Source organism: Ohtaekwangia sp. (genome assembly GCF_036786105.1).
Classification (GTDB): Bacteria; Bacteroidota; Bacteroidia; order Cytophagales; family Cyclobacteriaceae; genus Ohtaekwangia.
Map to the genome: position 1 here is coordinate 57,672 of NZ_DAIQRQ010000006.1, position 57,671 is coordinate 115,342.

The 57,671-nt window shown below is 45.1% G+C and carries 45 protein-coding genes (1 of these 45 only partly in view); 24 read left to right on the forward strand and 21 right to left on the reverse strand.

The genetic code is table 11. From position 1 onward, the window contains the following. Together V7Q33_RS04830 and V7Q33_RS04835 are read left to right on the forward strand one after the other, a co-directional pair. Positions 1–2,439, forward strand: the 3' portion of a protein-coding gene (locus V7Q33_RS04830) for a tetratricopeptide repeat protein (RefSeq protein ID WP_333819061.1). It extends 1,038 nt beyond the left edge of the window; 2,439 of the gene's 3,477 nt are visible here — the last part of the coding sequence; its start codon lies off the left edge, out of view; its stop codon occupies positions 2,437–2,439. Between the two features lie 228 nt (positions 2,440–2,667). Further along, the gene (locus tag V7Q33_RS04835; RefSeq protein ID WP_333819062.1) at positions 2,668–3,162 is read left to right on the forward strand and encodes a thermonuclease family protein; all 495 of its coding nucleotides are present in this window, start codon (positions 2,668–2,670) and stop codon (positions 3,160–3,162) included. 96 nt (positions 3,163–3,258) lie between these two features. On the opposite strand, the gene V7Q33_RS04840 is transcribed toward V7Q33_RS04835, so the two are convergent. Continuing rightward, positions 3,259–6,537, reverse strand: coding sequence for a S41 family peptidase (locus V7Q33_RS04840; RefSeq protein ID WP_333819063.1), 3,279 nt, complete (start codon positions 6,535–6,537; stop codon positions 3,259–3,261). 210 nt (positions 6,538–6,747) lie between these two features. Here V7Q33_RS04840 and V7Q33_RS04845 point away from each other — a divergent pair, with 210 nt between their 5' ends. The 5 genes from V7Q33_RS04845 to V7Q33_RS04865 all read left to right on the forward strand — a co-directional run bounded on the left by V7Q33_RS04845 (position 6,748) and on the right by V7Q33_RS04865 (position 10,946). Next, positions 6,748–7,122: a co-chaperone GroES gene (locus tag V7Q33_RS04845; RefSeq protein ID WP_333819064.1), complete on the forward strand. Its 375-nt coding sequence runs from the start codon at positions 6,748–6,750 to the stop codon at positions 7,120–7,122. Positions 7,123–7,150: 28 nt separating this feature from the next. Further along, the gene (locus tag V7Q33_RS04850; protein WP_333819065.1) at positions 7,151–7,723 is read left to right on the forward strand and encodes a Uma2 family endonuclease; all 573 of its coding nucleotides are present in this window, start codon (positions 7,151–7,153) and stop codon (positions 7,721–7,723) included. 50 nt (positions 7,724–7,773) lie between these two features. Beyond that, complete coding sequence (locus V7Q33_RS04855; protein WP_331979248.1) at positions 7,774–7,980, forward strand: hypothetical protein; 207 nt, start codon at positions 7,774–7,776, stop codon at positions 7,978–7,980. A gap of 103 nt (positions 7,981–8,083) precedes the next feature. Then, complete coding sequence (locus V7Q33_RS04860) at positions 8,084–9,547, forward strand: aminopeptidase P family protein (protein ID WP_333819066.1); 1,464 nt, start codon at positions 8,084–8,086, stop codon at positions 9,545–9,547. A gap of 166 nt (positions 9,548–9,713) precedes the next feature. Beyond that, entirely contained in the window at positions 9,714–10,946 is a 1,233-nt protein-coding gene (locus V7Q33_RS04865; protein WP_331979252.1) for a multidrug effflux MFS transporter, read from the forward strand. A 7-nt stretch (positions 10,947–10,953) separates the two neighbouring features. Here V7Q33_RS04865 and V7Q33_RS04870 read toward each other — a convergent pair whose 3' ends face one another. From V7Q33_RS04870 to V7Q33_RS04895, 6 genes are all read right to left on the reverse strand, one after another. Then, positions 10,954–12,090: a helix-turn-helix domain-containing protein gene (locus tag V7Q33_RS04870; RefSeq protein ID WP_333819067.1), complete on the reverse strand. Its 1,137-nt coding sequence runs from the start codon at positions 12,088–12,090 to the stop codon at positions 10,954–10,956. Positions 12,091–12,116: 26 nt separating this feature from the next. Next, positions 12,117–12,389: an acylphosphatase gene (locus V7Q33_RS04875; RefSeq protein ID WP_331979256.1), complete on the reverse strand. Its 273-nt coding sequence runs from the start codon at positions 12,387–12,389 to the stop codon at positions 12,117–12,119. 116 nt (positions 12,390–12,505) lie between these two features. Beyond that, positions 12,506–13,471 (reverse strand): AAA family ATPase, encoded by a 966-nt coding sequence (locus V7Q33_RS04880; RefSeq protein WP_331979258.1) that lies wholly within the window; start codon positions 13,469–13,471, stop codon positions 12,506–12,508. Further along, positions 13,468–14,133, reverse strand: coding sequence for a nicotinamide riboside transporter PnuC (gene pnuC, locus V7Q33_RS04885; protein WP_331979260.1), 666 nt, complete (start codon positions 14,131–14,133; stop codon positions 13,468–13,470). Before pnuC ends, V7Q33_RS04880 begins: the two co-directional genes overlap by 4 nt. A 127-nt stretch (positions 14,134–14,260) precedes the next feature. Further along, positions 14,261–15,703, reverse strand: coding sequence for an aldehyde dehydrogenase (locus V7Q33_RS04890; protein ID WP_333819068.1), 1,443 nt, complete (start codon positions 15,701–15,703; stop codon positions 14,261–14,263). A 5-nt stretch (positions 15,704–15,708) separates the two neighbouring features. Next, positions 15,709–16,494 carry an SDR family oxidoreductase gene (locus V7Q33_RS04895; RefSeq protein ID WP_333819070.1) on the reverse strand — a complete coding sequence of 262 codons (786 nt, stop codon included), beginning with the start codon at positions 16,492–16,494 and terminating at the stop codon, positions 15,709–15,711. A gap of 86 nt (positions 16,495–16,580) precedes the next feature. Between V7Q33_RS04895 and V7Q33_RS04900 the strand changes: the two genes are divergently transcribed. From V7Q33_RS04900 to V7Q33_RS04915, 4 genes are all read left to right on the forward strand, one after another. Further along, the gene (locus V7Q33_RS04900; RefSeq protein WP_333819072.1) at positions 16,581–17,111 is read left to right on the forward strand and encodes a 3-hydroxyanthranilate 3,4-dioxygenase; all 531 of its coding nucleotides are present in this window, start codon (positions 16,581–16,583) and stop codon (positions 17,109–17,111) included. Between the two features lie 20 nt (positions 17,112–17,131). After that, complete coding sequence (locus tag V7Q33_RS04905) at positions 17,132–17,608, forward strand: methylated-DNA--[protein]-cysteine S-methyltransferase (protein ID WP_333819073.1); 477 nt, start codon at positions 17,132–17,134, stop codon at positions 17,606–17,608. Positions 17,609–17,679: 71 nt separating this feature from the next. Next, positions 17,680–18,945, forward strand: coding sequence for a kynureninase (gene kynU / locus V7Q33_RS04910; protein WP_331979270.1), 1,266 nt, complete (start codon positions 17,680–17,682; stop codon positions 18,943–18,945). Positions 18,946–18,969: 24 nt separating this feature from the next. Further along, positions 18,970–20,310, forward strand: a complete 1,341-nt coding sequence (locus tag V7Q33_RS04915; protein WP_333819074.1) for an FAD-dependent oxidoreductase — start codon at positions 18,970–18,972, stop codon at positions 20,308–20,310. A 19-nt stretch (positions 20,311–20,329) separates the two neighbouring features. Here V7Q33_RS04915 and V7Q33_RS04920 read toward each other — a convergent pair whose 3' ends face one another. From V7Q33_RS04920 to V7Q33_RS04935, 4 genes are all read right to left on the reverse strand, one after another. Then, positions 20,330–21,157, reverse strand: a complete 828-nt coding sequence (locus tag V7Q33_RS04920) for a hypothetical protein (RefSeq protein WP_333819075.1) — start codon at positions 21,155–21,157, stop codon at positions 20,330–20,332. A 116-nt stretch (positions 21,158–21,273) separates the two neighbouring features. After that, positions 21,274–22,713 (reverse strand): transglycosylase SLT domain-containing protein, encoded by a 1,440-nt coding sequence (locus V7Q33_RS04925; protein WP_331979276.1) that lies wholly within the window; start codon positions 22,711–22,713, stop codon positions 21,274–21,276. Between the two features lie 155 nt (positions 22,714–22,868). Next, complete coding sequence (locus tag V7Q33_RS04930) at positions 22,869–23,708, reverse strand: glycerophosphodiester phosphodiesterase family protein (RefSeq protein ID WP_331979278.1); 840 nt, start codon at positions 23,706–23,708, stop codon at positions 22,869–22,871. A gap of 75 nt (positions 23,709–23,783) precedes the next feature. After that, positions 23,784–27,107 carry a TonB-dependent receptor gene (locus V7Q33_RS04935; RefSeq protein ID WP_333819076.1) on the reverse strand — a complete coding sequence of 1,108 codons (3,324 nt, stop codon included), beginning with the start codon at positions 27,105–27,107 and terminating at the stop codon, positions 23,784–23,786. Between the two features lie 590 nt (positions 27,108–27,697). On the opposite strand from V7Q33_RS04935, the gene ruvA reads away from it, so the two are divergent. The 4 genes from ruvA (at position 27,698) to lipA (ending at position 37,030) form a co-directional block, all read left to right on the forward strand. Continuing rightward, positions 27,698–28,291, forward strand: a complete 594-nt coding sequence (gene ruvA / locus V7Q33_RS04940) for a Holliday junction branch migration protein RuvA (RefSeq protein WP_331979282.1) — start codon at positions 27,698–27,700, stop codon at positions 28,289–28,291. 4 nt (positions 28,292–28,295) lie between these two features. Further along, entirely contained in the window at positions 28,296–35,558 is a 7,263-nt protein-coding gene (gene sov, locus V7Q33_RS04945) for a T9SS outer membrane translocon Sov/SprA (protein ID WP_333819077.1), read from the forward strand. 150 nt (positions 35,559–35,708) lie between these two features. Further along, a complete protein-coding gene (gene gcvH / locus V7Q33_RS04950; RefSeq protein WP_331979286.1) occupies positions 35,709–36,083 on the forward strand; it encodes a glycine cleavage system protein GcvH in 375 nt (124 codons plus the stop codon). 62 nt (positions 36,084–36,145) lie between these two features. Further along, complete coding sequence (gene lipA / locus V7Q33_RS04955; protein WP_331979288.1) at positions 36,146–37,030, forward strand: lipoyl synthase; 885 nt, start codon at positions 36,146–36,148, stop codon at positions 37,028–37,030. Between the two features lie 92 nt (positions 37,031–37,122). Here lipA and V7Q33_RS04960 read toward each other — a convergent pair whose 3' ends face one another. Both V7Q33_RS04960 and V7Q33_RS04965 read right to left on the reverse strand, forming a co-directional pair. After that, positions 37,123–37,722, reverse strand: a complete 600-nt coding sequence (locus tag V7Q33_RS04960; protein WP_333819079.1) for a hypothetical protein — start codon at positions 37,720–37,722, stop codon at positions 37,123–37,125. Positions 37,723–37,788: 66 nt separating this feature from the next. Next, positions 37,789–39,276 (reverse strand): M28 family peptidase, encoded by a 1,488-nt coding sequence (locus V7Q33_RS04965; RefSeq protein ID WP_333819080.1) that lies wholly within the window; start codon positions 39,274–39,276, stop codon positions 37,789–37,791. 263 nt (positions 39,277–39,539) lie between these two features. On the opposite strand from V7Q33_RS04965, the gene gcvP reads away from it, so the two are divergent. The 4 genes from gcvP (at position 39,540) to V7Q33_RS04985 (ending at position 45,751) form a co-directional block, all read left to right on the forward strand. Further along, positions 39,540–42,431 (forward strand): aminomethyl-transferring glycine dehydrogenase, encoded by a 2,892-nt coding sequence (gene gcvP, locus V7Q33_RS04970; RefSeq protein ID WP_333819081.1) that lies wholly within the window; start codon positions 39,540–39,542, stop codon positions 42,429–42,431. Positions 42,432–42,564: 133 nt separating this feature from the next. Further along, positions 42,565–44,226: a sensor histidine kinase gene (locus V7Q33_RS04975; protein ID WP_333819082.1), complete on the forward strand. Its 1,662-nt coding sequence runs from the start codon at positions 42,565–42,567 to the stop codon at positions 44,224–44,226. A gap of 158 nt (positions 44,227–44,384) precedes the next feature. Then, positions 44,385–44,861 carry a DUF3299 domain-containing protein gene (locus V7Q33_RS04980; protein ID WP_331979298.1) on the forward strand — a complete coding sequence of 159 codons (477 nt, stop codon included), beginning with the start codon at positions 44,385–44,387 and terminating at the stop codon, positions 44,859–44,861. A 44-nt stretch (positions 44,862–44,905) separates the two neighbouring features. Then, complete coding sequence (locus V7Q33_RS04985; protein ID WP_333819084.1) at positions 44,906–45,751, forward strand: DUF4440 domain-containing protein; 846 nt, start codon at positions 44,906–44,908, stop codon at positions 45,749–45,751. 4 nt (positions 45,752–45,755) lie between these two features. Here V7Q33_RS04985 and V7Q33_RS04990 read toward each other — a convergent pair whose 3' ends face one another. The 3 genes from V7Q33_RS04990 to V7Q33_RS05000 form a co-directional block, all read right to left on the reverse strand. Then, a complete protein-coding gene (locus V7Q33_RS04990) occupies positions 45,756–46,670 on the reverse strand; it encodes a hypothetical protein (protein WP_333819085.1) in 915 nt (304 codons plus the stop codon). Continuing rightward, entirely contained in the window at positions 46,667–47,674 is a 1,008-nt protein-coding gene (locus V7Q33_RS04995) for an IPT/TIG domain-containing protein (RefSeq protein ID WP_331976840.1), read from the reverse strand. The genes V7Q33_RS04990 and V7Q33_RS04995 overlap by 4 nt, the downstream gene beginning before the upstream one ends. An 82-nt stretch (positions 47,675–47,756) precedes the next feature. Beyond that, on the reverse strand, positions 47,757–48,623 hold the full coding sequence (locus V7Q33_RS05000) for a hypothetical protein (protein WP_333819086.1): 867 nt from the start codon (positions 48,621–48,623) through the stop codon (positions 47,757–47,759). Between the two features lie 165 nt (positions 48,624–48,788). Here V7Q33_RS05000 and V7Q33_RS05005 point away from each other — a divergent pair, with 165 nt between their 5' ends. Further along, complete coding sequence (locus V7Q33_RS05005; RefSeq protein WP_333819087.1) at positions 48,789–49,646, forward strand: caspase family protein; 858 nt, start codon at positions 48,789–48,791, stop codon at positions 49,644–49,646. Here the strand turns inward: V7Q33_RS05005 and V7Q33_RS05010 are convergent, their stop codons facing one another. Both V7Q33_RS05010 and V7Q33_RS05015 read right to left on the reverse strand, forming a co-directional pair. After that, on the reverse strand, positions 49,647–51,017 hold the full coding sequence (locus V7Q33_RS05010; RefSeq protein ID WP_333819090.1) for a M20/M25/M40 family metallo-hydrolase: 1,371 nt from the start codon (positions 51,015–51,017) through the stop codon (positions 49,647–49,649). Positions 51,018–51,038: 21 nt separating this feature from the next. Then, a complete protein-coding gene (locus V7Q33_RS05015; protein ID WP_331976849.1) occupies positions 51,039–51,464 on the reverse strand; it encodes a DUF3299 domain-containing protein in 426 nt (141 codons plus the stop codon). A 151-nt stretch (positions 51,465–51,615) separates the two neighbouring features. Here V7Q33_RS05015 and sdaAA point away from each other — a divergent pair, with 151 nt between their 5' ends. Next, the gene (sdaAA, locus tag V7Q33_RS05020; protein ID WP_333819092.1) at positions 51,616–52,521 is read left to right on the forward strand and encodes an L-serine ammonia-lyase, iron-sulfur-dependent, subunit alpha; all 906 of its coding nucleotides are present in this window, start codon (positions 51,616–51,618) and stop codon (positions 52,519–52,521) included. A gap of 216 nt (positions 52,522–52,737) precedes the next feature. On the opposite strand, the gene V7Q33_RS05025 is transcribed toward sdaAA, so the two are convergent. Beyond that, on the reverse strand, positions 52,738–53,193 hold the full coding sequence (locus tag V7Q33_RS05025) for a hypothetical protein (protein ID WP_333819094.1): 456 nt from the start codon (positions 53,191–53,193) through the stop codon (positions 52,738–52,740). 62 nt (positions 53,194–53,255) lie between these two features. Next, positions 53,256–53,900, reverse strand: a complete 645-nt coding sequence (upp, locus tag V7Q33_RS05030; RefSeq protein WP_331974726.1) for a uracil phosphoribosyltransferase — start codon at positions 53,898–53,900, stop codon at positions 53,256–53,258. A 253-nt stretch (positions 53,901–54,153) separates the two neighbouring features. Between upp and V7Q33_RS05035 the strand changes: the two genes are divergently transcribed. Then, on the forward strand, positions 54,154–55,065 hold the full coding sequence (locus V7Q33_RS05035; RefSeq protein ID WP_333819095.1) for a M20/M25/M40 family metallo-hydrolase: 912 nt from the start codon (positions 54,154–54,156) through the stop codon (positions 55,063–55,065). 2 nt (positions 55,066–55,067) lie between these two features. Here V7Q33_RS05035 and V7Q33_RS05040 read toward each other — a convergent pair whose 3' ends face one another. After that, positions 55,068–55,562, reverse strand: coding sequence for a Uma2 family endonuclease (locus V7Q33_RS05040; protein WP_333819097.1), 495 nt, complete (start codon positions 55,560–55,562; stop codon positions 55,068–55,070). Positions 55,563–55,677: 115 nt separating this feature from the next. On the opposite strand from V7Q33_RS05040, the gene V7Q33_RS05045 reads away from it, so the two are divergent. Further along, on the forward strand, positions 55,678–57,033 hold the full coding sequence (locus V7Q33_RS05045; RefSeq protein WP_333819099.1) for a Gfo/Idh/MocA family protein: 1,356 nt from the start codon (positions 55,678–55,680) through the stop codon (positions 57,031–57,033). After that, complete coding sequence (locus tag V7Q33_RS05050) at positions 57,023–57,631, forward strand: DUF1287 domain-containing protein (protein ID WP_331974718.1); 609 nt, start codon at positions 57,023–57,025, stop codon at positions 57,629–57,631. Before V7Q33_RS05045 ends, V7Q33_RS05050 begins: the two co-directional genes overlap by 11 nt. The last annotated feature ends 40 nt before the right edge of the window (positions 57,632–57,671 follow it).

A 57,671-nucleotide genomic window follows, 5' to 3' on the forward strand; every position in this document is an offset into this window, starting at 1 on the left:
GATTACGACAAGGCATTGCCCGATCTGGAGAAGGCCATATCCCTGGGAGCCAGCGATGCCGAGGCTTTTAAAAATATAGGCGATATCAAGTTCATGAAGAACGACTACGCCAATGCCATTAAAAATTACGACAACGCCGTTAAACTCGGCAGCAACGATGCCATTTTGTATAACAATCGCGGTAAAGCAAAACTCAACCTCAACGATGCACAAGGTTCAATTGCAGACTTCGACAAAGCCATTCAACTGAATCCGAGTTATACCAAAGCGATACTCAACCGGGGCACGGCGAAATATACCTTGAAAGATTATGCAGGTGCCGTAGCGGATCTTGAAAAGACAAAAACAAGCGAAGGCGAAACGCCCGACTTGCTAAAGATGCTTGGTATAGCCAACTACATGCTCGGCAAAAAAGATGCAGCCAAACCTTATCTCGATAAGGCGTTGCAGACAGGTGTAAAAGACAGCAAAGTGGCACTATATGCCGGCTACCTGCGCTACGATGCCAATGACTATAAAGGCGCCATTGAAGCACTGACTGCTGCAGAAATGGGAGGCGAAAAAGAAGATGATATACCATTAAAGCGCGGTAAATCTTCGTATCAGCAGCGTGAATATACTTCTGCCATTATTGACCTTGAGAAGGCAGCACAGAAAGGTAAAGCCGATCTGGCCGCGTACGAAGCGCTGGCACTGTCGTATCTGGCTTCACAGAAGGATAAAGAAGCTATACCTCACCTGGAGAAAGCTGCTTCGCTCGACAGCAAGAATAAAGAAATATACTATCAATTGGGAAATGCGCGCTTCAAGCAAAGTAATTTTGCCGGAGCCATCACCGCTTATGATAAAGCGATTACATTGGGAGCCAACGATGAGATTATCTACAACAATCGCGGTAAAGCCAAACTCAATGCCGGCAACGCAAAAGAATCGATTGCTGATTTCGATCGTGCCCTCGGCATCAAGAAAGATTATACACAAGCTCTGAAGAATCGTGCCACAGCATTCTATCAGCTGAAAGACTATGCGAATGTTATTACCAACCTCGCCATTGTCATTGCCCGCAACGAAGCTGGAGCCGAAGAGTTTGTTATGTCGGGTACTTCCAAGTATAACATTAAAGATTATGCCGGTGCAGTAACAGACCTTACCAAAGCCATTGATGCCGGCAGCAAAGACATCAACCTGTATGCCGCGCGCGCCAATTCGTTGTTTGAGCTGAAAGACTATGAGAAAGCAATTCCTGATTTTGATAAAGTGATTGCCAGCGGAGCCAGCGACACGAATCTCTTTTACAGACGCGGTGCTTCAAAATATTATCAGCGCGATTTTAAAGGAGCGTTGCCTGACTTAGAGAAAGCAATCACTACCGGAACCGGCGATGCATTGGCTTTTGACATGCGCGGCCATTGCAGATACGATAGCAAAAACCTGGATGGCGCCATTAGCGATTTTAACCAGGCCATTGAAAAAGATCCGAAGCTTGCCACGGCATTCTATCACCGCGGCGATGCCAAATTCAGCACCAACAATTTACCGGGCGCTATACAAGACTATACTCAAGCTATAGCCTTGGGATTGAAAGATGCTGTGCTGTTTAACAACCGGGGCAAGGCATACACCAAGCAGGAAAATTACCAGGCGGCTATTGCCGATTTTACAGAAGCGATCGACCGAAAATCTGATTATACCCGGGCATACGAAAACCGCGGGCAAGCTTACTATAGCCTGAAGAAATACAACGAAGGCGTGAAAGATTTCCGTGAAGTTGAAAAATTATCGGAAACGCCTGATCCGGCTTTATACAAATTATTGGCCGATGGTTACTATAACACAGAACGTTTTGTGCCTGCGCGCGACTATTACGACAAACTTATTAATGCGGGTGTAAAAGATAAAGACGCTTACCTGAGGCGCGGCCTCATGCAACTGGAAGCCACTGAATACGAAGCGGCCATCAGCGATTTTGACAATGCACAGAAAGCCGGAGAGAACTCCGTTACTCTTTATGTAAACAAAGGACGCGCCTACATTGCACTTGAAAATACTAAGTCAGCTATTATTGAGTTGAACAAAGCGATCGAGCTCGATCCTAAAAATGCAGATGCACTTTTCAATCGCGGGTATATTAAAGAAACTATTCAGGATTATGAAGGTGCTATATTAGATTACAACAAAGTACTTACCCTTAATCCGAAAGATGCCATTGCATATTACAATCGCGCCAACTGCAAGTCGGAGCTGGAAGATTATGGCGCGGGTGTATCTGATCTGGACGAAGCCATTAAGCTCGATCCTAAAAATGCATCCTACTATAAACAACGCGGCAATCTTTACTATCAAATGAAAGAAAAAGACAAAGCCTGCTTCGATTGGCGCAAAGCAGTTGAGTTTGGCGATGCCAAGGCACGTTTCCAGATCGATACGTATTGCAAGTGATCCCGAACTGATAGTTTTACAATCCCAGATATATACCAGAGCAGCTTCTTAACAGGAGCTGCTCTGTGTTTTTAGCGCAAAACGCAACTATTGGTATGATGGTCGGGTTTTTGCTTTGTATGTAGTTGTATAACCCACTGGTAAATCTTACACGCGGAAGCTAACGCTGGCAAATCATCGTTCTAACTGTATAAGATTTGTCAACTTGAATGCGTCAATATCAATGAAATGAAAACTATAAAAATAACCCTGCTGCTGCTCTTCGTAAGCCTTGCTTCGACAATGGCATACGATACTGTAACCGGTAAAGTAACTGCTGTTATCGATGGCAATACCCTGGAGGTAACAGCCGATAATAATGAGATACACAAAGTAATGCTTGCCGGCATTGACTGCCCTGAGATAACACAAGAGTTTGGTGAACAAGCCCGTCAATATTTAGAAAAGCTAACGCTAAATAAAAAAGTAACGGTAAACTTTACCGGTAAAGATCGCTGGGGAAATTACCTCGGCATTGTGCTCATCAAAGGATCGGTTGATCCACGCGTTGATCTGTTGAAAGAGGGCCTTGCCTGGACTGCCGAGCGAAATCCTGATCCGGAGTTTGAAGCCCATCGCGCCCGCGCACAGGAAAAAGGGAAAGGCCTCTGGAAAGATAACAACCCGACACCACCGTGGACATATCGCCGGGAACAAAGTATGATGGAGGCTAAATCAAGCTAATATATACTTGCGCTAATGATCTTAACAAAACAAAGAGCCCGCATAATCTGCGGGCTCTTTTTAGTTATATTTTTAAATTAATAACAAAACTATACCTTAACGTACCTCGTAAGCCGGTGGCTTGGGTATAGTGAAGCCTTTTGTCTTTAATTGATTTTGTATTTCAACGATGGCGCGTTCCAGTTGTGTATCGATGCCTTTCGCACCTTGCGTCAAATCTTCGGCTACTGCTATATCGGGATCAACCCCGTGGCCTTCCTTAAACCATGTACCATCAAGGTTATACATGCGGAAGGTAGGTACCGTTACAGCACCACCGTCAATGAGTGAAGGTACACCGCTGATACCGATCAATCCACCCCACGTGCGTGCACCGATCAGCGGGCCTAACCCAGCCTTACGGAAATAATCCGGGAAGGCATCACCACCACTACCACTCCATCCGTTGATCAACATTACCTTCGGACCAAAGTTACCGGCAGGCGGCCACGGCCACTGCGCACCATCACGAATCGCCCAGAATACAACGGGCGGTCGGTTGAGCAGTTCAATAAAACGATCGGGTATCTGACCACCACTATTAAAGCGCTCATCAATTACCAGTGATTTCTTATCAAGCTGTGCATTGAATTGACGGATCAACTCATTCTGTCCATCTATACCCGTACTGCGCACATAGATATAGCCTGCTTTACCACCGGTTGCTTCTTCTACGCGCTTACGGTTTTGTTCGATCCACGCCAGGTGGCGAAGGCGCGCTTCATCACGCAGCGTTTCTACAACAGCAGTCTTTGCACCACTCCACGATGGCGTTGTGTTGTAAGTAACCTCTATCGTTCTGCCGGCAAGTCCTTGCAGTGCGGCATGTGGCTCGGCGCTGGCAGTAAGTGCTACACCATTTATAGCCAATATATAGTTACCTTCCTTTATATCAACACCGGGTTGATCAAGCGGAGAACGTACTTCTGCATCCCACGGAGCACCGCGAACAATCTTCTTTACTTTATAGTATTGCCCATCGGCTTGCCAATCTATACCTAAATATCCAACGGCCATTTGGCGTGTACTCTCTTCATCGCCACCACCTCTGTACGTGTGCGATGCATTCAGCTCTCCAATCATTTCACCGAGTACGAAGTTTACTTCTTCGCGTGTAATAGCACCGGCCAGCATTTTCAGGTATTGATCCTTCACCGCATTCCAGTTTACACCGTGCATATTCGGATCGTAGAAGTAATCGCGCTCCAGTCTCCATGCATCAGTAAGAATCTGCTTCCACTCTTCACGTGGATTTACCAGCAATTGCATCTCATCCGTGCGTAACTTCTTATCGGCCTTTTGATTTTCCTCCACCTTTACAATATAGAACCCGTTGTCTTTGCGGACTAATATCTTCTTGCCATCGGCTGACACTTCAAAACCATCAGCGTTGTCGATGATCGTTTTTGTTTCGCGCTTTTCGAGATCAAAATATTTTACAGGACGGGTCTTTCCATCAGAGCCTGTGTTTGGGAACTGCTGATATAGTAGTTTACCTTTCACCGTTTGCAGGTTGCCATAATTACCCGGATCGATCGGCAGCATTACTAGACGTGTTTCCAAACCATCGAGGTCTATTTCTACCGGCTTTATTTTTTCTTCCTTCTTCTCATCTTTCTTATCGTCTGACTTCTCATCGCCATCTTTCTTTTTCTTGTCAGATGATTTTGCATCTTCCTTCTTCTCTTCTTTCACATTTACCGCATCATTCTTAGGCGCCAGTACCGAAGGCGTACTCTTCTTTAATGATATCGCTGCAATCTTGGTAGTATTCGGGTATATAAACGTGTTATCAATGTCGCTATAAGATGGCTGAAAGTATTGATTGGTGAGCAGGAACAAATGTTTTCCTTCTGCATCAAACACCGGATCGAGGCCGCTATAGTATCCGCTGGTAACCTGCGTGAGCTTCTTCGATTGATAATCGAATATATATACCGCCTGATGTCCATTGTCGATGTCGCGGTCATAGGCCAGCCAGCGGCTGTCGGGCGACCAGCTTGCCGAGAAATTTTCGAGGCCAAAATGCATCATGCGCAATCCGCGGTCTACATCCGTTGTCTGGTTGGTGGAGAGATCAAAAATTTTAATACGCATCGCTTTATCAATGAACGCAACCTTCCTGCTATCGGGCGACCAGTATAAATTATACCGGAAGCCGGCACCATAAGCGGTGAGCTTGCGCTCGGTGCCATCGTTCTTTGTATCGCGAACCGTCAATTCGTATTCACCGGAACGATCGCTCCAGTACGCAATATACTTACCATCAGGCGACCAGGTCGGGTATCGCTCTGCAACGCCTGAGGACTGCGTTACATTCTTCACAAAACCATTTTCAGCAGGCACATTAAAGACTTCACCCCGCGCTTCGATCAGTACACGATTACCATCCGGCGATATCGAGCTATGCTCTATATTTTTAGCTGCTTCAATGGTAGGTTTCAGGCTGGCGCCATCAGTCACGATTTCAATTTTTACTTCCCTGGGTTGCTTCGATGCCAGATTGTAGAGATATAGCTTGCCGCCATTTTCAAACACGATATCCTCAGGCCCGAGTGACGGAAAGTGCACATCATAGTGTTTAAAAGTAGTGAGCTGCTGGAATGCTTTGGTAGTAACATTATACTCCCACAGGTTCATGCGATTTTCGGGGCCGCGATCGGACAGGAAATATATACTGTTTCCATGCCACATCGGGAGCTCATCGGCAGCATCTGTATTTGCGGATATATTTTCAGAGGCGAGCGTTTCAAAGTTAAAGAGGTGTATCTCGGCATTCCATCCTCCGCGATAGCGCTTCCATGTGCGAAACACCTGTGTGCGAAATGTTACCGCAATCTGTTTTCCATCGGGCGATATACTTCCAAACTCGGCATACGGCAGCGCGAGTTTTTCAGGTAGCCCACCCGCCAATGAGGTTTTGAAAAATTGATTGAACCGCTCGCGTCCGCTTTCGCGCGGCGAAGCAAAGAGTATATGTTTACCTTCCGGATACCAATCCACTACGCGATCGGTCAGTCCATGATAGGTGAGCCTGTTCGGTATACCACCGAGGCTTGGTATCACGTATACATCTTCATTACCATCGTAGTTGCCGGTAAAGGCGATCTGGGTTCCATCGGGCGAGAACTTCGGAAACGTTTCTACACCGGCAGGCGAACTGAGCCGGTAGGCAAGACCGCCAACTTTGGGCACTACCCACAGATCGTTGGCATAGGTAAATACAATGTGCGTTTGTGAAACATCCGGAAAGCGGAGCAAGCCTGCATCGATCTGGGCCGACACAACGTGCACCAGCAGGCTGAACAACAGGGCTAATGAGCAGATTTTCTTCATGGGTCAAAATCGGTTTTGTTTGAGTTTTACATGGGTATTTATGGATATGTTGATTCTATATAGACTTGAGATGAACGTACCTCCTTTTTTGTTTTAGAAAGACAACGTACATCCGTGGTCTGTGGTTATTATGATACTCAGGGAAATTAGTACGGAATGATGAATGTTTAAGATATTTGCAGCGGAAAGATTAAATGTGTTAAGACAAAAATGAAGATTACGGCAGACAATAAACTTAAAAAACTTATTGTGGTGGGCGACCGCGTACTGATCAAGCCCACACAACAATCTGATAAAACCGCCAGCGGGCTATACCTTCCGCCGGGGGTTCAGGAGAAGGAAAAAATTCAGAGTGGCTACGTTATCAAAGTTGGTCCAGGCTATCCGTTGCCTTTGCCGGCCGATGAAGATGAAGTGTGGAAAGGCAAAGAAGAGCAGGTAAAATATTTGCCGTTGCAGGCGCAGGAAGGCGACCTTGCTATCTTTTTGCAGAAGGGTGCTATAGAAGTGATGTATGAAGATGAGAAGTATTTCATTGTGCCACAGGCTTCTATTCTGATGCTGGAACGCGAAGAGGATTTATAGCAGGCGTTTTGTATTTTTGATCATGGACATGTTGACGCTGAGAATTCCTGAACAAGATCAGTTCACTGATGATGAACTGTACAGGTTCTGTGCGGCCAATAAAGACCTTCGCATAGAACGTGATAGTAAAGGACAACTGATCATTATATCTCCCGTTGGAAGCAAATCAAGTAATCTGAATTTGAAGTTAAGTGGATTATTTTGGGTATGGAATGATGCACAATCGCACCTGGGTTATGGCTTCGATTCTTCGGCCGGTTTTATATTGCCCGACAAATCGATGCGCTCGCCCGATATAGCGTGGATCGAAAAGGCACGCTGGGATAATCTCACAACCGAGCAACAGGAAAAATTTGCACCGCTATGCCCTGACTTTGTTATTGAGCTGCGGTCCAAATCCGATTCACTCATGGTACTGAAAGACAAAATGCAGCAATGGATCAAGAACGGTTGTCGTTTGGCGTGGCTCATTGATCCGATTGAACAGAAAGCCTATATCTACCAAAGCGATACCATCTATGAAGTGCCCAACTTCGATGCCGTACTCTCTGGAGAAACTATACTTCCCGGCTTTGAACTTGACCTGTCCAGATTAAAATAAATTTCAGGCATAATTTTTCAACACCTATATTTTACAATCATTATCAGAACATGGCAGGTCTTTCATTTGATGTATTACGAACCGGCAAAAAATACCGACTGATCAATTTTGGTGAGCAACACGAATTTATCATCGAAAGTGTGCTGGCCAATGGCGATTTCAAGGTAAAAGACCTGCTTACACTGGAGCGCTATCACCTGAAAGAGCTGATCCGCTACGGGCAAGGCAAAGACTTTATCCTCGAAGAAATTATATAATTTATATACCTGTAACCACTCGCCATCAATCAAGGCCGGACATAAAGTCTTGTATACAGGAGCAAATACTTTTCACGAACTTACAAACCTCATTAACACCTACATGCAAAAATTTATCCTGATCGTTCTCCTCCTGGCCACAGTTACGGGCTTCGCGCAGAACTCCGATATGCCGAATGATTTTCTGAACAAGGAATTTCACAAAGATCGTAGAGCCAAGCTCCGCGAAAAATTACCGTCTAATTCGGTAGCTGTATTCTTTGCCAACCCGGTGCGCAACCGCGCGAACGATGTAGACTTTGTGTATCACCAGGACCCTGACTTCTTTTACCTGACGGGCTATAAAGAACCAGACGCTGTACTGTTTGTTTTTAAAGACATGCAAACGGCCGCGAACAAAACGCAATACAACGAGATCATTTTCGTGCAGCCACGCAACACACAAGCTGAAATGTGGACAGGCCGCAGATTGGGCGATCAGGGAGTAAAAGATCAGCTTGGCCTGGAGCAGGCTTTCAACAACACGGAGTTCAAAAAGTACAATGTAGATTTCTCCAGGTTCGACCAGATATTGTTCTTCGATTTTGAGAATGATGTGCGCAACGATCCGCGCGATTCTTCAGACCTGTATGATCTTATCGATCAGTTTAAAATGAAGGTGCATTATCCTTCCAAAGAGAAAGGTCTTACTGTAACGCGTGAACCCGAAAAGAATAACCTGAACATGCAGGCGCTTGCCGACATCATGGATGGCCTGCGCGGCTTCAAGACGAAAGAAGAAGTTGATATGATCCGCAAAGCCGTAAGCATTTCCTGCATGGGACAGCGTGAGGTCATGAAAGCCATGAAGCCCGGTATGTCTGAACGCGAGATACAGGGTATACATGAATTTGTGTTCAAGAAATATCAGGCGGAAGACCTCGGCTATCCTTCTATTGTCGGTGCCGGGCACAACGGATGTATACTGCACTACATTGACAACTATAAGCCCAACGTAACCAACAAGGAATTGATATTGATGGACCTCGGTGCAGAGTTCCATGGCTATACTGCTGACATTACGCGTACGATACCGATCTCCGGTAAATTCTCTCCGGAGCAAAAGCAAATCTATGAACTGGTGTTGAAAGCCCAGGAAGAAGCGATGAAAGTATGCAAGCCGGGGGCTACGTTCCAGGATCTTACCATGGCAACGCGCATCGTAGTGAACAAAGGTTTGAAAGACCTCGGCATCATTAAAACCGAAAACGAAAAGCATTTATATTACCCGCACGGATGCTGTCACCACATCGGATTGGATGTGCACGACCGTGGTCCTTACGACAAGCTGCAGGAAAGCATGGTAATCACCATTGAACCAGGTATCTATATTCCGGAAAACTCCAACTGCGATAAGCGCTGGTGGGGCATTGCCGTGCGCATTGAAGATGACTACCTCATTACCAAAGACGGTTACGAGCATTTATCCGTATCAGCACCGCGCAAAGTAGAAGACATTGAGGCATTGATGAAACAGCCGAGCGCACTCGATGATTTCGTACTGCCCGATCTTAACACAAAGAATTAAACAACCCATTCGTTTCTTTCTTTGAAAACGGCCCGTGAGCAATCGCGGGCTTTTTATTTTATGATACTATGTTACCGCACGTAATAGAAAAATCAGGGAACCATTTATTGCCGAAACACCTTCTACTGCCTGGTTGCATTGCTATCTTGCAACCCATTTACACTATATGACGCGAAAACAACACCTGGTTGTTATACTGATTCTTGGGGCGCTTTCAACCATTAGTCCTTTTTCGATCGATATGTACCTTCCGGGGTTTCCATCCATCGCGAAGGATCTCCATACCACGATTGACCAGGTGCAGCTTTCACTTACCAGCTACCTGATCGGTATCTCCATTGGCCAGTTACTGTACGGTCCGTTGCTTGATCGCTTCGGAAGGCGCCTTCCATTATATGCAGGATTGGGAATATATATTATTGCATCCATTGGCTGTGCCATGACGCATTCCATTCATGCGCTGATCTTTATGCGCTTTCTGCAGGCACTGGGAGGCTGTGCCGGTATGGTAGCTTCGCAGGCGCTGGTGCGTGATCTCTTCCCGATTGAAAAAACAGCGCAGGCATTCTCATCGCTTACACTCGTTATCGCAGTATCACCGCTGGTGGCTCCTACCATTGGTGGTTACGTTACAGTTGCCTTTGGCTGGCAGGTGGTGTTTGTGATTCTTACTTCTGTTATGATCCTCATCACCATCTGTATATATTTCTTCCTGCCGGAAGGACGAAGGGCGGATGCTTCACTCTCGCTCAAGCCACAAGCCGTAATGAGCAACTTCGCTACCGTTCTCAAACAACATCAATTTTTGATCTATGCATTTGCTGGTGGTATTGCTACTGCTGCACCGTTCGCATACATAGCCGGCTCGTCTGATGTATTCATTAATCTCTATCATACCAGCGAACAGGAATATGGCTGGATATTTACCATTGTAGCATCGGCCATTATCGGCTCTACACAACTTAATCATATATTGTTGAAGAAATATACCAGTCAGCAGATTGTAAAAGTGACGCTGATCTCCCAAACCTTTGTAGGCGCTGTTATGGTAATTGGCACTTACTATGGATGGTACGATAAGTATGGATTGGTGGCCATCATGTTTGTATTTTTAATTGGCCAGGGGTTAACCGGTCCGAACAGTACAGCACTCGCACTGGCACCGTTCACCAAACTTACCGGAAGTGCAGCTGCCATTCAGGGCAGTATACGCATGGGTGTTGGCGGACTTGCTTCTGCCGCAGTAAGTGCATTGCATAACAACACTGCGGTGCCCATGGTAGGCATTATGGCGCTCTGCGGCCTAAGCGGATTAATTTTACTTGGTGTTGGTAAAGGAACTGTCCGTTACAGGGCACGCAAGCGACATGTAGAAGAACGACCTTCTGTTATGATGTAATTATGGATTATGCCGCACGATATTCGGAAGGCGTTTTACCGGCTATCTTCTTGAAAGCTGTATTGAACGATGACTTGGAGTTATACCCAACCTGCTCTGCTATCTCTTCCACTTTAACATGAGGCTGCTCTTTTAGCAATCGCTTCGCTTCTTCAATGCGATAAGTGGCTACCATTTCAAAGAAACTCTTTCCCAACCCATCGTTGATCACCTGCGACAGTATATGCACGGTGGTATTGAGCTGCTGCGCCAATTCGGGCAACGAGAAACCAGACTGTAAATAAGGCTTCTGATTCAGCATGATCGAATCCAGTTTCACCAGTAATTCTTTTTGCACGTTGGCTGTTACACTGGACGTTTTATACTTCTGTGGCTCCGTTAAAGTTGTATGCCGGAAGAACCCTGAATGACTGATGACGCGAAAGCTGATCATATATATCATGAGCGAAATGAATGCCGCAAATACGTGATCGCCGGTATCATCAATATTAAAAAACTTAACGATGAACACAGCACCGGTAGCCACCATCATCTGCAAAGCACTGGCACGCAGTTTCCGCAATACAGGGTGAGACGGGCGAAGAAGTAATTCACCTTTATAGCGAAACGCTTTCACTACTTCCGTCATCCCTAAAATAAAATATACCAGCAGGCTGATGAGCGATGCTTCCGTATGATGATTGGTTACCCACAGCCAGCGCGGGTCATAGTCGATAGAAACTTCGCGCAACGGCAAGTTCGGGTGATAGGAATATATCCAGGCGTTATACTTGAAATCATCCGGCAGAATATAGAACGGTATGATCAGAAGAAAATACAAGATGGGAAAAGTATAATTCAGCCACACGATTTTGCGCGATACCGATCCCTGCACAAGGCTCTTCATCATCAGGTAAAAAGAAGGGCCGATGGCAAATGCAAATGGTTCAGAGAAATCTACCAGGAATAAGCAATCCATAATATACCCGGTATACATTAAAAAGATTTCCAGGATACAGGCCGCCATGGATAGCAGCATGAGCCCCTGGAAAAGATTAGGCTGGTTCTTGCGATTCTCTTTCGACAAAAAGAAAAAGGAAAGAAATATAGCCTGCACTATTCCCAGCAGGATAAAGACGGCAAACAGGTCTATTTTATACGGCATGCAAGAGAATCCTATTAACTATACAATCAACGCTTCACAACAAATTCTGTAAATCCCTGCCAGGGTCCGTCCTGTACATCAACGTCTGTTACCTGAGCACGGGCCGGACCCTTTCCACACCAGGTTATAAGCTCAGACAAAGCTGCTTCGTCACCTTCTGCTTCAATGTACACCGAACCATCAGGCTGGTTTCTCACAAAACCTTTCAGGTCAAGCCTTTTCCCAACCTCCTGCGTGGTGGCTCTGAAATATACTCCTTGCACCCGGCCCGATACTACGATCGAAATATGTTTCTGCATACACTTCTCTGGAAAGAAGCTTCAAATTACGCCGGTTTTAAGAGCTCTGCAACTCACATCATCGGGTGCTGGGAAAAGATACTGGAAAAGAAAAAATGCTGATGCCTGCCCAGCAATCAGGCCAGCAGCGGATCGATCGCATCCCTGATGATCGCTTCGCGTTCTTCAAAAGAACCACGCACGAAAATATAGGGTATATTTCTCCGAACCAGTTCATACCGGAATTTTTCCAGCATCACCTCACGCTGATTGCCCAGATCGCGTAACTCATCAGCAACCCAGGGCACATCGATATCAAACAGGAAATACAGATCATAATTTATTTGTTCCTCCAGCGTGTACAGCACATCGGGTACAGCATGCAGGTAGTGCTGTGAGTATATCTGCGTGGTGATGGCATCGGTATCGCAGAAGAGAATCTTGTTGGCTGCTTTAGTTTTCTCGCGAATACGTTCGGCATGTGCATGACCGATCGCCTCAATATCCCGTAATGTAAAGACGTTAGATGTCAACAGCTCGCGTGCTACTTCCGGAACAAATTCGGTATGATAGTATGCCGCCATCCGTTTTGCCATGGTAGATTTACCTGTGCTCTCAGGACCATAAAAGCATACTTTCTTTACAAAGTAAGGTTTTACAACAGCCGGTATATATTGCCAATACCGAAACGGGTGTGCACGAATAAGGGAAGCTGCCACAGGAAATTTCTTTCGATCCGGGTCAAATGATATATGCGCTACTTCCAGGCTATCGGCAAAGTGCTCACCGTACTCTTCCGAGCTGAAAAGTATATCGATAGGAGGATATGTTTTGCGAATGAAGTTCGCCCAAATGCTTGTGCGTTCCGGCCACGGCAGTGCTTCATCGTCAAAATCATCACGCACCATGGCAGGTTTGATAGCAGGATTATTCTTGAATAACTCCGTGATCCAGGAGAAACGCAAAGAAGCATCGATCGGATCGCGGTCTGTATAACTCATGGAAACAATCAACTCATCGCATTGTGTTGCAGCAAAGTTTATCAAGGCTATATGCCCTTCATGGATCGGCAGAAATTTACCGATAACAAGTCCGCGTTTCATACCGACTGTGGTTGATAGCTCTTATATTCTTTAATCCAATGCCAGAGACCAAAGCCGGCTATTACCGTGAACACGGCATACAATAAACTATAGAGCATCACACCTTTCACAAAGTATAAATAGGTAGCTACAGTATCAACAATGATCCAGATGACCCAGCATTCAATGCGTTTACGAATCATAAAGAATGTTGTGATAATGCTCATTACTGTAATGAACGAATCGGCATACGGAAACGCACTGGGCATCGGAAAGAAAGTGGGGAACCAATGATGCAACTGACTGGCCAGCGCGCCCAACACAGCCGTGCCGGCCAGGCCACCCAAACATATACCTATAAAAGCATAGCGCCCCATAAAACTAACTTTCAATTCTTTCCTGCGGTCTTCTTCACCTGGTTTCGGGTTCGCCCAACGCCACCATCCCAGCACGTTGGTTACAAAGAAAAATATCTGCAGAAACATATCCGGGTATAATTGAATCTGGTAGTACAAAAAGAACGATAGCACTACGTTTATAATACCAATAGGCCAGCTCCAGAGATGCGCTTTCGCGGATAGCCATACAGCAATAGCGCCCGATACAAACCCCCAGAACTCCAGGTAACTCATTTTATAGCCCAGCACTTCAAAGATGATGCTATTGATGTCGAAAAACTTCATGATAAAATTTACAGTTGCCGCCTCAAGGATACAGTACATCCATTCAAATTCCTAGCATCGCGATCGGATACGGCTTGTACAGGTATAAATAATTAAAAGATTAAGAATAAAAAATTCAGCAGACCGGTCAGAGTTTAATACAAACGTTCTTTGCTTCCGTAAAAAATCGCAGTGCTTCCCACCCACCTTCACGACCTACACCAGATTGTTTCATGCCACCGAATGGAGTTCGCAGATCGCGGAAGAGCCAGCAGTTCCCCCAAATGATGCCACTCTTTATACCTGCCGCTATACGGTGTGCACGCTTTAGATTATCCGTCCAGAGGGTAGCCGATAATCCGTACGGTGTACTGTTGGCATAGCCCAGCACTTCTTCTTCGGTTTCAAAAGGCATGATGGTAACTACGGGGCCAAAAATCTCTTCCTGATTGGTGCGGCAGTGATGATTGAGCCCGGCAATAACCGTAGGTTCAATAAAATATCCGGATGCACATCGCCCCGGTATAGTTACGCGATTGCCGCCGGTTAAAATAGTACCGCCTTCTTTCTTCGCCAGTTCTATATATGATAATACCTTTTCAGTATGTGCCTGCGATACCATCGCTCCTATGCGTGTGCCTGCTTCCAACGGATCACCAATCGTGAGCGCTTGGGTTCGCGTTACAAACTCATGCGTAAATTCTTCATATATACTTCGCTCTACATAGATACGCGAGCCGCACAGGCATATTTCGCCCTGATTTGAAAATGAAGATTGTAGTGATGTATTCAACGCCTGTTCCCAATCACAATCTGCAAAAATGATATTTGGATTTTTACCTCCTAACTCCAGCGAAAGTTTCTTGAACATGGGCGCAGCCGTAGCAGCAATCTTTTTACCGGTAACCGTTCCACCCGTAAAAGATATAGCCGGTATATCCGGATGCTCAATGATGGCTTGTCCCGCTTTAGGCCCAAGGCCATGCACTATATTCAGTACACCCGCAGGCAAACCGGCTTCTATACAAAGTTTTGAAAAGAGAAACGCAGTCATCGGTGTGAGCTCCGATGGTTTTGCCACTACCGTGCAACCAGCTGCCAGTGCAGGTGCAATCTTCCACGTAAACAAATATAGCGGCAGGTTCCACGGCGATATACAACCGGCAACCCCTACCGGAGTTCGCAGCGTATAATTAACCGCTTCTTTGCCGGTGACGTGTGCTTCACTGGCAAAATGTATAGCACCTGTGGCAAAGAAGCGCATGTTGGCAGAAGCACGTGGTATATCTACCGCTTTCGCCAGTGACACCGGCTTTCCGTTATCAATGCTTTCGGCTAATGCCAATGCATCCAGATCGCGATCGATGAGGTTGGCAACGTGTTGCAGTATAGCAGACCTTTGTTCCACAGGCATTGCTGACCAGCTTTCAAATGCAGCCTTTGCTGCTTCAGTGGCATTCGCTACATCGCGCACATCAGAATCCGGAACCAGGCTATATACAATTCCTTCTGCCGGTGTATAATTATCGAGGTATTGTGCCGATACCGGCTCTACCAACGCACCGTTGATATAATTTAAGATCTTATCCATATATACTATAAACTACCGGTGCGGCCGCCATCTACCGGAACGTTAATACCATTGATATAGCTTGCGGCCGGTGTAGCCAGGAAAGCAATGGCTGCCGCTACTTCCGAAGCATCGCCAATGCGTCCCATAGGTATCTCTTCTGTCATTTCTTTTTTAACAGTATCAAAGCTCTTCCCGGTTTTGGTTGCCCGGGTATTAATAATCTCCTCCAATCGCCCCGTCATGGTAGAGCCGGGCAATACATTATTCACCGTGATGCCGAACACCCCCAACTCCAGTGACAATGTCTTCGACCAGTTCGCCACAGCACCGCGCGTAGTATTGGAAACTCCCAAACCGCGAATGGGAATTTTTACCGATGTAGAGATTACATTTATAATCCTTCCATAACCAGCCTCTTTCATTGCCGGTGTATAGGCTTGCACCAACACCTGGTTGCACAACAGGTGACTGGAAAAGGCCTTCAGAAAATCCTCCAACTTCGCATCGATTGCTTGTCCGGCGGGTGGCCCTCCCGTATTATTTATTAAAATATGCACAGGCTGCGCAGCTGCATGTTGCTTTACTTTCTGTTGCAACACATCAGGATCCTGAAAGTCCGCCACAATGTAATTATGTTGCTGTCCCTTGTTAACAGCAAGCTCTTGCATCACACTTTTAAGTTTTTCCTCATTCCGGGCAATTAATGTAACATGCGCACCGAGCAAGGCAAGCTCAAGTGCTGCGGCTTTTCCTATACCTTGCGTGCTGCCGCAAACCACTGCGCGCTTCCCGGTTAAATCAAGATTCATAACAAAGAGTATATAATTGAATTGTTGTTAAATTTAAGAAGGATTAGACAGGTTCACCTAGCAACACAGCTATTAAAAACATTTCTATGGCCATTCGCAGACCTTTTAATTTAAATCAGTGGATACGCGATAACCGCGATCTTCTGAAACCACCGGTAGGAAACAAGAACCTCTATACTGAAGCTGGCGACTATATTGTAATGATCGTGGGCGGCCCCAATGCCCGCAAAGACTATCACTTTAATGAAACAGAAGAACTCTTCTATCAACTGGAGGGTGACATTAACGTGCGTATACAGGAAGATGGTAAACCGGTGGATATACCGGTGCGGGCCGGAGAAATGTTTTTGCTTCCGGCACGCGTCCCGCACAGGCCCGAACGACCTGCTAATTCTGTCGGTTTAGTGATTGAATGTAAACGCATAGAACCGGAAGTGCAGGACGGACTAATCTGGTATTGCGATAACTGCAACAACAAGCTGCATGAGTATCGCTTTCACCTCGATAACATTGAGAAAGATTTTCTTCCGCGTTTCCGCGAATTCTATGGATCAAAAGAACTGCGCACCTGCAAAAAGTGTGGCACAGTGATGGAAGCTGACGCAAGATTTGTATAATGCAGTCCACGATCTATTGTATGAAAGGGATAGCATATTATACATCACCGGTAGGTGAGCTTCTTATTGAATCTGAGCACGAGAAGATCATCACGGTAAACTTTTTGAAAGACTCCAGGCAGGAAGAGATGCCAACCGCTGCTACCGATCAATGTATAGCAGAACTGGAGGAATACTTTTATAAGGGAAGAAAATTCTTTACCGTTGATCTGGACCTGCGTGGCTCTGTCTTTCAGTTAAAGGTATGGAATGCACTGCTTACCATTCCGTACGGCAAAACGGTTTCGTATGAAGACATTGCGTTAAAGGTTGGCGACATAAAGTCTATCCGCGCAGTGGGACTTGCCAACGGGCAGAACCCGATCGCGATTATTGTACCCTGCCACCGCGTGATCGGTAAAAGCGGAGATCTTATTGGCTATGGTGGCGGGCTTGAAAATAAAGAATGGCTGCTATATCATGAGGGTGCTATGCTGCGGCAGCTTTCGTTGTTTTAAACAAATTGAAAGATTAGAAAATTGGAAGATTGAAAAATTAGAAGATTGGAAGATTTAAAAAAGGCACACTCATGAAATATAGTAATTCACTTGCTTTCGCTAAAAAAGCTGATCGCGAAGATCCGTTGCGGGACTATCGCAACAGGTTTTATATACCTTCCTTAAACAAGAAGCCTGCTATATATCTTATCGGAAATTCGCTGGGACTTCAACCTAAAACAACCAAAAAGTATATTCAGCAGGAACTTGACGACTGGGCTGCGCTGGGTGGCGAAGGACACGTTCACGCCAAAAGACCCTGGGTAAAATACCATCACTTTGCCAAGAAAACATTAGCGGCTGTTGTGGGTGCCAAGACCAGTGAAGTAGTGGCTATGAATCACCTTACCATCAACCTTCATTTGCTGATGGTATCGTTCTATATTCCTACCAGCGAACGTTACAAGATCATTGCAGAAGCCGGTGCATTTTCTTCTGATCAATACGCTTTCGAAACCCAGATACGATTTCACGGATTAAACCCGGATACCACACTGATTGAATTAAAACCGCGCGAAGAGGAGTATACGCTTCGCACCGAAGATGTACTCAAAACAATTGAAGAACATGGACGTGAAACAGCGCTGGTATTGTTAGGAGGTGTGCAATATTATACCGGTCAGTTTTTCGATATAAAAGCTATTACAGCCGCTTCCCATCAGGTAGGTGCGCTCGCGGCTTTTGATCTGGCACATGCGGTTGGCAACGTGCCGCTCAACCTGCATAAAGACGAAGTTGACTTTGCCGTGTGGTGCAGTTATAAATATTTAAACTCAGGACCTGGTGCTATAGCCGGAGCCTTCGTGCACGAAAAACATAGCAACAACGAAAATCTTCCGCGCTTTGCCGGATGGTGGGGACAGCTCGAAGAAGAGCGGTTCCAAATGAAAAAAGGATTCAGGCCCATGCCCGGTATAGATGGCTGGCAGGTATCGAATGTACCGGTATTTCAGGGTGCAGCTCATTTGGCATCATTGGAAATTTTCCAGGAAGCGGGTATTAAAGCGCTGCGCAAAAAGAGTATAGCACTCACTTCTTATCTCGAATTTATACTCAAAGAACTCGATCCGCTGGAAAATACGATCAAGATCATTACACCGAATAATCCTGATGAACGCGGCTGCCAGCTTTCGCTCTTCATGAAACAGAACGGTAAAAAGATATTTACTCAACTGAAGAAGCACGGTGTGATTGCCGACTGGCGTGAGCCGAACGTTATACGCATAGCACCGGTACCTTTGTATAACACTTTTGAAGAAGTATTCAGATTTGGCGAGATCATCAAGAAATTTCTATAGTATATCTACCCTTATCTATATAGAATGGCACAATCCAGACACATTGCTATTGTTGGCGCAGGATTGGTGGGCTCGCTGCTTGCTATATACTTGCGCAAACGCGGATACAGGATTTCGTTATTTGAGCGCCGGCCCGACATGCGCAAAAACACATTGCTGACAGGCCGGTCCATCAACCTCGCCTTGAGTAACCGCGGCATACGGGCACTCGAAGAAGTCGGACTGGCGGATGCCATTCAACCAGTAGCTATACCGATGCACGGCCGTACGATACACGATTTGCAAGGCAACCTCACCTTTCAGCCGTATGGAAAAGAAGGACAGTATATAAATTCTGTTTCACGCAGTAACCTTAATATCGTGCTCATGAACAAAGCGGAGGCAGAAGGTGCTTCACTGCATTTCAATCAGCGTGTTATACAGGTTGATACAGATCGAACGACACTTACAGTTGCGTCTCCGGAAAATCATTTGGAGATGCACATCTTCGACTATATCATCGGGGCGGATGGAGCATTCTCTGCCATACGCCAGGCATTACAATCGTTCGATCGTTTTGATTTTTCACAAGAGTATATTGCGCATGGCTATAAAGAACTTCATATCCCGGCAGGGCCGCGCGGTGGCTTTCCGTTGGAAAAAAATACGCTGCATATCTGGCCGCGTCAAAGCTATATGATGATTGCCCTGCCGAACCCGGACGGAAGCTTTACCTGTACCTTGTTCTTTCCGTTTGAAGGAGATGTGTCTTTTGCATCGCTTACATCAGATCTGGCTATAAAAAATTTCTTTGCCACGAATTTTCCGGATGCCACAAAGCTGATGCCTTCCCTGCTGCAGGACTTTAATCAAAACCCGACTTCATCATTAGTTACCATGAAGTGCTTTCCCTGGGTTCGTAACAAGACGTTACTGATCGGTGATGCTGCCCACGCCATCGTTCCTTTTTATGGACAAGGCATGAATGCAGGTTTTGAAGATTGCCGAATATTGAATGCATTACTCAACAGGCATCATGATGATTGGGAAAAAGTGCTTCAGGAATTTCAGCAGGAACGCAAGTCGGATACCGATGCTATTGCACAACTGGCACTGGATAATTTTGTTGAGATGCGCGACCTGGTAACAGATGCAGATTTTCTGCTGCGCAAAAAGATCGAGGCTAAACTACATGCAGCGTATCCTGATCGCTGGATACCGCTATATTCCATGGTAACGTTCAACGATTCCATCCGCTATTCCGAGGCCTACTCGATCAGTCGTACACAAAAGAAGATCATGGACGAAGTGATGAGCAGACCTGGAATAGAGAACAGCTGGGAATCGCTGGATCTCTCCTCCATCATTCAGCGGTTACCCGGCTGATGACGGACGCATAGCACTTTTAATCTTCATCGCTACCGAACGAACAATTATACTCGAACGCATAGTCTTTGTTTCCGTATGTATCAATCCAGTGAATAGATGAAACCGCATCGGCATTGTATACATATTGAAATTCCTGATCCTGAATCACGGCTCCATCATCTACATCGTAACGGGCTTTTTTGGGATTGTGCTGTGAGAATATACTCAATATAGATATATCATAATCTACTACCGGATACGACACCAGGTTGCATGCCGGAAAAAAAGCAGGGTTACCAACGGCTGCTGCCAGGTGTAAGAATGGGTTATCCTTCTTATCGTACTTCAACCCTGAGTATACAGTAAACAGGTTTCCACTTACGGTACCATCCACAACGGTAATGTTGCCACCACTATAATGGAGTTGTTTGGTAATAACAAATGTAGCTGGGTCACCGGGAGCTCCACCAAACTCACTATCCACAAAATAATCAACACGCGAAGGTGATGCGTAATGAAAATCGAGTGTACGAACAAAGCCGCCCGATTCTGTTATGGTCGATTTCACAATTCCATAGGGCCCCTGTATATACTCATACGTATATTTAGGCACAGGGTCTGTAGTATATATTTCAGCTTTCGTAAGTTTATCGGCACCGTCATAATAAAACAGGATTTTACTACCGGTTGCTTCCAGTTTTACCAACCGGCCACTCGGACTGTAATAAGCCTGGTGCCATTTGCCTTCCCAGTTAACTTTAGCAATACGACAAGCGTGAGGATGTGAGCACCAGTGGTCGCACGACACAACCACCATGAAGCATAGCAACAGCCATAACCTCATGAATGTTTTGAGAGTTTTCATTTTTTTGAGGGTTTAATTAATGGGGAAAAGTTATTATGACAACAACTCTAAAACAATCGTTAAATAACCACTTTTAACGTGTTGAAACGTGATAAAAATTAACAAGTGGTAACGTATTAATTAGATGTTACAGCATGCTGAATGGCGCTTTCATCAAACAGATCGTTTTTGATATGAGTTCTATACTCTTCGTAACGATCGAATACATCCTGTATATAATTTACCGGTTCTTCACACTTACAATATCCGGCTGATACAACGGGGTCGCGATAAAATTTTGATTCTGATTTCTTCAGCAGGTATACCTGCACATTATCGTCCCACAGGGAAACATCTTTATCTTTCCCATATTTCAGTAATAACTTCTTTGCATCCTGCACGTGCGACAGGCCCGCGTTATAAGAAGCTAAAACAAACTTGAGGCGCTGCACCGAGTCTGATACAGATTTGCTCCAATACCTGTCGAGGTATTTCAAATAACGCACACCGGCATATAAACTTTGCCTGGGATCGGTGGGATCCTGTGCACCAAAACGTTTTGCTGTTTCGGGCATTAACTGCATGAGGCCACGTGCGCCGGCCCACGATTCATCATCCGGATTGAATTTGGATTCTTGGTATACCACCGAAGCCAGCAGGCGCCAATCCCAGCGAAGCTCTTTTGCTCCGGCCTTTATCAGATCATCGTAAGGCGATAAACGATTGCTGCCGTATGAAAAATAATCGCTCTTCATACGCACCAGCGATGTGCGCGGACTTTTGAAGTAACGATTATAGATTACCATAAACGTTGGCTGTTTCTTTATTCTGCCAAGCCATGCATCTGCAAATTGCAATAATGCCGGCGAATTTTTACGTACGCCCCATGCTATCTGTTGTGGCACACTGAGCACGGTTTTTACGTCGAGGTTAGGATAGTATGCTGCATTTACCTGCGCTATGGCATGATCGGCTACCGTATAGTCTATTTCACCAACAGAAACTTTCCGTATCAAAGCTTCGCTTTCCGTAGTCACTGAATCTTCGCGAATAAGTATATCGGTGCCAATCTCTTCCGAAAGATTATGCATGCGCATTTCATGACTAGTACCTTTTATAACATATACTTCTTTGCCACCAAGCTCCGTTGGTGTGCGTATAACGCTGTCGTTGATTTGATCTTCATTTAACTTACGCCAGTTACCGGGCTTGCGTTGAACAAGTACCTGGTACGTATTAAATAACGGACGTGTGAATGCTATCCATTCTTTGCGCGGCTTGTTAATGGTCATCGGGAAAGCGATAATATCGCCTTCGCCTTTGTTTAACTGATCTATAGCAGTCTCTACACCACTGGTAACTTTTATTTTGAGACTAACATTCAATTCTTTGGCAAGCAACTGCAGGAGCTCGTATTCATAGCCCATGGGTTTACCTTTATAAATAAAGTAACTGATGGAATTATTATCCACCAACGCGTTTAAATAGCCTCGTTTGCGAATTGCATCAAGGTCTATACGAACGGCCGTTTTAGAAGAAAAACCTTCTTTTTGAGGCGGATTGCAGGAAATTGCCACGATTGAGAGGAGACAAACTCTCAACCAGGATTGTACTGAAACCAACATAGTAAAGACAAAGGTACGGATTTCCCGCCAGCAAATAAAAAAGCGTGCTCACCGCACGCCTATACCAATTATACATGACTAATATATACTTAATATACAGTATATATTTACTGAAGCTTTTCCGATGCTTCCACAGGATAATCTGTAATTAAAATATCCAGCCTTTTATTCTTTACCAGGTCACGATAGTAATCTTTGTCCATTGCTTCGGTGTTTCCTTTATTATTCTCACTCACATCGGTCATTACAGGTATACCTTGCTTTTTTAATTGGTCAATTAAGGCAACATCGGTAGTTTCATGTATATAGGCGATGAGTTGATGTGCCGGTATGGAAAACTTTTGTATATCGTTCCACTGCTCTTCGTTCTTGATCAGGCAAGATATAGCCACTGTCTTTGTGATATCATAAACCTTTTTGCTCACGGCAGGATCGAATGTAAGCACCATGCATTTATTATCAAGACCACTTCTATGTACGGCATCCAGTGTTTCTTTCCACACATCTGTTTTTATATCAAGCATCAGGATTACATTTTTATGTTTGGCATATTTCAGTAATTCCTGAAGTGTGAGAATCTTCTCCTTCGTTAATTCACCATTGGCAAGTTTAAGGTGTATCGTTTTTAAATAAGCATCCGATAGCTCAGCAATCTTACCTTGCCCGTCCGTAGTACGATCGAGTGTTTCATCGTGCAATATATACAGTGTGCCGTCTTTACTCCTGCGTATATCTACCTCTACAATGGCAGGTTGTACTTTACTTTTACGCACCGTATAATCAATTACCGGCAAAGAGTTTTCCGGAAACTGAGCATAATACCCTGCACGGTGCCCGCACACGAGTGGTAATTTTCCTGTGCGCACAAAATGATTGGTTTTGGATTGTGCCATACACGCTGCACCTGCAAACAGCAGAATACCAGCAGAAAGAAATATACTTTTCATAATACACGAAGATATATAAATAAAAAAAGAAGCACCCGGCAAAGGGTGCTTCTTTAAAAATCGGTTAAATATAAATTAGTTAAAGATATAGCGGATACCGATCTGTGCCTGCCAAACGTTGCTTAGCGTTGCACTTTTCACGAAAGAATCTCTCAACAAGATTGTTTCGGTTGTATCGCCATTCTTGATGTTCTGTGTAGCAATTTTATAGACAGGCTTACCATCTGCACCAATGCTGGCTACAGACAACGGGTTGGTGGTAGTAGAGGCATTACCAACACCCCATGCATTATTGATCAGGTTACCTACGTTCAGAATATCAGCACGCAACTGGATAGTGTTCTTCTTTTCGTTAGGCCCAACTTTCACGTAAAACTCCTGAATGAATGTGAAGTCGAAACGGGTTAACCAGGGATAGTAACCACCGTTACGTTCAGCATATTGACCTCTGCGGGTTTTCAGATACTTGTTACCATCAATATAGGCATCGAAAGCAGCCTGTTGTTGCTCTGGAGTATAAGTAGTAGAACCTACCGTAAGCGGAGCAAACGAAAGCTCTGAAGCGTTGTTCGGCACATAGATCAAGTCGTTGTTCTGACCATCGCCGTTCAGGTCGTTACCATATGTATAAGAAAGTTTGCTGCCGCTGTTAGACAACATACCGAGCGTGAACATAGTAGCACCACCCAGTTTCTCACCATACTCAATGCGATAGTTTACATACCCTACGATTCGGTGACGGAGGTCGTTATCGGCATAAGAAGTACCGAGGTAATTTTGTCCGGCAACAGTAGGAATATTCGCTTGTACTGTGCTACCCACCGATTGCATATCGCGGGCTTGTCCGTATGTATACGCTACCATACCGCTGAATCCTTTTGAAAGAGGCTTCTCGATCTTTGCAGTAGCTGTATAGGAGTTCCCTGTTTTCGTGTTCTTCAACACAAATACGTTTGTAACGGCTGCATTTCTGTAACGTGCTGCGCTTGCCGCAGATCCTGAAAGACCTGATGCAGGGAAACGACCGCGTGTATCATCACCGGTAAAGGTACGGTCAGGACCGTTCAGGTTAGCATCGATATAGCGAAGTGCCTGAATATTCTTGTTGTAAATAAACTCGGCAGTAGCGATCAAACCAAGTGGAAGACGCTGATCTACGGCGATGTTAGACTTCCATACTTTAGGATACTTCAGATTCGGATCGGTAGCATTTACTACGTATGGAGGAAGTTTTGTAATATCAGTAGTAGTAGGAATAAAACCGCTTGGATCAGTTCTGAACGGATATGCGGTTGTACCGGTAACGTTGATCACGGCTGTGTTCACACCGTTGTTACCAAGCTGGTTAGAAACCAATACCTGCGGTATACGCGACACGAACAAACCAGTTCCACCGCGGATCTGCGTAGTCTTCTCACCGGTTACATCAAAATTAAATCCGAAGCGTGGTGATATCAGCAGGCGTGTTTTAGGGAAAGCACCTGTATTAACAGTATAGTCGTTATTATTCTCATCTTTAAATGTCAAAGAACCGACTACCGGGTTGGTAAAATCGGCTGCCGTTGAGTTATCATACGAGAATACATCTCCACGGATACCGCCAGTGATTTTCAATTTATCAGTCACCTGGAATTCATCCTGTGCATAGAAGCTATAGGTAGCTACTTTCAACACCTGCAGCGGATCAGCACCATTTGGCAACAAAGAATAACGCAGGTTATAACGTGCTACTGTTACCGGTGATACCGGGTCGTTTGGACGATCCAGGAACGCCTGCGCTGCAGTTTTGAAATCTGCAATTGAGTTATATACATATACACCGTTTGATGAAGGGAAGAACACGTTGTTAGACGTGAAGTGTTCGTAGGCAATACCTAATGTTACTGTATGCTTACCGGCAAAGTATGTCAGGTTATCGGTAATGTTCAGCGTAGAATAGTTCAGCTTGTTGCCTGGGGTGAACGGATCGAAACCAATGGAAGTATAGGTTGTTCCGCCATTCAAAATATCAATGGTAGGAAACTCAGAAGTCTTGTACGATCGGTCTTCAATCTGCTTGTTGTAAGTTGCTACGAAGTTATTGGCAAATTTACCACCGAAGGTAGAGTTAAGCTCGGCAGCAAGAGAACGCGTGTTATCTTCAATGATATAGCCTGTGTTCTGTGGAGATATAGCCAGTGCAGAGTTGGTACGGTTACCGTTACCGGCGGTGTTACTGCTGCTACTGTTGCTGATGATCTGATCAGATGTTGAATTATGGTGCGAGTAGCGAATAGAAAGTTTGTGATGCTGGTTAATGTTATAATCCAGGCGCAACAAGCCTTTTGTACTTTTTATATTGTTGTTAAAGTTATCAACGGCGCCAAGATTAAAGTTAAATTTAGTTTGCATGAAGTTCTTGAGATCAAGAAGGTCAGCTTCTGTAACGCGGGAGATGTTACCCGAAGCACCGTCTTTTGCAGTTACCCAATCCAATGCAGGCGTAGAGCTCTTGAACTGTTCAACGTTCGCAAAGAAGAATAATTTATTCTTGATGATCGGTCCGCCAATGCGGAAACCTGTTGTTTTCTCATTGATGCTTACCGGGGGCAGACTTTGTCCGTCTGCTTTCTTACCCACCATGTCGTGCTTGCTGTTGCGGAACAGGTAGTATACCGATCCGGTTATGTCATTTGTACCGGAGCGCGTAACGGCGTTGATACCCGCACCTGCAAAACCTGCCTGGCGCACATCGAACGGTGTTACGTTCAACTGCACTTCGTCTAATGCATCAAGCGATACAGCCGTTGTTCCGGTACGACCGCCGGCCTGTGCAGAACTACCCAGACCAAAACCGTTGTTAAACACAGAACCGTCAATAGTAAAGTTGTTGAAGCGGCTATCCTGGCCGGCAAATGAGCTACCGTTACCGTAAGCATTATACTTCACAATATCGTTCACAGTTCTGCCAATGGTAGGAAGGCTGTTGATGTTGTTTCTGCTGAAAGATGTAGCAGCGCCGGTGCGATCTGAACTGAAGATATCATTGCGGGTAGCAACCACTTCAACTTCGCTCAGTTCAGTGCTTTCGTCAGCCAGCTTTACGTTCACATCGGCTGTAACACCGAGGTTCAGGAATATATTTTCAAATACCTGCTCCTTATAGCCTACGAAAGATACTTTTACAGTATACGGACCACCTACACGCATACCGGGCAATGTATACCGGCCATCGGCAAGTGTTGTGGTTCCATACGTAGTTCCGGAAGGAGTGTGAGTTGCCACCACCGTAGCTCCCGGCAGGGCCTCACCCTTGGAATCAATTACAATCCCCGCAATGGAGGAAGTGGTAACCTGTGCCAACAGGGCCGAAGCACCTACCAGCATAAAGGTTAGGGTTAGAAGTAGAATTCTCCGCATAGTTTAATTTTAGATTAATGGTTTCGTAAGAGTTCGGCAAAAGTATCGGAAGCCTCACAATTAAACTTTAAAGCACGTTTAAATCTTTCCACAAATTGTTTACAATAAGTTAACACCATCTCTTCGGCTCACGCCTGAAATACAGTCAACTTACTGAAGAACAAATTCTTACAACATCCTCGTAGGAAAATTCTGAATGCCTGTGCCGGCCCGGAGTTTATTCTGGTGAAAAAATTCTTACATCGTTTGCATAAATTTCGAGCCCATTGTATCCACCGGTTAACGAGCCTTGTTGCCTTGTTATACGGCATATTAATTACTGATTTTGTGCCCCAGTCATCCCCCATAATATGCTATATTTTTTTTAAGCACCGGGTACAGCGCATGCGATCGCAGCATGCAGGCCTTAAAAAATGCAGAATGCAATCTGTGATATACCGTACCAGCATTGCATTGTAGAATTAATTGCCGCTTCAAAACCGCATCGCTATAAATACAGGAAATGTATAGTTCCTATAGAATTCTGCACTTTCTTGTTTCGATTCTTTTGCAATCTTTGTAAACCCAAACAACCCTATATTTTTTAACCTATGATTGCATTCCTTAAAGGGAGACTCGTTCACCGAGACCCAACGCACGTTGTGATCGATGTCAATGGTGTGGGCTATCTGGTTCATATTTCACTTCAAACTTTTTCAGATATCAAGGAGCAGGAAAACATCATGCTTCATACACATCTTGCTATACGCGAAGACGCCCATGTATTATTCGGTTTCAGTGCCGAATCAGAGAAACGGCTGTTTCAACAACTGATATCGGTAAACGGAGTCGGCCCAAGCACAGCAGTGGTCATGCTCTCCTATATGAACAGCCAGGAATTAAAGTCAGCCATCGTGCGCGAAGATGCTGCAGCCTTGCAAAGTATAAAAGGTATAGGAGGGAAAACCGCGCAGCGCGTAATCATTGAGTTACGCGACAAACTCAAAAAAGAAAACTGGGAAGAAAGTCAACCTACTATTTCGTCAGGCCCTCACAATACCCTGCGCAAAGAAGCGTTATCTGCTTTGCTTGTGTTGGGTCTGCCCAAAGCAACTGCAGAGAAAAGTGTAGATGCCGTCCTGAAAAAATCAGGAAATACCATTACCTTAGAAAATTTAGTTAAACAAGCCCTAAAAAACGCCTAGACGCTTGAGAGTCTTTACTCTACAACCCCACGTTACCCTCAAGCTTGGCCGCGTTATCATTGCATGGCTCAGCTTCTTTTGGCTGGCCGACGATGCAATTGCGCAGCGGCAAGACACCACGCGTGTATCTTCTGATACTACGCGCAATCTCCCCTATAAACCAGACAAGCGCCCAACGTACAGGCCATCCGACCGATACGGAGATCCGTTCTCCAACCGTCAGACTGAATCACCGCTATATCTGAAAGATCCCAATCAGATGAAACTGGATGTGGAGATCGATACAGCGCTCAACTATACCATTTACGAAAAGATAGGAAACCTCAACTACCGGCCTGCTTCCAGTATGTCGTTTGAGGAATTTAAACAATACCAGGATCGGCAGATATTAAAAAGTTACTGGCAGGGCCGGGCCAAGGCGCAGGATGGCGAGAGCCCGGTGAGCGGCCGCGGGTTTGTTCCTAAAATATTTCTGAGCCCGGTGCTCGATCGCATTTTCGGTGGCAGCTATATAGAACTGGTACCGCGCGGATTTGTTACGCTCGACTTCGGCGCGTCTTTTCAACGCATGTTCAACCCTACCCTTCCTATTCGCCAGCAGCGTAATGGAGGTTTTGAATTCGATCAGCAGATCAACATGAGCGTAGTGGGCAAGATCGGTGAGAAACTCGCGGTTACTGCCAATTTCGATAACAACAATTCATTCGACTTTCAGAACAACATGAAGGTTGAATATACCGGCTTCAAAGAAGATATACTTCAAAAGCTGGAAATCGGTAACGTTAGTCTCCCGCTGAACAACACGTTGATACAAGGCGCACAAAACCTCTTCGGGGTAAAGGCGCGTATGCAGTTCGGTAAACTGAACGTTACCACCATTGCTACAACGCAACGCGGTAAAGCATCTTCCATTGATGTAGGCGGACAGGGATCGAATGGCGGACAAGGACGCCCATTCGAAATTATAGCATCCAACTACGATGACAACCGCCACTTCTTCCTGGGGCAATTCTTCCGCGACAATTATGAACGCTCTGTCAGCAGCTTACCGCAGATTGTATCGAACGTAAACGTAACACGTGTAGAAGTATATGTGTTAAACCGGAATAACGATACACAAACGCTGCGCAATGCCATTGGTTTGATGGACCTTGCTGAACCCAAAGTAATTTACAACACACAAACGGTTACCTCTGCGGGCTCAACGCTACCCAATGGCAATAATTCGAATAACCTTTTTGGACAGGTGAGAAAATTTGACCGGAATCCTGATAACATCAACGCTACGCTCGAAGGATTTTTCGCCGGTGATAACAACAACGGTACTGATTTTGAAAAAATAACCGGAGCACGCAAGCTCGCTCCCACAGAGTTTACATTCCATCCACAACTCGGGTATATCACGCTTTCGCGGAAGTTGCAGAATGATGAAGCACTTGCCGTTGCGTATCAATATACATACAACGGACGAGTATATACTGTAGGGGAATTAACGGAAGATTATTCAAACCTGAAGGATGACGAAGTGATCTTCCTGAAACTATTGCGCCCGCGAAAAGTAGCTATACGCGATGAGTTGAAGAGGCCCATACCCACCTGGGATCTGATGATGAAAAACATCTATAACCTCAACGTGAGCCAGCTTACACGCGATGGATTTCAACTTCGCATAGTATACCGCGATGCACGCACCGGTGTTAACAACCCACAGTTACAAGACGGCTCTGCTGCCCTTCGCGAAAAGCAACTTATTGAAATATTAGGACTCGACCGACTCAACCCGGTAAACGACCCGGGCCGCGATGGTAACTTCGACTTTGTTGAGAACATCACGATCAACACACAAACCGGTGCCATCATCTTTCCTTACCTGAAGCCCTTTAGCGATGGGTTGAAAAGAGCTTTCAGAGGCGAACCCAACGAGAGCTACCTGATACAGAAATACTCCTACGACTCGCTATACAACACAACAAAAGCGGATGCCGAGCTATATACCACCAAGAACAAATTTTACCTGATGGGTACATACAATGCCGGATCGTCTAAAGAAATTCTGATTCCGGGTTTTGGTGTATCGCAGGGATCCGTAAAACTATATGCCGGTGGTATACCCCTGAATGAAGGAACAGATTACGTGGTAGACTATACCTTCGGAAAGGTAACAATCCTGAACGATGCGATATTAAGCTCAGGAAAAAAAATAGAAGTCCAATACGAACAGTCAGATCCGTTTGCATTCCAGACGCGAAGCTTACTCGGTACACGCCTCGATTATAAATTAAATGATGATGTAAACCTCGGCTCTACGTTACTATACTATAACGAACGGCCCATCATTAGCCGTAACCAGATTGGCACGGAGCCTGCCCGCAATATTCAATATGGTTTTGACTTCAACATGAATAAAAAGAGCCGCATGCTCACCAAGATTGTTGATGCACTTCCATTTCTACAAACTAAAGAACAATCCACTGTAAATGTTACCGGCGAATTTGCACAGCTTTTACCCGGAACATCCAACGTGATTAACGGGCAGGGCACCGGGTATATCGATGACTTCGAAAATTCGGCAACGCCCTATACTTTGATGAACCCGCAGGGATGGAAACTTGCAGCAACACCTAAAACAACCAATAATTTTTACGGACCTACCCTTACCAACGATCTGGCTGCCGGTTTCAAACGCGCAAAGATCGCATGGTATTCAGTCGACAATCAGTTTTACAGAACTGGTGGCCGGTTCAAGCCCGATAATATTTCTGATGACGATCTCAAAAACCACTACGTTCGTCCGGTAGGCCCGCAGGAAATATTTCCCAACCGCCAGTTGAATCAAGGTATATTTTATGAACAGATCTTTGATATAGCCTATTATCCCAAAGAACGCGGTCCGTATAATTATTCTCCATCGCTTGACAATGATGGATTTCTTACCAACCCGGAACAGAACTGGGGAGGTATAACCAGCGCCGTAAGAACCGAAGTTGACTTCGACAAAGCCAATATTGAATACATTGAATTCTGGATGCTCGATCCATTCATCCAGGGAAACAACGGTCTTATTAATGATGGTAACGGAACACCCAAGCATGCTACCGGGGGGCGCCTTGTATTTCAATTGGGAAGTATATCGGAAGATGTGATCCTCGATTCGAAACATGCTTTTGAAAACGGATTGCCTCCGAACGGACAACTCACTCCTGATAACGTTGTAACCAACGAATGGGGCTACGTTACTACACAACAATACCTGACAAGTTCATTTAATAACGAGGCCAGTTCAAGAGAGAATCAGGACGTGGGGTTGGATGGTATGTCTACCACCAACGAACAGACATTCTTCAACGATAAATTTCTGAACAAAATTACCAGCCCTACTGCCCGGGAGAAAGCGCGGCAAGATCCATCCGCCGATAACTTCCGCTATTATTTCGATAGCGAATTTGATGGTGGTAATCTCAACGCTAAAATTCTGCAACGCTATAAAGACTTTAACGGTATGGATGGCAACTCACCCATCATTACCGGCGGCGATCTCATTGCACGTGCTGCCACTACTATACCCGATAACGAAGATCTGAATGCTGATAACACCCTGAGCGAACTTGAAGAATATTACGAGTATGATATGAATATACTGCCGAACCAGCTTCGCGTAGGCGGTGAGTATGTGGTCGATCAAATCACTACTAATAACAACAACTCGAAGGAAACGGTTACGTGGTATCTTGTACGTATACCGGTGCGCACACCAGAACGTCAATATGGTAATATCGATGGATTCAAGTCTATCAAATATATACGCATGCTGCTAACCGGCTTTAAAGATCCGATCGTAATGCGTATGGCTAACTTCCGCATGGTAGGCAGCCGCTGGAGAAGATATACCGGCAACCTGCAATCGGGCGGTTTGGTGCCAAACTACGAGCAAACTACTGACGACTTTATGGTATCGGTGGTAAATCTGGAAGAGAATGGTGCAGGCAATGATAACAAGCCACCGTATGTAATTCCTCCGGGCGTTGTGCGCGACCGTGATAATACATCATCTGTACCCCGCCAGCTTAATGAACAGTCAGCACAGCTTTGCGCGGATGACGTACGCGATGGCGATGCACGTGCTATGTTCAAGAACATGTCTGTCGATCTGTTCAATTATGGCCGCATCAAAATGTATTTCTCGGCACATAGCCAAAATGCACATGACGATGATCTTCGCGCATTCCTCCGCCTGGGTAAAGATCTTGACTCTAACTTCTATGAAATCGAAATACCGCTAAAGATTACCTCTACACCCGTAACCGGAGACAGGGAACGTTCTGTATGGCCCGAAGAAAATGAGATCGATTTAGCATTGGATGAACTGCGAAGACTGAAGGCCGACCGCGACCGTGAAAATATATCGCTTAATCAATTTTACCCGATAGAAGGAAGAGAAGTAGGGCGACATCGTATCCGCGTTTTCGGGCGACCTGACCTTACCACCGTACAATCGCTGATGATTGGTGTGCGCAATCCACGTACAGACGATAAGCGTTCTTACCAGGTATGTATCTGGGCCAACGAATTGCGTGTTACAGAATTTAACCGAACACCGGGCTGGGCAGCCAACGCTACACTCAGCGCCAAGCTTGCAGACTTCGCCACTATTACCGGTGCAGTACATCACACAGGTTTTGGCTTTGGTGGTGTAAGCTCCAAAATATCCGAGCGTACCCGCGACCAGACTACGGGTTATGATATATCTGCCAACGTAAATGTCGATAAACTTTTGCCGGGCAACACGGGTATAAAAATACCGATGTTCGTGAGCTATGAGAAAACTACGATTACTCCGCTATACGATCCTGCTAACCCCGACTTAAAACTGGATGCTGCGCTGCAATCCTTTAAGGACGATCAGCGCTCCAACTATCTCAACATTGTAAAAGACCAGACGATCGGGCGAAGTTTAAACTTTGTAAACGTGCGCAAAGTAAAAGTGAAGCCCGATGCACCTTCGCATTTATGGGACATTGAGAATTTTTCGTTCAGCTATTCGTATAGTGATCGCCTGCGTCATAATTTCAACACAGCCGAATCCTTCCAGAAACAGCAGAAGGGATCTATAGCTTATACTTTTACTCCGAAGGCAACGGGTATAGAACCTTTTAAAAATTCGAAAGGATTAAACTCACCCTGGTTAAAGTTGATCAAGGATTTCAATTTCAGTCTAATGCCCAGCAGCATTGGTATACGGGCAGACCTGAACCGGTCGTTTACCAAGACTTCCTATCGCAATCCGGATGGCACCGGCAATTTCATTGAGTCGCCCGCCAACTACATGAAGTATTTTACGTTCGACCGGCAGTATAATGTTCGATGGAATTTCTCGAAAAACCTGTCGTTCGAATATGCTTCACGTGCGAATGCGATTATCGATGAACCTCTCGGAGAGATCGATACGCAAGAGAAGAAAGATAGTATCTGGCATAACCTGAAACGCCTGGGTCGTATGAAGAACTTCGATCAGAGTGTCACGGTAAATTATACATTGCCGTTGGATAAGATACCGGCTACCGATTGGCTTGGTGCTGACTATCGCTATCAGGCAAGCTATAACTGGAAGGCAGGGCCTGTCAATCGCCCGGACTCGCTGCATCTGCCCGATGACCTGCCGGATGAATTTGATTTCAGGAACACCATACAAAACAGCCGCGATCAGAATTTTTCCGGAAAAATTGATCTGGTAAAACTGTATAACAAAGTAAAATTCCTCAAGGAGCTGAACACGCCTAAACGCCCCATGTCGGTACAACAACGTGTGCAGCAGGCGAAGCAGCAGCAGCAACAGGCGAAAGCCGATACGGTAAAAGCTCCTGCAGAAATGCCTGGCCTTGTAAAAGGATTTTTCCGCATGCTGATGTCGGTGCGCTCGATCAATGCTACCTATTCGCTTACCGAAGGCACTATACTTCCGGGCTTTAGTAAAACACCGAAATTCTTTGGTATGGATAAAGACTGGAATGCTCCGGGGTGGGGTTTTGTGTTGGGCAGCCAGAATCCTGAAATACGCAAACGTGCAGGAGATAACGGATGGCTTACCGATAACCGTGAATTGTCGCTGCCCTTCAGCCAGACCAGAACACAGAGTATATCCATGCGGGCAAACATAGAGCCTTCAACCGATCTGAAAATACAGCTTGATCTGAAGAAAGATATAACCAGTATGTTCCAGTCTATATTTCGCAATGCCGACAGCACAGGAACATCAACCTTCTATGCAGATTTAAGCCCGAACCGAAGCGGAAGTTATCGTATATCCACCATCAGTATAAAAACGGCCTTTAACAGCAGTAACAACAAAGTGGAGTCATCGGTGTTTCATACATTCGAAAGCAACCTGCTTGAAATGAAATCGCGACTGGAACAAGTAAACCCGGGCGAGACATACGATACTACCTCACAGGATGTATTAATCCCTGCCTTCATTGCTGCCTATACCGGCAAAGATGTAAACAAGATGGGCCTCTCCCCTTTCCCGAAAACACCACTGCCTAACTGGCGTCTCGACTATAATGGATTGAACAAATTAGAAGCATTTAAAAATATATTTCAGTCATTCACTGTATCGCACGCGTATCAGTCATCCTATTCAGTTTTGAATTATTCAAACTCACTTGATCCAAATGTAGTGGGCGATGTAGACCGCCTCCTGTTAAACCGGCCGGTAACTGATTATAACAACAGCTACTTTGCCAGCAAGCAGTCTGATGGTAAGCTTGTGCCGGTATATGTAATCAGCCAGGTAATGATCTCCGAAACGTTCGCTCCACTGATCGGTATCAGCATGCGCACCAAGGGAAGACTCTCTGCCAACTTCCAGTATAAAACAAAGCGTGACCTGTCGCTCACGGTTTCCAACGCACAGATTACCGAGATGAACAGTAAAGATTTCTCATTTGAATTGGGCTATACCAAAAACAACATGAAGCTGCCGTTCAAAACGCAAGGTCGTACAGTAGTACTAAAGAATGATGTTACGTTCCGCATGAACTTAACAGTAGGCAATACAAAAACCATTCAGCGCAAGATTGATGAGTTGAACATTATCACGAATGGTAACATTAACTTCCAACTGCGTCCTAACATCAGCTACGTGGTGAACCAGAAGCTGAACATCCAGCTTTATTTTGAGCGCACCATTAACGAGCCGCAGGTTTCCAACTCCTACCGCAGGGCAACCACGCGCATGGGCGCACAGATCAGGTTTAGCCTGGCTCAGTAGCTTTTCAGTTTAAAGTTTAAAGTTCAAGGTTTAAAGTTTAAAGTTTAGGGTTGTTCAACCTTGAACTTTAAACCTTGAACCTTAAACCTGAACCCTTGAACTTTAAACACTTTGCGTTATTTTTGCCCGCACCTAAAAAACTGAATACTCATGAACATCCCGGAAGGACTGAAGTATACCAAAGACCACGAATGGGTTAAAATCGAAGGTAACACTGCGACTGTTGGCATCACTGATTTTGCTCAGAGCGAGCTTGGCGACATCGTTTACGTTGATATTACAACAGTTGGACAAGATGTAGCCGAACATGATATCTTCGGAACAGTTGAAGCTGTAAAGACTGTATCAGACCTGTATATGCCGGTTGCCGGTAAAGTATTGGAAGTAAACGCGATACTCGATGGCAGCCCTGAAAAAGTAAACGAAGATCCATACGGAGATGGCTGGATGATCAAAGTCCAGATCACTGGCTCAGCAGACGGTCTGCTTACAGCTGCTCAATACAAGGAACTTATTGGAAAGTAATCACCGTTAAGTGTTAGCGATTACCGGTTACTGGGCAATCGCTAACGCCTAATTATATCGTCATGATCGAATTACCCGTCATTTCGCAGGAAGAGACCCGCAAACGCAAACCGGACTGGCTTCGCGTTAAATTGCCGGTAGGGCCAGAATATGCCAAAGTGCGCAAACTGGTCGACAATTATAAACTTCATACGATCTGCGAAAGCGGTAATTGCCCTAACATGGGCGAATGCTGGGGAGCCGGCACGGCCACGTTCATGATTCTTGGTAATGTATGCACACGCAGCTGTACGTTCTGCGCTGTTGCTACCGGAAGACCTACCGAATATGATGTGGAAGAACCCAAGCGTGTAGCCGAAGCGATAAAGCTGATGGGCGTAAAGCATGCAGTGATTACATCTGTAAACCGCGATGAACTGAAAGACCGCGGTGCCGAAGTCTGGTACCAGACCGTTGTAGAAACTAAAAAAGTAAGTCCTGAAACAACCATCGAAACACTGATTCCTGACACCAAAGGAAACTGGGATGCACTTTACCGAATGATAGAAGGCAAGCAGGAAGTTGTTTCGCACAATATGGAAACGGTAGGCCGACTATATCGCATGGTGCGCCCGCAGGCTAAATATGAACGCAGCCTCGAGCAGATCAAAAGAATCCGCGAAGCAGGTATGCGCACCAAAACCGGTATTATGCTGGGACTTGGCGAAACAAAAGAAGAAGTTTTCAAAGCCATGGACGATCTGGCTGCCAATGGCTTGATGATTCTCACACTGGGTCAATATCTGCAGCCTACCAAAATGCACCTGGAAGTAGCCGAATATATACATCCTGAAACATTTGAGATGTATAAAGAAGAAGGCTTGAAACGCGGCCTGAAATACGTTGAAGCAGGACCGCTTGTTCGCTCCAGCTACCATGCGGAGCGGCATGTGAATGTTCCCCTTTAAAAAGCTTCTAGCCACTGGCTTCCAGCTGCTAGAAGTGTGTTAGCTGACGATACATTTTTATTCTGTGATCATCTGTGAGTTCTGTGGGAGGTCTATTCAGAAAGATTTTTCAGATGTTCAATATCGCCCTGGTCTTTGGGGCGATTGGTAGTTTGTTTCTCCTTCAACAGATCTTTCGGATGAATTACCCGGAACGTTATATCCTGAAAAGAACCTATATCTGCACGATCGTAACACACATCAAAATCATACGCACTGAAAGCTTTCAGACTCTTCAAAGGTTCAACTATAAATCCGGAGTCTCCCACACTGAATTGCGTGAAGCCTGGAATCAACTCGAACGACCTGATTTCATCCAGGCCTGCTACTCCGTGTTTTGTTAATACTTTCCTGAGATTTTCAATGTTGCTGGCATCGTCTCTGATCCACAGATCAAGATCATGTGTTGCCCGAACATATCCATGAAAAGCAACAGCAAATCCTCCTATCAGTAAATACTTCACATCATATTCCTGCAGACTCCTTAGAAAAGCTACGACTTCTTCATCTCCTAAATCTATCGGAGTCATTTTCTTCAGTTTAACGTTCGCATTATGAAAAGACGCTGCCAGCCTGTTCACTTTCGAGAACATGTCCATTCTCTTTTTTCGTTCTGCTTGCGACACTGGCATATTCAAAGATAAAAAATTCACAGCTATTTTTTTACCATAAAAAAAGCGGGTTCATCACCCGCTTCTTAATCAGTAACTATATATATTCTATTTCTTGTCAGCTACCAGGCGTTGATCGCGGTTGGCAATTTCCCACGCTGTGTAGAAAACAGCTTGCGCTCGTTTTGCCATCAGATCAAATTCGATTTTGCTCACTTCATCGCTTGGCTTATGATAGTCTTCATGTATACCATCGAAGTAGAACACAATCGGAATGTTATTCTTCGCGAAGTTCCAGTGATCCGAACGATAGTATAACCTGTCAGGGTGATTCTGATCGTTGTAAGTATAATCGAAGATAAGATTTGTATACGTCTTGTTCTGTTGCTCATTCAGGTTATGTAATTCGGTCGATAATTTATCAGAGCCGATCACATATACATACGGAGCGCTGTCTTTGTGTTGAGGATCCCTGCGACCCACCATGTCGATATTCAAATCCACTACTGTGCTCTCCAGGGGAAACACCGGGTGCTGTGTATAATAATCTGAACCTAGCAATCCTTTTTCTTCTCCTGTTACCAGCAAGAATAGTATACTTCTTCTTGGTCCTTTACCTTCTTTCTTTGCCTGCGCAAATACTTTTGCAAGTTGCAGTACAGAAACTGTTCCGGAACCATCATCATCCGCACCGTTGTTGATAAGATCGCCTTCCGTACCGCGGTTCTTGCCAATATGGTCGTAATGTGCCGAGATCACCAGCAATTCATCTTTCTTGTCAGTACCTTCCAGGTAGCCCAGCACGTTATCGCTCTTCAGCACTTTTATGTCCATTGCTGTTTTATACGTGATCGTGGCAGGCTTCACTTTCTTCAATGTATTTTCTGTTACAGCTTTGCCCAGCTTCTCGATTGTAGTGTTCAATATTTTGGCTGCCACAGGCTGAGCGATGAAGAACACTCCGGCACGTTGCTCACCAGCTTCAGGTTTCTTTACGGAAAGTATACCCTCGCTGAGGTAATCTTTTAATTGCGCTGCAAACTCTTTAAAGGCACTCGCATTTTCATTATAGATCAATACTACTTTTGCTTTACGTTCGCGTGCCAGCGTTAAGGCTGCACGGTAATTTTCTTCCGCACCCTGCTGTATCACAGCGGCTTTTCCTTCTACGTTGATCAGGTCAAAATCTTCTTTACGGCCTTTGCCCACAAACACCGTTGGCACCGTTACATCTCCACCCGAATCGGATGAGCCATAGAAAACAATATCCTGGAAATTGGAAAATTTAGTTTGACCGGCTTTCAGATAAATATCACCGGGCATGCTGGTATAAAGTTCTACATTCTGATAAAAGCCGCCATTTACCGGGCCTGCCAATCCGAAATCTTCAAGGTTTGCTTTTACAAAAGCTGCGGCCATTTTTTGTCCGCGTTTGCCGGTTTCACGGCCTTCCATCGCATCGGAGGCGAGGATAGACAAGTTTTCTTTTAAGTCAGCCGGAGTGATCAGGTCGCCATATTTTTTCGCGACCGGATCCTGGGCAAGCAGGTGGCCGGCCGTTATCAGCGCCAGCACCACGCACATGGTCTTCTTCATGATTAATGAGTTTTTTGGGAATACAATATCCTGGCAAGATGCCAAGGAATTTTGGTAATGCAGAAACTGTTTGATGCTTAAAGGCAAAGATTTTACAGGAGAGGAAGCGCAATTACCGATGGATGCATCGAAAATATATTTCACCAATTACTTCAATCTTCCAGGCGCGTGCACTTCCGCGCTTCCGCGTTAACTGTTACCTTTGTGGCCCAATAACTCATGCGCCATTCAATCACCTAAACAACTGAAAATCATACACTATAATGAATATTGACTCCCGATACTCCGAGAAGTTTGAAAGCAGACACATCGGCCCTGATGCACACCAGGTTGAGCAAATGCTGCAGGTTATAAAGGCTAAATCGATTGATGAACTGATCGATCAGACCATTCCTTCTGCCATCCGGTTAAAGAAGCCGTTGAACCTGCCGGCAGCCCAATCGGAATACCTGTTTCTGCAGAACTTCAAAAAACTGGCTTCTAAAAACAAAGTCTATAAATCATTTATCGGAACAGGCTATTACAACACCATCACTCCGGGAGTAATTCTGCGCAATATTCTCGAAAACCCGGGATGGTATACAGCCTACACGCCTTACCAGGCAGAGATTGCCCAGGGAAGACTGGAAGCGTTGATCAACTACCAGACCATGGTGATAGACCTTACCGGTATGCAAATTGCCAATGCCTCGTTGCTGGATGAAGGCACCGCAGCTGCTGAAGCCATGCACCTGCTCTATGCTTCGCGCAAAGCTTCCAAGAAGAACGCACATAAATTCTTTGTAGACCAACATACATTTCCGCAGACAATCGATCTGCTGAAGACACGCGCAACACCAATTGGTGTTGAACTTGTGGTTGGCGATATCAATACAGTAGATGTAACAGATGCCAACCTCTTCGCTGTATTTATTCAGAACCCGAACAACAACGGTGAGCTGAAAGACTATACATCCTTCAATGCATCGGCACATGAGAAAGATGTGTTTGTTGTTATGGCAGCAGACATCATGAGCATGGTGCTGGCAAAATCTCCGGGCGAGATGGGCGCTGATGTAGTGGTAGGTTCATCACAACGCTTCGGTGTACCGATGGGATTCGGCGGACCACACGCTGCATTCTTTGCCACCAAAGATGAATTCAAGCGCCAGATGCCGGGAAGAATTATCGGAGCCTCTATCGATGCTTCCGGAAATTCAGGCTATCGCATGGCTTTACAAACACGTGAGCAACACATCCGCAGAGAGAAAGCCACATCAAACATCTGTACTGCGCAGGTGCTACTTTCGGTAATGGCCGGTATGTATGCAGTATATCACGGTGCAGAAGGGCTAAAGAAAATTGCTGGTCGCATTCATGGCCTCGCGCAATCGCTCGAAAACAATTTGAAAGCACTCGGACTGAAGCAAGTGAATGAAAATTACTTTGACACAATCAAAGTAGCCGTTACCGATAAAAAAGCTGTAGAGCGTGAAGCGCTGAAACGCGAAATAAACTTCCGTTACTTTACCGATAACCACATCGGTATATCGCTTGATGAAACAACATCGGTTGAAGATATAGCCGTTATCGCAGAAATCTTTGCTGCCGCTGAAGGCAAGAAGCTCACACATGCTTCCTCTAACGGACAGCAACTGCACTGGCCTGCTGCACTGGTTAGAAAATCGGCATTCTTAACACATCCGGTTTTCAACATGCATCACTCCGAGCACGAGATGCTGCGCTATATCAAGCGTCTCGAAAATAAAGATCTTTCTATGGTACACTCGATGATCTCGTTGGGATCATGTACCATGAAATTGAACGCTACAGCTGAAATGATGCCGGTAACCTGGCCGGAAATTGGAAATATACATCCGTTCGCTCCTGCCGATCAGACACAAGGCTATACGGAGCTTACTACCAACCTGGAGAACTGGCTGAAAGAGATCACCGGATTTACCGGTGTATCCTTGCAACCCAACAGTGGTGCACAAGGCGAATATGCAGGGCTGATGATAATCCGCGCGTACCATGAAGATCGCGGTGATGCCCATCGCACAATATCGCTTATACCGGCATCCGCACACGGCACCAATCCTGCCAGCGCTGTGATGGCGGGTATGGATGTGGTTGTGGTAAAATCAGATGAAGAAGGCAAGATCGATGTAGCTGATCTGAAAGCAAAAGCAGAGCAGTATAAAGATAAGCTCTCCTGCCTCATGGTAACATATCCGTCTACGCACGGGGTATTTGAAGAGTCTATTATGGAGATCTGCGAAACCATTCACGCCAATGGCGGGCTGGTATATATGGACGGTGCCAACATGAATGCACAGGTAGGTCTTACTTCGCCTGCTACCATCGGTGCTGACGTTTGCCACCTGAACCTGCACAAAACATTTTGTATACCACACGGTGGTGGTGGCCCCGGCATGGGACCTATCTGCTGCAACGATAAACTGAAAGCTTATTTGCCTGGCCATGCCGTTGTAAAAACGGGAGGAGATAAAGCGATCAGCGCGGTATCGGCTGCTCCGTGGGGAAGCGCCAGCATCCTTACTATTTCGTATGCCTATATCGCTATGATGGGGGGTGATGGACTTACCAATGCAACGCGTTATGCGATCCTGAACGCCAACTATATCAAAAATCGCCTGGAAGGGCATTACAAGATATTGTATACCGGCACCAAAGGTCGTTGCGCGCACGAGATGATCGTAGACTGCCGCGACTTCAAGAAAGCTGGTATAGAAGTGGAAGATATAGCGAAGCGTTTGATGGACTATGGATTTCACGCGCCAACCGTTTCATTCCCCGTAGCCGGCACGTTAATGATTGAGCCTACCGAGAGCGAACCGAAAGAAGAACTCGATCGCTTTGTAGATGCCCTGATTGAGATACGCAACGAAATACGCGAAATAGAAGAAGGCAAAGCCGATAAAGAGCAAAATGTGCTGAAGCATGCGCCGCATACAGCAGCCGTTATTACCGCCGATGAATGGACTCGTCCATATAGCCGGAGCAAAGCTGCCTATCCGCTGCCGTTTGTACGGGAAGCGAAATTCTGGCCCAGCGTAAGCCGCGTAGACAACGCCTATGGCGACCGTAACCTGGTTTGCAGCTGTCTGCCAATAGAAGAATATACTTCCAAAGAAGAGTCTGTTACCGCTTAACGAAACGCTCTTCGCTGAAAAAAGCCTCTGCACTCCGTGCAGAGGCTTTTTTTTATTTAACATAAACTTGATCCGGTAAAGCGCTGTCCTTTCGTATAAAAAGTGAGTATATTTAGCATATACCCTACCTGTATTGGAGGCTCCTGTAACTGATATTGACCGTCAACGGCTCCCCTGGTGGGCCTGGCTGCTTACAGCTATGATATTGCATGCCGGCACGCAAATCTCTCTTTTGTTTAAATACTCGCAAGGTGTTACCGACTATTACTTGCCCACAGCGTTATCGCTTGTGCTGATACAATGGTGGGGACCACGCGTTGTATTGCCCATTCTATACCTCAATTCAACACTCAGCACATATCTCTGGGGTATACCTGCCGACCAGTGGTACGAATGGCCGGTATATGCTTTGCCCGAAACAGGCTTTACGTTTCTGGGCTGGCTCCTCTTCCGAAAAATATACCGCGGCAAATACTGGCTTCCAGATATAAAAAACTTGTTGGCATTTCTGTTTCTCGGCGCATTGATTCCTTTGATCATTGAAATTTTTAGTCTGCAGCTGCTACTTACCTATCTGGGCGAGCAAACGTGGGAAGCTTTCTGGCCGTTAGCGAGACGTAACGCGCTGGGAGAATTTACTTCGAGTTTTGGTCTGGCCTTGCCATTACTATATTATGGCTCATACTTTATGCAAAAGGGTAACCTTCTTTATGAGCGACCTGAAAGTATACCCTCTTCTTACCTGCTAAACCGCTATCAACGGATTGAGCTTGCAGGAATATACATTCTTCTCCTGCTCCTGGTATTCAACATCGATTTCGAAAAATTCTGGTATATCTACGGATTACTGTCGCTATATATAGCCATTCGGTTCGGGTTTGGGCCCGTGGCTTTTACCAATTACTATATATTTCTGATCACCTATATCATTCCCAGGCTCTTCACGCAGTTTGGCTATAAACCCATCGGGCAGGAACAAAACCTCGATGTAACCAATATACTGTTGGGTGCAAGCCTGCTGCTTGTATTTGCAGCCGTAGTGGGCCGCGTTATTACCGATCTGAAAATTGCAGAAATCAGATTACAACAACAGAACCACGAGCTGGATCAGATCAACAAAGAACTCGACAGGTTTGTCTATAGCGTTTCGCACGATCTTACAGCACCGTTAAAATCAATTCTCGGACTTGTTAACATCAGCCGCCTGGCACATGAGCCCGCCGATGTATCACATTATTTAAGCCGCATAGAACAAAGCGTGCACAAGCTTGAAATATTTATATCGGAAGTACTCGACTACTCCAAGAACAAGCGGCAAGAGCCCGACATGGAGCAAATAAAATTACTGGAGCTCTGCACGGAAATAATACAGAACATTCGCAACGTAGAAGATTTTGGCAATATCAACATCGATCTTTCCAACCTGCGCCACCAGGAAATTAAACAAGATAAAATGCGGCTGAGCATCATTTTGCATAACCTGCTAACCAACGCCATCAAATTTCAGAAACGCATACCCGAGCATCAACCTTATATACGTATATCCACCCGCAAATCTTTTGAGAAAGTTATCATCGAGATAGAAGACAACGGCGAAGGTATACCTCCTGGTGTGCAGGATAAGATTTTTAATATGTTCTATAGAGGCACCGAAAAATCCAGCGGCTCCGGGCTGGGCCTCTACATAGCCAAGGAAGCCGCCAGCCGCATGCAAGGCAACATCTATGTGCAATCAGAATACGGCAAAGGCTCTGTGTTTATTATTGAATTGAAGGAACATGTGGTTAGCTATTGAACTTGATAGCAGCGCATCGCTATCCGTTACAGGTTAAATCGTTAACAGTCCCTTCGGATAACGATTAACAGATAACGTGTAACGGCAACACCTCCTGTCGGCACGAAGTTTTCTGCTAGTAATTTTTCTAGTAGGTTTGAACTACAAAGCATTAAAAAATGAGATCAACCTTTTCACGAATATTGCTCGCTATATTTCTGTTCATCCTCGCCAGCAGTGTGAATGCACAAAAGAAAATGGCTTATAAAGGATTTCCATCCCTGGTGTGGCCCAAGCTTTACAATATCACATTTGTAAAAACACAAGATCGCCTGGGCGAAGTAGATAAACCCGTTTTTACTGATGCTGTAAAAGCATTGAATGGGAAGCAAATTACTCTGCCCGGTTATATGGTTCCTTTTGAAAACGGTATGAAAGGAAATCATTTTATGTTATCGTCACTCCCGCTCAATGCATGTTTCTTCTGCGGTGTAGGTGGTCCCGAAACGGTGGTGGAAGTATTCAGCACCAAGCCCATTGCCTATACAGAGAAGCCCATCGAGATACAAGGCAAGCTGATGCTGAACGACCGCAATCCGGATCAGATGATTTATATTGTCGAAAATGCAGAAGTACTCGGCGAAGCCGGACTATAGCGTATACTCCGTGAAATATCTTTGAAGATGTAAATCAAAATATCATGAAAAAGTCCCTCTTCTTTGTAATATCAATCTTTGCTATCCTTCAGGTTTCTGCCCAGGAATTTAAAAATAAAGATCTCCAGTCGTTGGTAGAGGCCGAGCGGGCATTTAGCAGGCAGGCAAAAGAAAAAAATACCCGCGATGCATTTCTAGCCAACATCACCGATGAATCCATCGGGTTCTATACCAATACAACCAAGATGAAAGAACATTGGGAGAAAACGCCAGCCGGTACGGAGTGGCTATACTGGGTGCCGGTATATGCCGACATTGCTGCTTCGGGCGACTTTGGTTATACCACTGGGCCCTGGAGTTACCACATTACAAAATCAGATAAAGCCACGGCCTTTGGAGAGTATATCACCGTATGGAAGAAACAGCCTGATGGTCGCTGGAAAATATTGATCGATGCAGGCACGAGTCACGACAGTTACCCAGTAGATGGTCATGAAGTAAAAACATCTTCCCTTGCTCCGCAGCCTTCGAAAAAGGGCAACAAGAATTTTCTTGATGAGTTAACGGAGCAGGAAGCTTCCTTCGCTAAAGAAGTACCCGCCGATGGATTGAAAGCGTTTACACACCATGCTTCCTCTGAAGTGCGTTTCTACCGGAAGGGGCACCTTCCGCTTACCACGGTGGAGGATATTTGTAAATCATCGGATGTGATTACGTATACACCTATGGGTACACAAGTATCTTCGAGTGGCGACCTGGGATTTTCGTATGGCAGAGTTACCGTTGTAAAACACGAAGATGGCTCGCAGAACACAAACTCATCCAACTACCTGCGCATCTGGAAAAAAGAGAAGGACACCTGGAAAATTGTGATCGATCTGATCAACTGATATACTATAAAACCTTTCGGATGCCCAGGTTGAAGGTCTTCCACTGATTGCTGTTCTCGCCTGAGAAAACATTGCTGTAAAAGAGATTCACGGTAAACATGGTATTGAACTGATACTGCATTCCAACACCATAGGTAAAATATTGACGTGTATGATCAAAGTTATAGTCCCAGCTGTTGGTCATGCCGATGAGGGCAAACGGAAATATATGTTTCGTCATCAGGTATGAAGCAAATACATTTATGGGGTTCGTAAAGTCGGCATTGGCTCTTGCATCGCGAAAGCGAACCAACAGATCGGCCTGAATAAACAGAAACATCTTGCGACTGATCAGATAATTATACAGCAACTGCGTATTGAGCGCGTAGCGGTTATCGCCCAGAAATATACTTTGATTACTCCCGGCACTCATCGGAATATAAAAAGTCTGCTGCACCACAAAGTTGGGCGTTGCAAAAGGAAGATAGCGTGCACGTATGCCAATCGATGTAATAGCACGCTCATATTGAATCAAGCCTTTGCTATCATTACCAAATACTTTCATGGGCGAGCTCCTGGCTTCAATATCTTGCCGGCCGGTACGATACGAAAAATCAAGTCCAACATTAAAGCGTCCTGATTTTGCAATACCATGCGTTACCTGCAATGTATTGATGAAATAAGTATACCGCTGATTCATGCTGAGCGAAACATGGTCTACCGTAAAGTACGTATTGGTTGTGAGCAATGCATTGGAAAGTATAACCTCGGTATAGCTCTTTGGCATCATTACAGAAGATACTGCCGGTGTAATGCGATCGCCTACCAGCAGCGAATCATAGGCGTTACGTCTCTCCGCAGTTTGCGCCTGCACATCATTCAGTATACAGCATGTGCATATACTAACAACGGTTGCAAGCATTTTATAAAATCGTATCATGGGCATTCAAAATCTTTTACATCCAAAGTCAATTGTTTTCCTGATTGTGTAGAGATCAACGTCATGTGGTGGTAACAGTACTTCTTCAGATCAGTGTTATAAACAGTAGGTGCTGTCCATACCCCCACATAGCGCACGCTGTTTACCGTAAATTCTATATAATTATTCATCACACCGTCCACAACGGCTTGATCATAGATACCAGTACCTTCGGCATCATTTGAATTGTTTCTGAAATTCACAGAAAGTGTACCATCACCGTTGTCGCTTAACAAAAATGTTTCATTGCCATCCAGCTCAAAAGGATTATCCCACTGATTGGATATAGGAGGCACATAGCCCGATGGTAAAGATGTAACCGTAGCACCATTTACCAGCGATGCACCGCCGGCCACGTCTGGTTGTGTACTTACTACTTCAAAAGATTTTCCTTCTGATGTACCCTTCGAAGTTTTTACCTTCACAGCGTAATTGCCCACAGTCAGATCAGACGGAATAATAACCGTAACCACTTTCGATGTAGCAGTAGCTATATTTGCCTCGGTGCCTCCAAACATCACAATGGATGCGGTTGACAAATTTTTACCACGCAGCAACAAAAGTTGATCCGTAATATTTTTCGTAGCGACTACTTCGTCAATAACAGGATCGGTTAGCGGATCAACGGGCTTTGTTTCCAATACAGTAAAGGCCATCGTGGCAGAAGTACCGCCATCGGCTACTACGGCTACCGTTGTGTTGCCGGGCGTGAGTCCTGCGGGCACAACGGTAAGAATCTCATCATCTTTTTTGGTTACGATTGATGATTCCGCAGTACCAAACAACACCTTGGAAGCGGTAGCAAAATTCTTCCCTTTAATATATACCTCATCACCTACCTGACCATCTGCCGGCACAAGCTGTGTGATTTCCGGTTTCGCCTTCTCAGGTTCACTGCACGTTGAGAGCGTTAGTATCAACCCTGTAAGCATGAAACCCTTTCCTATTCCAAGTATAGCTTTCATATTATGAATTTTATTGACACTTCAATCTTTTACACGCAGCATTGTTTTCCCGACTCGTAGAGATCAAGCGCCATTTATTCTGTTAGTCTTGACTTAAGTCGTATAAAATACGGTTGGCCCTTCGCTCCAACTCCTGCAACCGCTTATCGAGTCTGATTACTTCTTCGCCTATATCTTTCGTCAATTCACGTTTCACTTCTCCTGGCCGCTTTACCCGGTTGTTGACGATATCGTTAATGGTGGTAACTTTTTGATTGAGCGTAAGAATATTTACGCTATGCGTTTCGCCCAGCGCATAGTCCATCAGGTTTTTAAATTCCAGTGTCATCACATCGCGCTTCCAAAACATGCTCACATATTTCTCATAGGTGAGGCGCTCCTTATTCAGCTTTTCAAACGCACGATTGTATTGTTCCATCGCATCGCTGAGTTTAGCCAGCGCCTGCCGACTCTCCAGTGCCTGTGGAATTAAAAATTGAAAAGCGTCTTTCAGATCTTTCGCTTCGTTGATATAGTCGGTAACGGTATTTGATATTTCAGGATAGGCTTCGTCTTTACTGGTAATGGCAACACTACGATTCGTCATTACGATCGTAGAATTCATTTCAGAAACTTTCGATTTAATGAGCGCACGTACTTCAAATATATATTCGCCCACGAAGGTGTCTACATCTTTTAACACATCCCAGATAATAACACGATCGGCTCCGGGCGTCACAGCATTGCCTATACCATTACCACTTACATGTTGAAGTGCCTGTGCGTATTGATCTTTGGAACAATACAGGGCTACTTCAAATACCTGGTCGTCTTTAAAATCTTCGATGTTATAATGAACAAGAATTTTGGTACCAACGGCTTGCGGAATAATGCTGGTGATACGCTGCGCATATATAGCATGGTTAATGCACGCCATGATGCAGGCAAACACAGAGAGAGTAGTTTTCATACCAACAGAGACAGGGTCATTTAAAGTTACCCATTTGGAGGTTTGCAAAAAATGATTTTAGTAAATTTCATCTTGAAAATAATTCCATGTGGTGTGCAACCTCCTTCGCGTAAAGCAAAGCTGGCTAACGTTTTCCGCATGGCTACCCAAAACCCTTCTCTTTGCATGCAACGTTTATTTTTGATCTGTAGCTACATTTTTATCACCGGCTACGGCTTTGCCCAGCAAATTATTAAAGCGCAAAGCAAGCCCGCAACCTTTAACATTTTACCCGTAAAAGACACTACTACCACTTCATCCATTTCTATTACCACCAACCTGGAGTTCTACAAGAACGAGAAGAAAACTGCACTGGTCATCGGCAATGGCAACTACAAAAACGGTCCGCTGAAAAATGCTGTAAACGATGCGCTTGACGTGGCCACGGCATTAAGCGACAAAGGCTTTAAAGTTATTCTGAAACAAAATGCAAGCCGTATGGATATGCGTGAGGCGATTCGTGAGTTTGGCAGCGAGATCAGCGAAGGTGGCGTAGGACTTTTTTATTACTCTGGCCACGGCATCCAGGTCGATGGTGTAAATTACCTGGTGCCCATCGATGCCAACATTGAAATGAAAGCAGAAGTAGCAGAAGAATGTATCAGCGCTTCTGCCGTATTGCGTGTAATGGAATATTCCAACAACCGCATCAACGTTATTATTCTGGATGCGTGTCGTAATAATCCCTTCCGGAGTTTCTCCCGCTCAGACGAAAAAGGTATAACGAAAATGGATCCGCCCAAAGGAGCCAAGCAGGGATCGATCATTGCTTTTGCCACCGCCCCCGGAGATGTAGCTTCGGATGGAGAAGGAAGAAATGGACTATATACTTCGAAGCTGCTGAAGTATATCAATACACCTTCGCTGACACTTGAAGAAGTTTTTAAGAAAGTGAGGATCGATGTATCCACGGAATCTGCCGGACGACAGATTCCGTGGGAAAACAATTCGCTTACGGGCGATTTCTTCTTTACTATAAAATAACTATTGCAATCCGTATTGATCGATCAGATATATCAGCGATGCCATGGCAGCAGTACCTAACTCCAATTCACGCTTGCTCACTTTATCGATTGTGTCTTCCCGGGTGTGATGATAGTCGAAGTAGCGTTGTGAATCGGGCAGGAAGCCGATGATCGGCACACCTTGTGCCTGCAGAGGTCCTATATCTGCACCCCCTCCTTCGTTATCAAAATTATAGAGGCCGTAGGGTTCAAGTAAAGGCCGCCAGCTTTTAATCCTGGTACGCGCAGCTTCCGGTGCAGTCATCGTAAAACCTCGAGGTGTAAAGCCACCATTATCAGACTCGATTGCAGCAATATGTTTTTCTTTTTTTAACTCCGCCTGTTTGGCATATTCAAGACCGCCACGCAAACCATTCTCTTCGTTCATAAACAACACCACACGTACGGTGCGCTTGGGCTTATAACCAATGGCATCAAAGAGTCGCAATACTTCCATGGACTGCACACAGCCTGCTCCGTCATCATGTGCACCTTGTGCAAGGTCCCACGAATCGAGATGACCACCCACTACAATAATTTCTTTTGGGAACTCCGATCCTTTAATCTCGGCCACCACATTGTAAGAAGGTGCATCGGGCAATGTTTCGCAATGTGTTTCAAAATAAAACTGTATATCTTTTTCTTCTTTCAGAATTTTACTCAGCAGGTCAGCATGTTTGGTGCTGATCGCAATAGCAGGAAGCTTGGGTATATTTACTGTATAGCGAAGTCCACCCGTGTGTGGATAATCTTCCTGGTTCAATCCCATCGAGCGAACAATAACACCGGTTGCTCCATATTTGGCTGCTTCAGATGGACCGAGCGCGCGTTGTTCCACAGCACCACCATACGCCTCGAAAGTATTGAACTTGGTGGGATCCATCGGACGGTTAAAGAACACAATCTTTCCTTTCACATTCTTTTCACCGAGTTGTTTCAATTCGTCAAAGCTTTTTACTTCCACTACGTTACCCGTTACTCCGGCAGGTCCTGTGCCTACAGACATACCCAGTGCACACACATTCATCTCCACAATGCCTCTCTTTTTTGAATTGAGAACACGCCCTATTTCTTTTTGTCCGCGTATCCAGTGTGGCACCATCACCGGCTGCAGGAAAACAGAATCGGCAAAATTATTGAGTTCGTGGCGCGCCCATTCCACCGCAGCAGCCGCTCCGGGAGAACCACTTAATCGTGCACCAATGGTAGTGGTAAGATATTCCAGCATCTGGTAACTTCTTCCGTGCGCGAGCTCTTCATTGTAAATCTGTTTAATGGCTGAAACATCGCCGGACTGAGAGAATGCTGCCGCACCACTGAGCACAAGCAGACATGATAAAAATATTCGCATATAGATGGATAAAATATAGTATTAAATCAAAGTGGCTGATTTCAGAATATACATGTGATGATCAGGGTCTTTATCATTCAGCATCAGAATGCCCTCCATCACAATCTGTTTGGTCGTAAATTTTACTTTTTGGGTTGTTTCAACTTCTACAACCGTTTCGGGTCCTGCTGCACCGCAGAAGAAACACAAATTGAAAGGCCATGCCGATAACATGAATTTACCTTGTCCTCCAAGTTCCTCCAGCGGAATGATATAGCCTTGCAATCTTATTTTCTTGCCGTTAAAAGTCTTCAGGTGTTTGCTGAACACCGGCACTTCTACTTCATAGCCATTCTTGTCTTTTTTATTTTCAAAACCAACTTGCGCGAGCACTTGCCAGAAATTATGCTCTTGTGCAAACACACGTGGCGACAACAATAGCAATATAATGAAGAGGCGCTTTTTCATTAGGTTCCAAGTATAATCATAAGTTTTGATCAGCGGTATACCGCTTACATTTTTGAACCGATTATTAGATCAAATCGTTTTCTCTGCATACACACATTTGTTCTGCAAGTTCTAAACATCGAATTTCGCATCCATCTAAACCGTACTTGGTATGGCATTTCTTTTTGATTCATTTGAAAACTGGAAACAGTACAGTATACAACATAATATGCCGCTTCACCAGATTGTGCTTGAATATGAGCGCACGCAAAAAGGCAGAAGTGAAAAAGATACGTGGGAGGGTCTTGACAACGCATGGCAGGTAATGAAAGAAGCTGTGCGTACTGGATTGGAAGAAGACATGACTTCACGCTCCGGCATGATTAACAATGGCGCTAAAAAAGTATATCGTTACCCGACAGCAGTACTCTCTGTGGAATTTCAACAACTCATTGCCCGTGCGCTGGCAGCGAAAGAAGTTAATTCGTGTATGGGTCGCGTTGTGGCTGCCCCTACCGCAGGCGCCAGCGGTATTATGCCCGGTGTGTTATATACTTTACAGGATATTCATAGAATAGACGATCAAAAAATTCTGGAAGCAATGTTGATCGCTGCCGGCATAGCGCTGATCATGGAACAGAAGGCATCTATTGCCGGTGCCGTAGGCGGATGCCAGGCCGAAACAGGTACCGCTGCTGCCATGGGATCAGGTGCCATCGTGTATTGTTTGGGTGGAGATACCGATCAGATCTTTAATGCCGTTGCCATTACAGTGCAGTGTATGTTGGGATTGGTGTGCGACCCCGTGGCAGGTCTTGTAGAAATACCGTGCGTGGTACGCAACGCCAGTGCTGCCGCTATAGCCAACAGCTCTGCTCAAATTGCACTTGCCAGCGTAAGCAGTGTAATACCGGTAGACGAAGTGATCGAAGCCATGGGCGAGATTGGCTCCAGCATGGAAACGCGCTATAAAGAAACAGCTCTTGGAGGACTAGCCGCCACAAAAACCGGACAAGCCATAGCACGGAAAGTATTGATCCACACGATAGAGATGCTACCGGACGAAGAAGCTAGATAATAGCTGCGAGCTTTGAGCTACGAGTTGCGAGGAAGCTGCTGGCTTCTAGCCACTGGTTGCCAGCAGGTGTTGCCTGAGGATAAATTATACCTCATATTCCAATTGCCTATTAAGAGCAGATGAGCATCATAGAGCGGGTAAATACTCCCCTACCAGCAGCCTGAAGCCAGTAGCCTGCAGCCTTTCCTCTCACAGCTCGCAGCTCAAAACTCACCGCTATTTTATCACATCGGGCAGCACCTCGTTGCCAAAGAAGTAGATAGCGCTGCTAAAAATTACCGACCACACTGCTGCGCTGATAAACATATATAGTATAAGTTTATTACGCGGAGCACCGAAGCTCAATGCGAGCAGCGTACCGCCTATAGGTGTAAGAAACAAAGGTGTGAGTGCGGCCACACCGGGCAATCCATATTTCTTCCAGATGCCTACAAATTTCCGGTTGCGATCGGAGAAGCGCTTTCTCTTGGCAAAAAATTTATTAATGATCCTGGTTCGCAGAAAATCGCCAAAGAAGGCAAAAGCAAGTACAACGGTCATCATACCCGCCACGGTAGCCAGTATTGTTGTTACCAGAGTAAGCTTGGCTGTGTAGCCAGTGAGCGGCCCGAGTATAAACTTGAGCATGCTGGAAACATAAACCGGTATGATTTTGCCAAACTCTTCAAACATGAATCTATATACGTATATCGTTGGCCTTCGTATTCAACATTGACATATCCTTTTGCTAACGCCTATATCTTGGCACCATAACTCAGGTCACCAGCATCGCCAAGCCCGGGAACAATATAAAATTGTTCATTGAGATGCTCATCAATAGCACACGTCCACAGTGAGTAAGGTATATTGATCTGTTGCGTTACAAATTTTATTCCCTCCGGTGCTGCCACCAGCGAAACAATATGCAAATGTTCGGGAGTGCCTCGCTTCAAAAGCTGCGAAACAGAATCCATAATAGAGTTACCTGTAGCCAGCATCGGATCGATCAGAATTACCTCACGTCCATTCAGATAAGGGGTCGAAACATAGTCGAGCTTTATTGTAACTTCGCTGAGACTTTCACGCCTGTAGGCACCAACAAAACCAGCTTCAGCCTGATCAAAAAAATTAATAAACCCTTGAAAGTATGGAAAGCCGGCACGAAGAATGGTAATAAGTACAGGCTGATGCTTCACCACATTGATGCGCGATTTACCCAACGGCGTTTCAATAATGCGGGTAGTGTACTGAAACTTCTTCGAAACTTCATACGCCATAATCTCACCCAGGCGCTCCATATTCTTGCGGAAGCGCATGCGGTCTTGCTGCAACGTCTTGTCTCTTAACTCTACAATAAACTGATTAGCAACCGAGTTTTGCTCGCTAAGGTTAAAAACCATAAGTGTCACTTTTTTCTAATCAAAATTTAGAATAAAGTTGCAGAAGAACTACCATGTGCGTGAATTAAAAATTTTAGTCCGGAGCAAGGAAGACAGAAAAATCAAAAAGACCGAAAGTCCGGAAGTAAATGCAGGCACAGTAGTTACTAAATATAGTTTTGCACTTATCATTAGAACTTAACAGCAGGCGAGTCCGAAGGAGACGAGTAACTTTCCGACTTTCGGTCTCTTTAATTTCCTGACTTCAAACTCTATGAAACTACTCAAGCAACTCTGCGAAATACATGCTCCTTCCGGCAACGAAGTGCTGATGAAGGAATTTTTATTGAAATATATCGCCAAAGAAAAGAAGAACTGGAAAACCAAGCCTGCCATTATTCATGGCGATGAGTTTCAGGATAACATCATTCTAAAATTCGGCAAACCGCGCACCGCCATCTTTGCACACATGGATAGTATTGGTTTTACGGTGCGGTACTTCAACCAATTACTCCCCATTGGAAGCCCGGATGCGGAAATGGGAACAAAGCTGGTAGGAGAAGACAGTCTCGGCCCTATTGAGTGCGAGCTTGAGTTCGACAAAGAGAACCATGCCTTCTACAAGTTTGGAAGGCAGATCGATCGCGGCACCGAGCTTACCTATAAAGTAAACTTCCGGGCAGGCAAAGAGTATATCCAGTCTGCTTACCTCGACAATCGCCTGGGAGTATACAATGCATTAAAAGTAGCAGAAACGTTAAAAGACGGTGTTATTGTATTCAGCACGTGGGAAGAACATGGCGGTGGCAGCGTTCCTTATCTTGCGAAATATATTTATGAACAGTGGAGTGTGAAGCAGGCGCTGATCTCCGACATTACCTGGGTATCCGATGGTGTAGATCATGGAAAAGGCGTTGCTATATCCATGCGCGACCGAAACATTCCGCGAAGAAATTTTGTAAACCGCATCATCGAGATTGCTAAAAAAAGAAAAGTAGATTTTCAACTGGAAGTAGAAGGCATGGGATCCAGTGATGGAAGAGAACTGCAGGTTTCACCCTACCCTTTCGACTGGTGTTTTGTTGGTGCACCCCAGCACAATCCACACACACCCGATGAACGTGTGCACGTGCGCGACATTAAAAGCATGATCGACCTGTATAGCTGGCTGATGAAAGATCTTTGATCTTAAAACTCGAACGTGTGATTCAGCACACGCGAAGTAATTTTACCAACGGTCTTATCGAGTTCCTTGTATTGGTTATTATCATGAAAATAGCCGGTAACTTCTTTTGTTTCAGGATTAATGATCCAATATTCTTTTACACCAAATCGTTCGTATAAATTTTTCTTCCGGATACGGTCATGGCTTTCATTTCCTTCTGATAACACCTCCACAACAAGATCGGGCACACCGTGAATGTGCTGACTTATGATAGAAAGCCTTGCTGTTGATACAAAAACAATATCCGGTTGCACGGCATTCAAATGTTCATCGAGGTAAACATCAAACGGAGCCACATATACTTCTCCGGCCTTTGTGTCCTCTGTAAAGAGAATCATTTTAGAAGATAGAATAGACACAATGCGCTGATGCGATCGAATGGGAGATGGCGACATATAAATAGTTCCTTCAATTAATTCTGCTAACGTTCCCTCCGGAAGCTGTTTGTAAACTTCCATAATCGTTTTGGGTGGATGTGACAACAGGCCGTTCATCTTTTCAAATTTAGATATAAAACGATTTGCAAAGGCAGTTTTGTTTCCTGAATTTATTGCGCCAAACCTTAACCATCGTATGACAACCCGCAGAGATTTTATTAAGCACGCTGCTATTACCGGCGTTGGATTATCGCTATTACCGGATTCTATTGCGTTCGCAAAAGATAAAGATCAAAAAGTAAAGCTCGGGTTTATTGGTGTAGGCCTCCGTGGACAAAACCACCTGGAGCTTGCCCTGCGCCGAAGCGATATAGAAGTTATAGCGCTGTGCGATATTCAGCAACGCATGATTGATATGAGCAAAGAGCTTGTGAAGCAATCCGGCAAACCTATGCCGCAGATCATTCTCGAAGGGCCTTACGGTTATAAAAAACTCCTGGAGATTAAAGATATCGATGCTGTGATCATTGCTACTCCGTGGGAATGGCACACCGTAATGTGCATCGATACCATGAATGCAAAAAAATATGTAGGCTGCGAAGTAATCACTGGCATGTCGGTAGAAGAATGCTGGGAGCTGGTTCACACCTCCGAGCGCACAGGCATGCCGTTGATGATGCTGGAAAATGTTTGCTATAGAAGAGATGTAATGGCTGTATTAAACATGGTGCGTCAAAACATTTTTGGGGAGATCGTTCACTTGCAGGGCGGCTATCAGCACGACTTGCGCGAAGTAAAATTCAACGATGGTAAAAATCCGTATGGTGGTGGCGTGGAGTTTGGCGAGAAAGGTTTTTCAGAAGCAAGCTGGCGAACACAACACTCCGTTATGCGCAATGGCGATCTTTACCCTACGCATGGCATTGGCCCTGTAGCCATGATGATCGACATTAACCGCGGAAATCGTTTTATAGAATTAGTCTCTTATTCAACCAAGTCAAGAGGTCTGCATGAGTATATCAAAAAGCTGGGAGGAGAAAATCATCCCAACACCAAAGTAGAATTCAAGTTGGGCGACATTGTTACCACGATGATCAAATGTGCCAATGGAGAAACTATATTTCTGCAGCACGACACTAATTTACCGCGTCCTTACTCACTCGGATTCCGCGTGCAAGGCACCCAAGGTATATGGATGGATGTCAACAAATCGATCTATATAGAAGGCCAGAGTAAAAATCCGCATCAATGGGATAACGCTGCCGAATGGCTTGATAAATACGACCATCCTCTCTGGAAAAAATATGGCAACGATGCTGCCGGTGCCGGTCATGGCGGTATGGATTGGTTTGTATTAAATGCATTTATTGAAGCCGTGAAAAGAAAAACAAATACGCCACAGGATGTATATGATGCAGTAACCTGGAGTGCCATTACCCCTCTGTCTGAAAGTTCTATACGACTGGGAGGAGAAACGGTTGAGTTTCCTGATTTTACGCAAGGAAAATGGATGTATCGCAAAAATGAATTCGCCCTGACAGATGCATACTAACGTTCGATATACCGTATTCCGATTTACAGTAATTATTGCCCTGCTGTGGCTTTGCTATTACGATAGTCATGCCCAAAAAACATTCTCGGAACAATTGTGCCAAGCCGCAGTAGCATTAACACAGCAGCCTGTAGTATACGATCCATCTTACTTTTCAATTCCGTATCCCAACGGTGATGTCCCTGCTGACAGAGGCGTTTGTACAGACGTTGTTATCCGGGCTTACCGTAAACTCGGCATCGACCTGCAAAAGGAAATACATGAAGACATGAAAAAGAATTTTGCAGTATACCCGCATAAGTGGGGATTAAAATCAACTGACACAAACATTGATCACAGGCGCGTGCCTAACCTCATGACATTCTTTTCACGCTATGGGAGCGCACTTAATATTTCTGCACGTGCCGAAGATTATAAAGCCGGTGATATAGTTTGCTGGGATTTGGGCGGAGGCATTACACACATCGGTATTGTTATCAACCAACAATCAACAGACAAGCAGCGCTATCTTATTGTGCATAATATAGGTCGCGGCCAGGAAATATCAGATTGTTTATTCCAGTATAAAATTATAGGCCACTATCGTTACACCAGGTGATTTCAGAGAATTACAAATTCTGAAATCCGAACTCCCAAAT

Bases quoted from the DNA above. Each gene is read 5' to 3' on its own strand.
- V7Q33_RS04835 (WP_333819062.1), top strand. From the start codon at position 2,668: ATGAAAACTATAAAAATAACCCTGCTGCTGCTCTTCGTAAGCCTTGCT.
- V7Q33_RS04840 (WP_333819063.1), bottom strand. From the start codon at position 6,537: ATGAAGAAAATCTGCTCATTAGCCCTGTTGTTCAGCCTGCTGGTGCAC.
- V7Q33_RS04845 (WP_333819064.1), top strand. From the start codon at position 6,748: ATGAAGATTACGGCAGACAATAAACTTAAAAAACTTATTGTGGTGGGC.
- V7Q33_RS04850 (WP_333819065.1), top strand. From the start codon at position 7,151: ATGTTGACGCTGAGAATTCCTGAACAAGATCAGTTCACTGATGATGAA.
- V7Q33_RS04855 (WP_331979248.1), top strand. From the start codon at position 7,774: ATGGCAGGTCTTTCATTTGATGTATTACGAACCGGCAAAAAATACCGA.
- V7Q33_RS04860 (WP_333819066.1), top strand. From the start codon at position 8,084: ATGCAAAAATTTATCCTGATCGTTCTCCTCCTGGCCACAGTTACGGGC.
- V7Q33_RS04865 (WP_331979252.1), top strand. From the start codon at position 9,714: ATGACGCGAAAACAACACCTGGTTGTTATACTGATTCTTGGGGCGCTT.
- V7Q33_RS04870 (WP_333819067.1), bottom strand. From the start codon at position 12,090: ATGCCGTATAAAATAGACCTGTTTGCCGTCTTTATCCTGCTGGGAATA.
- V7Q33_RS04875 (WP_331979256.1), bottom strand. From the start codon at position 12,389: ATGCAGAAACATATTTCGATCGTAGTATCGGGCCGGGTGCAAGGAGTA.
- V7Q33_RS04880 (WP_331979258.1), bottom strand. From the start codon at position 13,471: ATGAAACGCGGACTTGTTATCGGTAAATTTCTGCCGATCCATGAAGGG.
- pnuC (WP_331979260.1), bottom strand. From the start codon at position 14,133: ATGAAGTTTTTCGACATCAATAGCATCATCTTTGAAGTGCTGGGCTAT.
- V7Q33_RS04890 (WP_333819068.1), bottom strand. From the start codon at position 15,703: ATGGATAAGATCTTAAATTATATCAACGGTGCGTTGGTAGAGCCGGTA.
- V7Q33_RS04895 (WP_333819070.1), bottom strand. From the start codon at position 16,494: ATGAATCTTGATTTAACCGGGAAGCGCGCAGTGGTTTGCGGCAGCACG.
- V7Q33_RS04900 (WP_333819072.1), top strand. From the start codon at position 16,581: ATGGCCATTCGCAGACCTTTTAATTTAAATCAGTGGATACGCGATAAC.
- V7Q33_RS04905 (WP_333819073.1), top strand. From the start codon at position 17,132: ATGAAAGGGATAGCATATTATACATCACCGGTAGGTGAGCTTCTTATT.
- kynU (WP_331979270.1), top strand. From the start codon at position 17,680: ATGAAATATAGTAATTCACTTGCTTTCGCTAAAAAAGCTGATCGCGAA.
- V7Q33_RS04915 (WP_333819074.1), top strand. From the start codon at position 18,970: ATGGCACAATCCAGACACATTGCTATTGTTGGCGCAGGATTGGTGGGC.
- V7Q33_RS04920 (WP_333819075.1), bottom strand. From the start codon at position 21,157: ATGAAAACTCTCAAAACATTCATGAGGTTATGGCTGTTGCTATGCTTC.
- V7Q33_RS04930 (WP_331979278.1), bottom strand. From the start codon at position 23,708: ATGAAAAGTATATTTCTTTCTGCTGGTATTCTGCTGTTTGCAGGTGCA.
- V7Q33_RS04935 (WP_333819076.1), bottom strand. From the start codon at position 27,107: ATGCGGAGAATTCTACTTCTAACCCTAACCTTTATGCTGGTAGGTGCT.
- ruvA (WP_331979282.1), top strand. From the start codon at position 27,698: ATGATTGCATTCCTTAAAGGGAGACTCGTTCACCGAGACCCAACGCAC.
- gcvH (WP_331979286.1), top strand. From the start codon at position 35,709: ATGAACATCCCGGAAGGACTGAAGTATACCAAAGACCACGAATGGGTT.
- lipA (WP_331979288.1), top strand. From the start codon at position 36,146: ATGATCGAATTACCCGTCATTTCGCAGGAAGAGACCCGCAAACGCAAA.
- V7Q33_RS04965 (WP_333819080.1), bottom strand. From the start codon at position 39,276: ATGAAGAAGACCATGTGCGTGGTGCTGGCGCTGATAACGGCCGGCCAC.
- gcvP (WP_333819081.1), top strand. From the start codon at position 39,540: ATGAATATTGACTCCCGATACTCCGAGAAGTTTGAAAGCAGACACATC.
- V7Q33_RS04980 (WP_331979298.1), top strand. From the start codon at position 44,385: ATGAGATCAACCTTTTCACGAATATTGCTCGCTATATTTCTGTTCATC.
- V7Q33_RS04985 (WP_333819084.1), top strand. From the start codon at position 44,906: ATGAAAAAGTCCCTCTTCTTTGTAATATCAATCTTTGCTATCCTTCAG.
- V7Q33_RS04990 (WP_333819085.1), bottom strand. From the start codon at position 46,670: ATGATACGATTTTATAAAATGCTTGCAACCGTTGTTAGTATATGCACA.
- V7Q33_RS04995 (WP_331976840.1), bottom strand. From the start codon at position 47,674: ATGAAAGCTATACTTGGAATAGGAAAGGGTTTCATGCTTACAGGGTTG.
- V7Q33_RS05000 (WP_333819086.1), bottom strand. From the start codon at position 48,623: ATGAAAACTACTCTCTCTGTGTTTGCCTGCATCATGGCGTGCATTAAC.
- V7Q33_RS05005 (WP_333819087.1), top strand. From the start codon at position 48,789: ATGCAACGTTTATTTTTGATCTGTAGCTACATTTTTATCACCGGCTAC.
- V7Q33_RS05010 (WP_333819090.1), bottom strand. From the start codon at position 51,017: ATGCGAATATTTTTATCATGTCTGCTTGTGCTCAGTGGTGCGGCAGCA.
- V7Q33_RS05015 (WP_331976849.1), bottom strand. From the start codon at position 51,464: ATGAAAAAGCGCCTCTTCATTATATTGCTATTGTTGTCGCCACGTGTG.
- sdaAA (WP_333819092.1), top strand. From the start codon at position 51,616: ATGGCATTTCTTTTTGATTCATTTGAAAACTGGAAACAGTACAGTATA.
- V7Q33_RS05025 (WP_333819094.1), bottom strand. From the start codon at position 53,193: ATGTTTGAAGAGTTTGGCAAAATCATACCGGTTTATGTTTCCAGCATG.
- upp (WP_331974726.1), bottom strand. From the start codon at position 53,900: ATGGTTTTTAACCTTAGCGAGCAAAACTCGGTTGCTAATCAGTTTATT.
- V7Q33_RS05035 (WP_333819095.1), top strand. From the start codon at position 54,154: ATGAAACTACTCAAGCAACTCTGCGAAATACATGCTCCTTCCGGCAAC.
- V7Q33_RS05040 (WP_333819097.1), bottom strand. From the start codon at position 55,562: ATGGAAGTTTACAAACAGCTTCCGGAGGGAACGTTAGCAGAATTAATT.
- V7Q33_RS05045 (WP_333819099.1), top strand. From the start codon at position 55,678: ATGACAACCCGCAGAGATTTTATTAAGCACGCTGCTATTACCGGCGTT.
- V7Q33_RS05050 (WP_331974718.1), top strand. From the start codon at position 57,023: ATGCATACTAACGTTCGATATACCGTATTCCGATTTACAGTAATTATT.